At 60.2% G+C, this 57,671-nt stretch carries 46 protein-coding genes and 1 tRNA gene (2 of these 47 running past the window's edge); 36 read left to right on the top strand and 11 right to left on the bottom strand.

From position 1 onward, the window contains the following. A protein-coding gene (gene gltP / locus ACSBQS_RS16660; protein ID WP_033641576.1) for a glutamate/aspartate:proton symporter GltP crosses the window boundary here: on the top strand, positions 1-1,098 show its 3' portion. Its footprint begins 219 nt before the window's first position; only the last 1,098 of its 1,317 coding nucleotides appear in the window; the start codon falls outside the window, past its left edge; its stop codon occupies positions 1,096-1,098. Between the two features lie 275 nt (positions 1,099-1,373). Then, the gene (locus ACSBQS_RS16655) at positions 1,374-2,717 is read left to right on the top strand and encodes a condensation domain-containing protein (RefSeq protein ID WP_197666981.1); all 1,344 of its coding nucleotides are present in this window, start codon (positions 1,374-1,376) and stop codon (positions 2,715-2,717) included. A gap of 42 nt (positions 2,718-2,759) precedes the next feature. Here the strand turns inward: ACSBQS_RS16655 and ACSBQS_RS16650 are convergent, their stop codons facing one another. Both ACSBQS_RS16650 and ACSBQS_RS16645 read right to left on the bottom strand, forming a co-directional pair. After that, a complete protein-coding gene (locus ACSBQS_RS16650; RefSeq protein ID WP_434991228.1) occupies positions 2,760-5,855 on the bottom strand; it encodes an amino acid adenylation domain-containing protein in 3,096 nt (1,031 codons plus the stop codon). Between the two features lie 64 nt (positions 5,856-5,919). Beyond that, positions 5,920-7,530 carry a condensation domain-containing protein gene (locus ACSBQS_RS16645; protein WP_434991227.1) on the bottom strand — a complete coding sequence of 537 codons (1,611 nt, stop codon included), beginning with the start codon at positions 7,528-7,530 and terminating at the stop codon, positions 5,920-5,922. Between the two features lie 535 nt (positions 7,531-8,065). Here ACSBQS_RS16645 and ACSBQS_RS16640 point away from each other — a divergent pair. From ACSBQS_RS16640 to ACSBQS_RS16630, 3 genes are all read left to right on the top strand, one after another. Beyond that, complete coding sequence (locus ACSBQS_RS16640; RefSeq protein ID WP_033641581.1) at positions 8,066-10,159, top strand: TonB-dependent receptor; 2,094 nt, start codon at positions 8,066-8,068, stop codon at positions 10,157-10,159. Positions 10,160-10,237: 78 nt separating this feature from the next. Then, positions 10,238-13,147: a condensation domain-containing protein gene (locus tag ACSBQS_RS16635; protein WP_434991225.1), complete on the top strand. Its 2,910-nt coding sequence runs from the start codon at positions 10,238-10,240 to the stop codon at positions 13,145-13,147. A gap of 47 nt (positions 13,148-13,194) precedes the next feature. Further along, positions 13,195-14,427 (top strand): YncE family protein, encoded by a 1,233-nt coding sequence (locus ACSBQS_RS16630; RefSeq protein ID WP_033641583.1) that lies wholly within the window; start codon positions 13,195-13,197, stop codon positions 14,425-14,427. 220 nt (positions 14,428-14,647) lie between these two features. Here the strand turns inward: ACSBQS_RS16630 and ACSBQS_RS16625 are convergent, their stop codons facing one another. Then, complete coding sequence (locus ACSBQS_RS16625; protein ID WP_434991222.1) at positions 14,648-16,930, bottom strand: TonB-dependent siderophore receptor; 2,283 nt, start codon at positions 16,928-16,930, stop codon at positions 14,648-14,650. 282 nt (positions 16,931-17,212) lie between these two features. On the opposite strand from ACSBQS_RS16625, the gene fes reads away from it, so the two are divergent. The 11 genes from fes to ACSBQS_RS16570 all read left to right on the top strand — a co-directional run bounded on the left by fes (position 17,213) and on the right by ACSBQS_RS16570 (position 31,784). Continuing rightward, positions 17,213-18,592, top strand: a complete 1,380-nt coding sequence (fes, locus tag ACSBQS_RS16620; RefSeq protein WP_074446879.1) for an enterochelin esterase — start codon at positions 17,213-17,215, stop codon at positions 18,590-18,592. Continuing rightward, the gene (locus tag ACSBQS_RS16615; protein WP_033644173.1) at positions 18,567-18,773 is read left to right on the top strand and encodes an MbtH family protein; all 207 of its coding nucleotides are present in this window, start codon (positions 18,567-18,569) and stop codon (positions 18,771-18,773) included. The genes fes and ACSBQS_RS16615 overlap by 26 nt, the downstream gene beginning before the upstream one ends. 32 nt (positions 18,774-18,805) lie before the next feature. Continuing rightward, positions 18,806-22,750, top strand: coding sequence for an enterobactin synthase subunit F (locus ACSBQS_RS16610; protein WP_434991218.1), 3,945 nt, complete (start codon positions 18,806-18,808; stop codon positions 22,748-22,750). Positions 22,751-22,926: 176 nt separating this feature from the next. Continuing rightward, positions 22,927-24,183, top strand: coding sequence for an enterobactin transporter EntS (entS, locus tag ACSBQS_RS16605; protein ID WP_033641586.1), 1,257 nt, complete (start codon positions 22,927-22,929; stop codon positions 24,181-24,183). Positions 24,184-24,660: 477 nt separating this feature from the next. Next, complete coding sequence (locus ACSBQS_RS16600) at positions 24,661-25,866, top strand: isochorismate synthase (RefSeq protein ID WP_046688082.1); 1,206 nt, start codon at positions 24,661-24,663, stop codon at positions 25,864-25,866. A 7-nt stretch (positions 25,867-25,873) separates the two neighbouring features. Then, positions 25,874-27,502, top strand: coding sequence for a (2,3-dihydroxybenzoyl)adenylate synthase (locus ACSBQS_RS16595; RefSeq protein ID WP_197666988.1), 1,629 nt, complete (start codon positions 25,874-25,876; stop codon positions 27,500-27,502). 3 nt (positions 27,503-27,505) lie between these two features. Further along, entirely contained in the window at positions 27,506-28,366 is an 861-nt protein-coding gene (locus ACSBQS_RS16590) for an isochorismatase (RefSeq protein WP_046898181.1), read from the top strand. 106 nt (positions 28,367-28,472) lie between these two features. Next, positions 28,473-29,492: a YncE family protein gene (locus tag ACSBQS_RS16585; protein ID WP_405052941.1), complete on the top strand. Its 1,020-nt coding sequence runs from the start codon at positions 28,473-28,475 to the stop codon at positions 29,490-29,492. A gap of 120 nt (positions 29,493-29,612) precedes the next feature. Continuing rightward, positions 29,613-30,233, top strand: coding sequence for a DUF2238 domain-containing protein (locus ACSBQS_RS16580; RefSeq protein ID WP_197750101.1), 621 nt, complete (start codon positions 29,613-29,615; stop codon positions 30,231-30,233). A gap of 326 nt (positions 30,234-30,559) precedes the next feature. After that, positions 30,560-31,312, top strand: coding sequence for a winged helix-turn-helix domain-containing protein (locus tag ACSBQS_RS16575; protein WP_332107776.1), 753 nt, complete (start codon positions 30,560-30,562; stop codon positions 31,310-31,312). Next, positions 31,293-31,784, top strand: coding sequence for a hypothetical protein (locus tag ACSBQS_RS16570; protein WP_197666992.1), 492 nt, complete (start codon positions 31,293-31,295; stop codon positions 31,782-31,784). The genes ACSBQS_RS16575 and ACSBQS_RS16570 overlap by 20 nt, the downstream gene beginning before the upstream one ends. 78 nt (positions 31,785-31,862) lie before the next feature. On the opposite strand, the gene ACSBQS_RS16565 is transcribed toward ACSBQS_RS16570, so the two are convergent. Further along, positions 31,863-32,618 (bottom strand): winged helix-turn-helix domain-containing protein, encoded by a 756-nt coding sequence (locus ACSBQS_RS16565; RefSeq protein ID WP_434991212.1) that lies wholly within the window; start codon positions 32,616-32,618, stop codon positions 31,863-31,865. Between the two features lie 415 nt (positions 32,619-33,033). Here ACSBQS_RS16565 and ACSBQS_RS16560 point away from each other — a divergent pair, with 415 nt between their 5' ends. From ACSBQS_RS16560 to ACSBQS_RS16495, 14 genes are all read left to right on the top strand, one after another. Continuing rightward, entirely contained in the window at positions 33,034-33,561 is a 528-nt protein-coding gene (locus ACSBQS_RS16560) for a fimbrial protein (protein WP_197666994.1), read from the top strand. Between the two features lie 94 nt (positions 33,562-33,655). Then, positions 33,656-34,198, top strand: coding sequence for a fimbrial protein (locus ACSBQS_RS16555; RefSeq protein WP_415640337.1), 543 nt, complete (start codon positions 33,656-33,658; stop codon positions 34,196-34,198). 43 nt (positions 34,199-34,241) lie between these two features. Then, complete coding sequence (locus ACSBQS_RS16550; protein WP_197666995.1) at positions 34,242-36,776, top strand: outer membrane usher protein; 2,535 nt, start codon at positions 34,242-34,244, stop codon at positions 36,774-36,776. Positions 36,777-36,794: 18 nt separating this feature from the next. Continuing rightward, entirely contained in the window at positions 36,795-37,547 is a 753-nt protein-coding gene (locus ACSBQS_RS16545; protein WP_405052942.1) for a fimbria/pilus periplasmic chaperone, read from the top strand. A 28-nt stretch (positions 37,548-37,575) separates the two neighbouring features. Next, entirely contained in the window at positions 37,576-38,151 is a 576-nt protein-coding gene (locus tag ACSBQS_RS16540) for a fimbrial protein (protein ID WP_197750099.1), read from the top strand. Positions 38,152-38,187: 36 nt separating this feature from the next. Continuing rightward, a complete protein-coding gene (locus ACSBQS_RS16535) occupies positions 38,188-38,685 on the top strand; it encodes a fimbrial protein (RefSeq protein WP_197666997.1) in 498 nt (165 codons plus the stop codon). A 94-nt stretch (positions 38,686-38,779) separates the two neighbouring features. Next, positions 38,780-39,193, top strand: a complete 414-nt coding sequence (locus ACSBQS_RS16530) for a fimbrial protein (RefSeq protein ID WP_232093971.1) — start codon at positions 38,780-38,782, stop codon at positions 39,191-39,193. A gap of 10 nt (positions 39,194-39,203) precedes the next feature. Then, a complete protein-coding gene (locus tag ACSBQS_RS16525; protein ID WP_434991209.1) occupies positions 39,204-39,737 on the top strand; it encodes a fimbrial protein in 534 nt (177 codons plus the stop codon). A gap of 56 nt (positions 39,738-39,793) precedes the next feature. Beyond that, the gene (locus ACSBQS_RS16520) at positions 39,794-40,447 is read left to right on the top strand and encodes a fimbrial protein (protein ID WP_197750097.1); all 654 of its coding nucleotides are present in this window, start codon (positions 39,794-39,796) and stop codon (positions 40,445-40,447) included. A 240-nt stretch (positions 40,448-40,687) separates the two neighbouring features. Continuing rightward, on the top strand, positions 40,688-41,482 hold the full coding sequence (locus ACSBQS_RS16515; RefSeq protein WP_197666999.1) for an MrpH family fimbial adhesin: 795 nt from the start codon (positions 40,688-40,690) through the stop codon (positions 41,480-41,482). A 91-nt stretch (positions 41,483-41,573) separates the two neighbouring features. Next, positions 41,574-41,882: an MrpH family fimbial adhesin gene (locus ACSBQS_RS16510; RefSeq protein ID WP_197667000.1), complete on the top strand. Its 309-nt coding sequence runs from the start codon at positions 41,574-41,576 to the stop codon at positions 41,880-41,882. Between the two features lie 159 nt (positions 41,883-42,041). Then, positions 42,042-42,863, top strand: coding sequence for an MrpH family fimbial adhesin (locus ACSBQS_RS16505; RefSeq protein ID WP_197750096.1), 822 nt, complete (start codon positions 42,042-42,044; stop codon positions 42,861-42,863). 298 nt (positions 42,864-43,161) lie between these two features. Next, positions 43,162-43,701 carry a helix-turn-helix transcriptional regulator gene (locus tag ACSBQS_RS16500; RefSeq protein WP_197750095.1) on the top strand — a complete coding sequence of 180 codons (540 nt, stop codon included), beginning with the start codon at positions 43,162-43,164 and terminating at the stop codon, positions 43,699-43,701. Positions 43,702-43,838: 137 nt separating this feature from the next. Further along, on the top strand, positions 43,839-44,123 hold the full coding sequence (locus ACSBQS_RS16495) for a hypothetical protein (protein WP_197750094.1): 285 nt from the start codon (positions 43,839-43,841) through the stop codon (positions 44,121-44,123). A gap of 776 nt (positions 44,124-44,899) precedes the next feature. Here ACSBQS_RS16495 and ACSBQS_RS16490 read toward each other — a convergent pair. The 6 genes from ACSBQS_RS16490 to aspA form a co-directional block, all read right to left on the bottom strand. Further along, positions 44,900-44,975 (bottom strand) — tRNA-Phe (locus tag ACSBQS_RS16490). A gap of 160 nt (positions 44,976-45,135) precedes the next feature. After that, positions 45,136-45,711 carry a division control transcriptional repressor DicD gene (gene dicD, locus ACSBQS_RS16485; protein ID WP_015376374.1) on the bottom strand — a complete coding sequence of 192 codons (576 nt, stop codon included), beginning with the start codon at positions 45,709-45,711 and terminating at the stop codon, positions 45,136-45,138. Between the two features lie 42 nt (positions 45,712-45,753). Next, complete coding sequence (locus ACSBQS_RS16480) at positions 45,754-47,469, bottom strand: protein-disulfide reductase DsbD (RefSeq protein WP_197750093.1); 1,716 nt, start codon at positions 47,467-47,469, stop codon at positions 45,754-45,756. Next, positions 47,445-47,768, bottom strand: coding sequence for a divalent cation tolerance protein CutA (cutA, locus tag ACSBQS_RS16475; protein WP_004929657.1), 324 nt, complete (start codon positions 47,766-47,768; stop codon positions 47,445-47,447). Before cutA ends, ACSBQS_RS16480 begins: the two co-directional genes overlap by 25 nt. A 109-nt stretch (positions 47,769-47,877) precedes the next feature. Next, the gene (locus ACSBQS_RS16470) at positions 47,878-49,179 is read right to left on the bottom strand and encodes an anaerobic C4-dicarboxylate transporter (RefSeq protein WP_118892531.1); all 1,302 of its coding nucleotides are present in this window, start codon (positions 49,177-49,179) and stop codon (positions 47,878-47,880) included. A gap of 249 nt (positions 49,180-49,428) precedes the next feature. Then, entirely contained in the window at positions 49,429-50,865 is a 1,437-nt protein-coding gene (gene aspA, locus ACSBQS_RS16465) for an aspartate ammonia-lyase (RefSeq protein WP_004929659.1), read from the bottom strand. Positions 50,866-51,234: 369 nt separating this feature from the next. Here aspA and ACSBQS_RS16460 point away from each other — a divergent pair, with 369 nt between their 5' ends. The 5 genes from ACSBQS_RS16460 (at position 51,235) to ACSBQS_RS16440 (ending at position 56,396) form a co-directional block, all read left to right on the top strand. Beyond that, positions 51,235-51,723, top strand: coding sequence for an FxsA family protein (locus ACSBQS_RS16460; RefSeq protein WP_004929660.1), 489 nt, complete (start codon positions 51,235-51,237; stop codon positions 51,721-51,723). Positions 51,724-51,912: 189 nt separating this feature from the next. Then, positions 51,913-52,206: a co-chaperone GroES gene (locus tag ACSBQS_RS16455; protein WP_004929661.1), complete on the top strand. Its 294-nt coding sequence runs from the start codon at positions 51,913-51,915 to the stop codon at positions 52,204-52,206. Between the two features lie 44 nt (positions 52,207-52,250). Further along, positions 52,251-53,897: a chaperonin GroEL gene (gene groL, locus ACSBQS_RS16450; protein ID WP_004929662.1), complete on the top strand. Its 1,647-nt coding sequence runs from the start codon at positions 52,251-52,253 to the stop codon at positions 53,895-53,897. Between the two features lie 225 nt (positions 53,898-54,122). Next, positions 54,123-55,748 (top strand): methyl-accepting chemotaxis protein, encoded by a 1,626-nt coding sequence (locus ACSBQS_RS16445; protein ID WP_197666866.1) that lies wholly within the window; start codon positions 54,123-54,125, stop codon positions 55,746-55,748. 303 nt (positions 55,749-56,051) lie between these two features. After that, a complete protein-coding gene (locus ACSBQS_RS16440) occupies positions 56,052-56,396 on the top strand; it encodes a DUF4156 domain-containing protein (RefSeq protein ID WP_025305007.1) in 345 nt (114 codons plus the stop codon). Between the two features lie 87 nt (positions 56,397-56,483). Here ACSBQS_RS16440 and epmB read toward each other — a convergent pair whose 3' ends face one another. Then, positions 56,484-57,512: an EF-P beta-lysylation protein EpmB gene (gene epmB, locus ACSBQS_RS16435; protein WP_060660044.1), complete on the bottom strand. Its 1,029-nt coding sequence runs from the start codon at positions 57,510-57,512 to the stop codon at positions 56,484-56,486. 42 nt (positions 57,513-57,554) lie between these two features. Here epmB and efp point away from each other — a divergent pair, with 42 nt between their 5' ends. Then, positions 57,555-57,671 carry the 5' end (the start) of an elongation factor P gene (gene efp / locus ACSBQS_RS16430; RefSeq protein ID WP_004929666.1) on the top strand. It continues 450 nt past the right edge of the window, so 117 of the gene's 567 nt are visible here — the first part of the coding sequence; the start codon lies at positions 57,555-57,557; its stop codon lies beyond the right edge, outside the window.

Raw genomic sequence — 57,671 nt, 5'->3', positions numbered from 1 at the left:
GCGAAAAAGCTGGGCCGCATCGGATTGAAAACCATTATTTACTTCGAAGTGATCACCACGATCGCCATCGTGGTGGGGCTCACCTTGGCCAACGTCTTCCAACCGGGCCACGGCATCGATATGTCGACGCTGACCACGGTGGACATTTCGCAGTATGAGAAAACCACCGAACAGGTGCAAAGCGGTTCGCACAGCCTGGTGGCGACCATTCTGTCGCTGATCCCGTCGAACGTCTTCTCGTCGATGGCCAAGGGCGACATGCTGCCGATTATCTTCTTCTCGGTGCTGTTCGGTCTGGGGCTGTCGTCGTTGCCGAAAGAGACCAAAGAGCCGCTGCTGAAGGTCTTCAAAGCCGTGTCCGAGAGCATGTTCAAAGTCACCCACATGATCATGCGCTATGCGCCGATCGGGGTGTTTGGTCTGATTTCGGTCACGGTGGCGAACTTCGGTTTCGCTTCGCTGCTGCCGTTGGCCAAGCTGGTGGTGCTGGTGTACTTCGCCATCGCGTTCTTCGCCCTGGTGGTGCTGGGGGCGGTCGCTCGGCTGTGCAACCTGCGCATCTGGACGCTGATCCGCATCCTGAAAGACGAACTGATCCTGGCTTATTCCACCGCCAGTTCGGAAACGGTGCTGCCGCGCATCATCGAAAAGATGGAGGCTTACGGCGCGCCCAAGTCGATCACCAGTTTCGTGGTGCCGACCGGTTACTCCTTTAATTTGGATGGTTCGACGCTGTACCAGAGCATCGCCGCCATCTTTATCGCCCAGCTGTACGGCATCGAGCTGTCGTTGGGGCAGGAGATCGTGCTGGTGCTGACGCTGATGGTGACCTCGAAAGGGATCGCCGGCGTGCCGGGCGTCTCGTTCGTGGTGCTGCTGGCGACGTTGGGCAGCGTCGGCATTCCGCTGGAAGGTCTGGCGTTTATCGCCGGCGTGGACCGTATCCTGGATATGGCGCGCACCGCGCTGAACGTCGTGGGCAACGCGCTGGCGGTACTGGTTATCGCCAAGTGGGAGCACCAGTTCGATCGCAAGAAGGCGCTGGCCTACGAAACGGAGTTCCTGGCGCAGAAGGTGAAGCCGGCCAATCAAGGCTAATCACCGGCTAGCGGGATATGAAAAACGCCCCGGGCATCCGTGCCCGGGGCGATTTGTTTTTATGCCCTTTCAGCCTGCCACTTTCTTTTCTCTGCCCCCACTGCGTCGCTTGCATCCCCGCTTAACAGAATCTAAAGTGTTACCAAATTATTGGAAATGATAATAGATGTTATTATCATTTTCATTTGATGATGTATGGAGACACACAAAAGCCGTTGAATGGCGGGGTATCGCCCGTTCGGCGCTTTTATTCAGGCTTATCAAAGGTAGGTAACATGTCGGACACCGCTTTGGCCTCTGAATGGTTGCCGCTGGCGCCAGCGCAGCTTGATTTCTGGGAAGAATACACCTTGCACCCTGGGCAGACCTTATCCACCGTCGCCCATTGCACCGAACTGTGCGGCGCAATAGAGGAAGCGGCGCTCTGCCGGGCGATCGCCGCCACCCTCGCCGAGACGCAGGCGTTTGCCCTGCGCTTTGGCGAACGGCGTGGCGACCATCCTCCGCCGCTACGGCACGAGCCACAGCGCATACCGTCATTGCAACGTATCGATCTGCAAACGCATCGCGATCCCTGGCAGGCGGCGCAAAGCCTGATGCACGAGGATATCGCGCAGCACCGGGCGTTGCACCGCGAACCGTTAGCCGCCGCCTGGCTGCTGAAGCTGGGACCGGAGCGTTACCTCTGGTACGTGCGTGCGCACCATATTCTGGTCGACGGTTTCGGCATGGCGCTAATCGAACACCGCTGCGCCGCGCTCTATGCGCACTACCTCGGCCAGGGGAGCGCGGGCATCCCTTTGGGTGCTTTCGCCCCCTTTCAACAGGCCGAGTTGGCCTACGTCGATTCTGAACGCTGCGAGCGCGATCGGCGCTTTTGGCAGGCCTATCTGCCGCCGTCGCAGGCGCTGCCGACGGTGCGTAAGGGCGGCGGGGAGTATGGCGTGCGACGCCTGAGCGTCAACCGTCGGTTGCCGACAGAAGTCGCGCAACGTCTGGCGCAGCAGTCGGAACGCAGTGGCATCAATTGGCCCGACTTGCTGGTGGCGCTGTCGGCGGCCTGGCTGTTTCAGGTCATACCGCGCCACGCCCGGCAGGGCGATGCGTTGCCGATGTGGATGCCGGCAATGAATCGCCGCGGGCAAGCCGCCACCAACGTCCCTTCGCTGGCGGTTAATACCTTGCCGCTGCTGGTATCGCCGTCGCCAATGGAGACGCTGGGGAGCTTTCTGACCACCCTGACGCAGCAGCTGCGCGAGCTGCGCAGCCACGCCGGCTATCGTCTGCGCCAACTGGCCGCCGATCGCGGCGTGGATCCGAACTCGCGCTTCTTTATTTCTCCCTTCATCAACGTGCAACCCTTCGATGCGCCCCGTTTTGTCGGCTGTCGCGGCGCACGGCGCGTATTGGCCGGCGGCTCGGGCGACGGTTTCAACCTGACGTATCGCGGCCGCACCGACGCCCGCGATCTGCAGGTGGATATCGATATTTATCTGGAACAGTTCCCGACGGAGGATGCGCTGGACTATGGCGAGGCGCTGCAAGAATTTCTGCTGCGCGCGCTGCAGCGGGAAGCCTGGGAGCAACCGCTCGCGGCCCTGACGGCATTGCCCGCCTGATAACCTGCGGGCGGGGGATATCCCCGCCCGAGTGGTGTGGCTTCAGCTGGTCAGTAACGCCGCCACTTCGCGCGCATTCTTGCACGGCAAGAGCGCACTGCTCACCAGCCGGGTGCCGAAAGCGTCATTGAGGCGCTCCGCCACCTGTTTGATATGCGGCAGCTTCAGCCCCATGGCGATAAACGCCGTCTCTTCTCCCCATTCCGGGCGCGGCGTCACGCCGATCGCCTGCCAATAGATGGTCAGGATCTCTGCGCTGCGCGCCAAAGGCGCGTTCGGCGGCGGGGCTGCGCAGGCGTTCAGCGCCGGCGCGGTTTGCCGCTGGCTCAGGTCGGCGCGGATACGATGGCGGTCGGTTTTGCCGTTGGCAGACAGCGGCAGCGCCTCGGCGTGGATAAAGCGCGTGGGAATATGGGTACAGGGCAGATAGCCGGTGGCGAAGGCGCGGATCTCGGACAGCGGCAGCGGCTTGCCGTCGCGGGTCAGATACAGGGCGCCGAGCGCCGCCTCGTTGTTCTCTCCGCTGGGATAATCCACGACCACCATATCCCGGATCGCCGGATGGCGGCGCAGCACGTCTTCGATTTCCGGCAGCGAGACGCGCACGCCGCGGATCTTCACATAGCCGTTCACCCGGGTGGCGAACATGATGTTGCCGTCCGGACGGTAATAGCCCTGATCGCCGGTACGGAAAGCGCGCAGCGGCTGCCCGTCCGGCCCTGCGAGGGTGACGAAGTCGTGCTGCTTCAGCTCCCCCTGCTCCAGGTAGCCCAACGCCAGGTTGACCCCGGCGGTATGGATGCGGCCGACCACGCCGGCCGGGCAGTGGCTGCCGTCGTCATGGCAGATGAAATAGCGGTTGGCCGGCAGCGGGCGGCCGTAAGGCACGGTGCCGCTCTCCTGCGGGGCGATCGGGTGCCAGATGCTCCAGATGGTGGTTTCGGTCGGCCCGCCGAGTGAGAACAGCGCGAGATCCGGGCGCAGGGTGCGCAGGGTTTGCACCGTCGCCGGCTTGATGTAGTCGCCGCCCTGCGCCACCAAGCGCAGCGAGCGCAGGCTGTCGGCCGTTTTACAGGTGAGCAGCATCTCCAGAATGGCGGGCACCGAGCACCACAGGCTGACCCGATGTTTTTCCACCAGTTGGTTCCAACTGATGGCGTCTTTTTCCTGATGCGGCGCCGGCAGCACCAGCGTGGCGCCGGCGCACAGCGAACCGAACAGATCGAACATCGACATGTCATGGTGCGGCGGCGTCACGGAAATAAAGACGTCGTCGGCGGTGACTCTCCAGCGCTGTTGGGTTTGGTGCACGACGTTGGCGGTGGCGCGGTTGTTGAGCACCACGCACTTGGGTTTACCGGTGGTGCCGGAGGTATACAGGTAATAGCTCGCGGCCTGGCTGGCGCTGCGTTCCGCCAACGCCTGTTCATCCGGCAGCGCGGGCGCGCGATCCGTCGGCGTCAGCAGGGTAGCCGGCGTCACGCCGATCGGCGTCTCCAGATCGCCGCCGTGCACCACCAGCGTCGGCCGGCAGTTCTCCAGCAGGTAGGCGGTGCGCTCCGGCGGCGAGTTGATGTCGATAGGCACCCAGATCACCCCCTGCAGGGCGCAGGCGAGGCTGAAGATGATCTGTTCCGGGCTGCGCGGCAAATACAGCGCCACCACGTTGCCCGGCTGTACGCCGCGGCTCTGCAGGTTGGCGATCGCCGTGGCGATCCGCTGGCCCAGCTTGCGATAGGTCAGCGTCTGCTCGCCACAGATAAGCGCGTTGCCGCCGTTATGCGCGCCGAACAGCCGCTCGGCCAGCTGCGCCAGATAAGGATAAGGCGCGTAATTCGCTTCGCTGTCGTTGTGGCGGTAATGCGCCAGATCGATGAAATCTCGCGGGGCGATCGCCAGATCGGCGCGTTGGCAACTGTGCAGGATGCGCCGCTGCAAGGCCGCCAGCATGGCCGCTACCTGCTCGCCGTGCAGCGCCTGCTCGGCGTAATCCACGCACAGCTGCAGGTTTTTTTCGCTGTCCAGCGTCAGACGGATATCAATGGCGACCTGCGGCGTTTGGGTCAGGCCATCGTGGAAGCGCACCGGCGCCTCGGCCGGCAGCGTTTCCCAACCTAAACAGTTGGTCAGGATCACCGGCAGCGCCGGGCCGCCCTGGCTTTGGCCGAGCAACTGACGCGCCAGATCGACGCCGGAAAACGCCAGGTGATCGAGCGCGCCGAGCACATCGTCCTGCAAGGCTTGCGCGCGCTGGATAAAGTCTTCGCCATAGCGCGAATAGCGCACCGCCACGAAGCTGGAGGCGTTGCCCAGCGCGCCGTCGGCGGCGGGGAACGCCACCGGCACCCCGACGCACAGCTCGCCGTCGGTGGTCCAGTGGGCCAGCGTATCGAGGATCAGCGCCGAGAGCAGGCTGTTGCGCAGCAGCGCATGCGGCGATCCCAGGCGGCCGAGCTGTTTTATCGTATCGCGCGGCAGCGTCAGGGTGGCGCGGCGATAGCGTGATGAGGTGAGATTGGCGAGCGGGGCGCGCCACGGCAACGCCGACGGGGTGGTGACATCCTGCAGCTTTTCGCGCCAGTAGGCGGCATCGGCCTGGCGCTGCGCCGCCGATGCGGCGGGGGGCGGCAGCGCGGCGGTGGTCGGCGTCAGAGGGCGATCGTCGAACAGGCGCGCGATCACGGCGGAGATCCCCTGGCCGTCGAGGATCAAGGCATCAAAGCTGGTAAAGATCAGCGTATCGTACGGCGATCCCGTCGGATCCTGCTGTTCGGCAAGTTGGATCACGGCGATGCGCCACAGCGGTTGGCTCGGATCGTGGCGCTGGTGGGAGTAACGCTCGCGCAGTTGTTCCGTCTGGCGCTGCGCCGCTTCGTCATCCAGCGAGCGTAGGTCGTGGCGATCCAGATGCAGCGTGATTTCCGGGCGCACGTGCTGCGTGCCGCGCTGCACATCGATGCAGGTGCGCAACGCCGGGTAGTGCTGTACCAGCTCGGCCAGGCGCGCTTCAAGGCGCGGTACGTCCAGCTGCCGGGCGCGGTATTCGCGAAAGTCGTGCATCGCCACGCCGCCCAGCGGCCATCGATCGCTGCGGCCCAGAAGATAGGCCTGCTGCAGTGCGGTTAATGGTGTCTCCATGGTACTTCCCTATAGTCGCTAACCGATTAAAACGAGCCGGGCGCTGCGCGCCCGGAAACCGATCTCAGTGCTGCGGTGCCAACGCGGCGAGCAGCGTTTTCGCATTCCGTCCTGCCTCGGGCGAGCGTTGGCAGATCAATGCCGCCAGCGCCGCCGGAGAGGGATGCGCCGCCAGATCCTGCGCCGTCAGCGCCGCCGCCAGATACTTGTTGAGCACCGTCAGCAGCGCGTTCACCCCGGCATCCGGCAGGGCCAAGCGGTGGATATCGTCGTGGTCGTGCAAGCCTGCCTCGGGGGCCACCCGCGTCAGCAGCCGGTGCAGCACCTGGCGCACCGGCGCCTGCTGCGCCAGCGCGTCGGGCGTACATTGCGCCAACAGCTGCGACAGCGGGCGATCGAACGCCTCCGTTTGCCGTGCGGCCAGGTGCAGCAGCGCCCGGTAACAGGCCAGCAGGCGCGGCAGCACCTGCTCGGGGAACGCGTCCTGCCGTACGTCCCAGTTGATCAGAATGCCGTCGTCGACGTGGGCGACCTGCGCATCCAGCGCAACCTGCGGGCCTTGAGAGATGACCCAGCCGAGACGGCCGAAGGTGTCGGTGACCCGTTCGGAAAACAGCGTCTTGCCGCGGATGCCGAAACCGGCGGTAAACACCACCGGCGAAGGCTGCAGGCTGCCGTGCAGACGCGACAGATCGCGCATTACGCTCACGCCGGGGTAATCCGCATGCTCGATAAGCTCCGCCAGCTGCGCCATCAGGCGCCGGCAGAAGGCGCTTAGATTTTCCGTCGGGTTCAGCTCCACGCCGAGCAGCACCAGGTTAGAGAAATCGCCGATGAGGCGATGCGCGTCCTCCCGTTCGCTCTCGCGGTGGAACAGCGGCACGTTGAGCCGGAAGCGCGTCATATTCCAACCCTGGCCGACGGCCAGGGCGAACAGCGCCAGAAACAGCGTCGAGAGGGAGGTGTGGTGCCGTTTGGCGACGCTTTCCAACGCGCGGCTTTCTTCTGCATTCAACTGGATGGCCAGGCGATCGCTGCGGCAGCGGTCCGGCGTGCGCAGCAGGCGCGGCGCTGGCGGCACCTGCGCCAGGCGTTCACGCCACCAACGCTGGCCGCGTTCGCGCCGTTGGCGTAGCCCGTCGTCGGCGTCGCGTCGTTCGAGGTGTTCGAAGTAGGCCGGTGGCGCGTCATCGGAGGGGGGCGGCGGACACCGGTGATAAAACGCCGTCAGATCCTCCATCAACAGGCGAAAGCTCATGGCATCGCCGGCGATCATGTCGAGATCGACATGCAGGCGGCTGCGCCCTTCCGGCAACAGGCTCAGGCTGATATCGCAGGGAACGCCCTGTTCCAGCGGCAGCAGCTGGGTGCTTTTCGCCTGGCGTTTGGCGGCGAGCGCGGCCGCCAGCGTCGCTTCATCGGCGTGTCGCCAGTCGTCGAGATGCAAGGTATGCCGGGGACCGGGGGGCGCGATCGTCTGTCGGCCATCGTCGGTAATGCGCAGGCGCAGCAGCGGATGATGCAGGTACAACATCTCTACGGCCTGGCGCAGCCGAGCGGCATCCAGCTCGCCGCCGTCGAACTCCGCATACAGGTGGGCGGCCATGCCGCCCAGAGGGGGAGCGGACTGTCGGCCTACCCAATAGGCGGCCTGCATCGTGGTTAACGCTTTCATCGGGTATCCATTTTGATTCAGCCAACGAGACTGCAAGAATATATCCAAATGTTAATAGGAATGAAAATTATTATTATTTGATCCATTTGGCGCACGGGTGCTATCTATAAGGCGTTTTAGCAACACCGAGCAGAGAGGGCGTTGGGTGTGAATAATTTATCTATATTATTCTTAGCATTGAAATGATTGCTTGTTATTGCAGCGCTCGTTTTTCCTGCGAAAGTATAAGGGTTTCTGGCAGTTATCTTGTCAGCCCTCACACCTTTGTTGATAATGATTTGCATTAGAAAATGCAAAATATTATCATTCTTAACATTATTTTACGTTTTTATACAAGCTGCCGGCCGCTCCGCCGGCGGCTTGGCCGTGGACGGGGCCGCGCCCGTTCGGCCGCGAAAGACATGGGTTTGCCGCAGGGATAAGCAACAGCAAGGCCGGGAAGGCCGCAGCGTCATGATCTGTGTGAGTGTCGATGTAGGTTGTGTAAAAAAAAATCAAATTTTGTGCACCTCTGGGATGAAAGGAGAAGACATCTATGGGCAAGCATTTTGCGGCTCAACGGCATGAAAGCGTAGGAAACGGGGAAAAGGCGGGGTTGAAAGCCATTGGGGCATTTTCCTCCGTATTTTTAGGGGTTTGTTCACTGGCGATCGGTAACGTCAACGCGGCGGAAACCAAGAGCAACGAAACCTACCAGGACGCGGAAACGCTGCTGGTCACCGGTGAGAAGATCAAACGGTCCATTTTCGACACCGGCTCCAGCGTGCAGGTGTTCGACAGCAACCGCATCGCCTCGATGCCCGATGCGGTGCAGATCCCCGATCTGCTGCGCATGACCCCCAACGTGGTGGATTTGGGCATCGGCAACGAACTGCCGACCGTGCGCGGCATCGACGGTTCCGGCCCGAACGTCGGCGCCAACGCTTTCCTCAGCGGCACCCGCCCGCGCCTCAATCTGTCATTGGACGGCCGTTCGCTGACTTATAACGAACAGGCGTTCGGTCCGCAGTCGCTGTGGGATCTGGATCGCGTCGAAGTGTTCCTCGGCCCGCAAAGCTACATCCAGGGGCGCAACGCCATCGCCGGCGCCATCGTCATGGCCAGTAAGGATCCGACCTTCGAGTGGGAAAGCGCCTTCAAGGGCGGGGCCGGCAACCAGCACTCTTCACAGTTGGCGGCCATGGCGTCCGGCCCGCTGGTGGAAGATCAGCTGGCGTTCCGCGTCAGCGTCGATCGCCAGCGCCGCCGCAGCGAAGCCGATCTGCCGGCCTATGCGCCGGTGGGCGATCCGCGCGAAGTGGAAGCCACCACCGCCCGCGCCAAGCTGTTGTTCAACCCGGCCGGCCTGCGCGATCTGACCACCAAGCTGACCTTCAACCACTTCGGCAGCACCGCGCCGCAGAACGAAAGCCTCAACCCTCAGCCGCATCCGACCAACCCGCGCCACGATCCGCGCCGCGCCGTGTTCAAAAGCAACATGAACAGCACCATCTGGGATCTGGCCTGGGAGCAGTCCGACGCACTGACGTTGGAAAACCGCGTTATCTACACCGATTTCAACATCAACCGTCCGACCGCTTACAACATCCAATACGCCGAGATCGACGGCCAGGAAGTTCACGTGGAGCCGGTAGTGCGCTTCGGCGGCGCGGACAGCCGCCTGCACGGGCTGGCGGGGCTGCGTTACTTCCACGGCACGCAGGATGAGTTCGTCAACATCTTCGGCGGCTCGACCTTCAAGGATAAGACCGATACCCATTCGGCGTTCGCCGAGCTGACCTATGCGCTGACGCCGCAGGTGGATGTGACCGCCGCCAGCCGTCTGGAGCGCGAACATCGTCGCCGAGACGGTGGCAGCCAGGCGGTGCGCATCGATTTCGATGAAACCTACACCGTGTTCCTGCCGAAGCTGGACGTGGCCTGGAAACCGACGGATACCCAAACCTACGGCGCCAAGATCGCACGCGGCTATAACGCCGGCGGCGGCGGCATCACGATCGGTACGCCGGTGGTCAGCTACACCTACGGTTCCGAGTATGTCTGGAACTACGAGCTGTACACCCGCCATCACCTGAAAGACGCCAACGTGGTGCTGACGGGTAACATCTTTTACAACGATTACAAGGATATGCAGCTGCCGTACTCGCTGGGCGAGAACTCCAGCGTGATCCGCAACGCCGACAAGGTGGAAACCTACGGCGCGGAAATCGGCGCTACCTGGCAGCCGCGCTGGGATTTCGAACTGTTCGGCAACCTCGGCCTGTTGAAAACCGACATCAAGAAGTTCTCGGGCAGCGGCGTGGAAGGGCATGAGCTGGCGCGCGCGCCGGCTTACACCGCCAACATGGGCGCCAAATATCAGTTCCTGAAAGGGTGGGAGCTGAGCAGCAACGTGGCGTTTACCGACTCCTACTATTCGCAATACGACAACGACTCGCGCGGGCGCATCGGCTCCTATTGGACGGCCAACGCCCAGCTGGCTTACACCTTTGACTACGGTCGCGCCACGCTGTATGCGAAAAACCTGTTTGATTCCGACCGCCGCGAGATGGTCAGAAGCAATGACATTTACACGGCGACGCTCCAGCGAGGCCGCCTGGTCGGCGCAGCGGTTGAGCTGACTTTCTAACGCTATCGCGGTGACGGGGGACGAATGTCCCCCGTTTTATGCGCTATCCCGGCACGGCCGGGCAAAGGAGATAACGCAGTGATCGGTGATTTTGACAGCATTCTGAGCGATGAAGAGGCCCAGCGGCTGGAGAGCGCGTTTCAGGCGCTGGGCGCGGGGGCGGCGAACGGCGAGCGGCCGGTAAGCGAAGCCGAAGAACGGGCATGGTTTGCCCATCTGCAGCAGGGTGACGCACGCGGGCAGCGGGCGCTGGCCTGGCGCCTGACGGGAGAGGTGGATATCGCCCAACTGACGGCGGCGCTGCAGGCGCTGGTGCGGGAAACGCCGGGCGTGAACGTGCATTACGTTTTTGATGATGAAAACGGTCTGATTAAACGCGCCGCCGATTCGGCGCCGTTGCCGGTGAGCCTGCGTCAGGTGGCGGATGAACAACACGCCATGGATTGCCTGCTGCAGGCGCAGGCGGCGCCGTTTGAACTGGAAGGCGAAGCGCCGCTGCGCTTCTTGCTGTTGCTCACGCCGGGCGGTGACGTGATGTTGGGCGCGGTCTTGCATGACATCCTGGCGGAAACGCTGCCGTGGCGCCATCTGCCGGCGATGCTGGCCGCCCGCTATAACGGAGATGCGATGCCTCTGCCTTTCGCGGCGGAGCCGGTCGAGCCGCCGGAAATCCCGGAGCCACAGCTGCCCTGGGCGCGCCAGGCGGTCTCGCTGCAGGATTACCGCAGCCCGGCGCAGCGTGCTGAAGCGTTGCCGCCGGTGGGTGGGCGCGTGGTCACGCGCATTGCGCGCTCGCTGTTGCCCGCCAATGACGCGCCGCGGGTGTTGCTGGCGGCGGTGGCGGCGCGTTTTGCCGAGTTCATCGCCGCGCAGGCCGGCGGGCAAGCGGTGCAGCTGTGCGTGCCGGCGGCAGAAACGGCGGAGTGCGTCGGTCTGGAGCTGGGCCTGACGGCAGCGCCGCTGATGCGCCTGACCGTACGTCACGGCGACGGCGATGCCGGGCAACGGCTGCTGGCGCAGCCCGTGGCTGAACAGCCGGATCCGCAGCGGGCGCAGCTGCTGGTGGCCTGGCGCGACGATCTGGCTGCAGAGTGGCGGTTGGAAGGCGTTCACGCCGAACGCCTGTTGCTGCCGCCGCTGCATACGCCGTTTGAACTGGCGCTGCTGTTGAGCTCGCCCGAGGCGGAAACGCTGACGCTGGAGCTGGTCACCGATCCGCGTCTGTCTCCGCACGCGGCGCCTTTCCTGCTGGAGCAGTTCAGCGCGTTCCTGGCCGGGCAGCGGATTGCCGTCGCATTGCCGGCGGCTGAGGCCGTTTCCCCGGCGATGGCCGCGTCGGTGGCGAACGGCGACGCGGACGAAAGCATTGCATCACTGATTTTGCAGGCGTTCAGCGAGGCGCTGGCGGCGCCGGAAATGACCCTGGATGAAGATTTCTTCGATCGCGGCGGCCATTCGCTGGTCGCCACCCGGGTGATCGGCCGCTTGCTGAGCCTGCATCAGATCGAAATCAACATTAACGATCTGTTCAGCCATCCGACGGCGCGCGGGCTGGCGGGGTACGCCAAACGCCTGAACGTCGCGCAGCCGAATGCCGCACTGACGACCGCCGACGATCATGAGCGGGCGCAGGCGCCGCTGTCGTTGGCGCAGGAATCGTTGTGGAAGGTGTATGAAGCCTTTGGTCATGACGAGATCTTCAACCTGCCGTTCTCTCTGCGTTTCTTCGATGAGGTGGATGAAACGGCGCTGCGTCAGGCGTTTATCGACGTCATGACTCGCCATACCGTGCTGCGTTCACGCTTCGTCGAGCAGCAGGGCGAGGTGGTGCAGGTGGTGGTGCCGGCTGCCGAACTGTCAGATTACCAATGGTTCCGCTTCTCTCAGGAAACGCCGGCGGGCAACGCCGCCGCCCTGTTGGCCGACGCCGGCCAGCACCGTTTCGATCTGGCCGCCGAGCTGCCGCTGCGCGTCACGCTGCTGCGCGATGCGGACAACGGCCAGCAGCTGCTGTCGCTGCTGTTCCACCACGTGGTATTGGATGAATGGTCGCTCAACCTGATGATGGATGAGCTGGGCGTCGCCTACCGCCATCGCGTCGTCGGCCAGGCGCCGCAGTGGCATGGGCAGCCGCCACAGTTCCACACCTTCGCCCGGCAGCAGCGGGCCTCCGGGGTGCAGCAGCAACATCTGGATTACTGGCTCGACGCGCTGCGCGGCGCGCCGGTCGGCCAGCCGATCTTCCGGCAAGAACCGTCCACCCATCCGGCGGTGCCGGCGCCGGCGGACGTCAACGGCGGCTGGCTGGAGTTCGAGGTCGATCCCGCCGTGGCGGAAGGCCTGTATCAGCTCGCTCGCCGCAACAACGCTTCGTTGTTTAACGTAGTGTATGCCGGGATTACCTCGGCGCTGCGCCTGCTGGGCGGCCCGGCGGATCTGCTGGTGGGCACTTCGACCTCCGGCCGTAACGACGCCGAGTTCTTCGATACCGTCGGCTACTTCACCACCGTGGTGGTGCACCGCGTGCGCTTCGACGAAGGGCTGACGGTCGCCGGGTTGGTCAGTCAGGTGAAAAACACCATCAATGGCTCGCTGCCGTACACCGACATTCCGATCGACCTGGTGGAAGAAGGGCTGTTCGGCGTGGATGCCGACCGCAAAAACCACATGTTCGAAGTGTTCATCCAGATCCACAGCCGCATCAAGCTGAACGGCGAGTTCCGGCTGCAGGACGGCCGTGCGATCGCCTACCGTCAGGTGGAGCCGGAGAAAGCCGAATCGCTGCTCGGCCTGCAGTTTGAGGTGATGGAAGACGATCTGGCCGGGAAGAAATCCCTGCGGGTGATGATGACCTATCGCCAGGATCACTACAGCAGGGAGCAGGCCACTCTGATCGCCGACGGCGTTCAGCATGTCTTTACCCAGTTTGCGCAGCACATCGCTGGTGATATCGCTCTGGCGGCGCTGCCGCCCGGGCCGCAGGCATGACGTTGTTTCACTCTAACCGAAAGCATGATTTTCAAGGAGATAAAAGGATGTCTGGAACCCTAGCAACCCCGCGCGCGTTACTGTCGCTGCTGGTGGCGGCCTCTCTGGTGGTCGCCGGCGCCGCGCAGGCGGACGATGCCGGCATCAAACCGCAGGACATCAAGCGCCAGGCGCTGTCGTCGGCGGTGGTGGAGATGGCCTACAGCACCTCGCAGCAGGCGCTGTTCGTCAGCGCGCCGGACTGGAAGGAAGAAGCGCGCTCCCGCGTGCTGCGGCTGGATCCCAACACCCTGGCGATCAAGGCGGAGATCCCGCTGAAGGTGAAAGGCTTCGGCGTGGCGCTGAACGATGCGGGCAACCGTTTGTACCTGACGCAGGCCTTCAACGGCGAAGTCGGGGTGGTGGACACCACCACCAACCATGCGCTCGACAGCATCAAGCTGCTGGATAAAGCGGTGCTGGAGCAGGCCTACAAGCAGGCGGGCATCAGCGGCAAGCGCCTGGATTTCCTGCTGGCGGAGCTGAAGAAGTTCAAGATCACTGAGGACTACCTGTACCGCATCCGCGAGATTAAATATGACGCGCAAAGCGGCCGCCTGTTCCTGCCGGGGCTGGGCTTCGGCGTCGACAGCGTGCTGTACGTGGTCGATACCAAGGCCGGCAAGCTGGAAAAAGTGATCCCGGGCTTCGGTTACAACGCGGTGGGCATCACGCTGGATGAGAAGGGCCGCAGGGTGTTCGTCTCCAACATGCAGGGGCAGGTGATCACCCTGAACGCCGACACGCTGGCGATCGCCGCCACGCACGAGGTGCAGGCCGATCAGTTGCTGAACCTGGTGTATGACCCGGCGAGCAACCGCCTGTTGGGCGTCGATCAGGGCATCGACCGCGACGACTACCGCAACCATCATCTGGGGCGCGACTACGTGAAGCGCAGCAGCGGCCACCGGGTGTTTGCGCTGGATGCGGACAGCGGCAAGGTGCTGGCCAGCGAACTGACGGATGAAGTGCCGATCGGTCTGCTGCTCGACGAGCGCAGCCAGCGGCTGTATGTCGCCAACCGCAAGGGCGTGCGCGTGGATCACGGCGCCGGGACGCTGACGGTGTTCGACGCCAAGACCCTCAAGCGCCTGCAAACCGTAGACCTGCCGCCGCACCCTAACAGCCTGGCGTTGGATCCGAAAGGCGATGCGCTGTTCGTAACGGTGAAAAACGACGGCGCTGCCACCAAGGCCGGCAAAGCCGAAAGCGTGGTGCGCATTCAGCTACACACCAAATAACTGAATGGAAAGATAAAAAAAGGGCGCCGCGGCGCCCTTTCTCGTGGCTGACAAAGGAGGAAAAAGCGTGGTTTTTCCTCCTTTGTGGTTATCAGCCGAAAATCAATGAATTGATTTTCCTTGTTTTCTATCTGTCGCCTAATGAAAGCCCGGCAACGTCATCCGCTTTGTCATTTACCTCAAGGGGTGCTGAGCACCCCTTTGTCGTTGGTTCATGTCATCAGAAGTGGGTGTTGATGCTCATGTAGTAGGTGCGGCCCGGTTCGTTGTAGGTGGCCGCGCCCGCACCGGCGATGTTGATCGCGCCAGTGTTCGGGTCGCCGACGTTCTGCGCGTTGCCGGCGCGGAACTGGCGTTTATCGAACAGGTTGTCGATGCCGGCGGTGAGGCTGACGTTTTTGGTCAGATCATAGGTCGCACTGGCGCCGACGACGGCGTAAGGGCTAACCTCGCGGGTTTCGCCGCCGGTGGCCGGTTTACCCTGGTAGTTGTACTTCTTCGGCTTCTGCCGGCCGTACCAGGTCAGGGTGGACTGCATCGACAGATCCTGCGTGGCCTGCCAGCTGAGGGTCGAGTTGACGGTGAACTTCGGGATCACCGACAGGTAATCGCCGGTGGTCTTGTTCTTGTTCTCGATCATGTAGGTGGCGTTGTTGCTCCAGGTGACGGTCTCGCTGACCGGCACGTTCAGCGAGCCTTCCAGCCCTTGCACCACCGCCTTCGGCACGTTTTCCCACTGATAGACCGCCGTGCCGGTGCTGCTGGTGGCGATGCGGGAGTTACCCGCTTCAATCTTGTTGTGGTAATCGTTGCGGAAGTAGGTCACGCCGGCCAGCCAGCCGTTGTTATGGAACTCCAACCCGATCTCTTTGTTGACGCTGGTTTCCGCCTTCAGATCGTCGTTGCCGAGCAGGTAGCAGCCGTTTCTGGTATCGCTACCGGCGCATCCCTGGCCTTTGCTGTACAGCAGATAGTTGCCGTTGGTCTGGAACAGGGTCGGCGCCTTGTAGGAACGGGCGATGCCCATCTTCAGCGTGAAGTAGTCGCCCAGTTCCTGCGACAGGTTCAGCGCCGGGCTCCAGTTGTTGCCGGATTCCGAATGCAGATCGTAGCGCAAACCCGGTGTCAGCATGGTGGTGTCGGTCAGTTCAATGTTGTCTTCGGCGAACAGCGAGAAGATATGCGCGGAAGCGTAAGGGCTGCGCGTACCGGTCGTCATGCCGGGAATGGTGCCGCCCATCAGCGTTTGGCTGGTGGAGGTGCCGTCCTTCATGCGTTGTTGGCTCCACTCGGTACCCAGCGTAGCGGTTTGCGCGACGCCCAGCTCGAACGGCACGCTGACTTCGCTGTGCGCCAGGAAGTCATCCAGCTTGGTGGTGCCGAAACCGGTGTTCTTGGTATCGAAGATGCCTTCGGTGCCGCCGGCCAACCCTTCGTTTATACGGGTGTTGCGGGTGCGTTCGAACTGCACGTAGTTGTTGGTGCTCACGCCGTTGTCCCAGGCGCCGCGGTGGGTCAGGCCGAAGGTTTCACGGTAGATGCGGTTGGTCTCTTTGCCGTAGTTGTTCTGCACCAGGGCGTTGGTGTTGGTGTTCTGAGTATCGCCGGCGTACAGGTTGCCCTGGCGGCCATAGGCGTATTCGAACTCCAGCGACTGCAGATGGGCGAAATCCCAGTGCAGCAGGGCGTCGATGTTTTTATCGACCACCCCTTCGCGCCCGGCGGGCACGCTGTTGGCGTAGGCGCCGACGCGTTCGGATTTGTGCGATTCGTTAATGTCCCAGGCGTCGGCCTGCGTTTTGCTGTAGCCGCCGAACAGGCGGAAGCTCAGGGAATCGCTCAGCGGGCCGGACAGGCTGAAATCGGTGCGCTTGGTGGCGCCTTCCTGCTTGTGCTGCGGCACGTTGAAGTAGCCGTTCAGCGAGCCGTGCAGCGCATCGCCGGCCTTCTTGGTGATGATGTTGACCACGCCGCCCGCGGCGCCGTTGCCATAGCGCGCCGCAGCCGGGCCGCGCAGCACTTCGATGCGTTCGATCATTTCCGGCGGCACCCAGGCGGTATCGCCGCGTGAGTCACGTTCGCCGCGCCAGCCTTGACGCACCGAGTTGCGACTGGAGGCCGGTTTGCCGTCGATCAGAATCAGGGTGTTTTCCGGGCCCATGCCGCGGATATCGATCTGGCGGTTGTTGCCGCGCTGGCCGCTGGTGGAGTTGCCGGTCAGGTTAACCCCGGGCATGGTGCGGATCAGCTCGCTGATGTCGCGCGCCGGCGGGCGTTTCTTGATCTCGTCGGCGGTGATGGTGGATACCCCCGGCGCCTGCAGGTTCTGCCGGGCGGCGGTCACGACGATGGTGTCTTCGCCGCGCGGCTTTTTATCCGCTGTGCCGCTGTTTTCTTCCGTGGTGGGGGTGTCGGTCTGCTGCGCGGCGTTGGCGAACGCGGACGCGCCCAATCCCAAGCCGATAAGAGTGGCCAAAGAATAACGTGATAGCTTGCTTTTCATTTGAGTGCCCTACCTTGCTGCCCTCCCTCGCCGAATGGGGGAAAGGCGGTTGTAGTTTTTGTGTAGTCGGAATAGAAAATCGGCTGCGGCAAGGGATGCCATTGATGTATCCCCGATCCCTGTCCGTTGCGCGCAATACCAGCACGATCTCCAAGCCTTACACACTATTGCAAATGCAAATTATTATCAATAGTATTTGGCCTACAGTGTGTTCGGGCGGTGGCCGGCGATAGGGAAAAGTCGACGTTCCCGGTGCCGCCAACTACAAAATGGGTAGGCGTTGTGAATACAGAACTAGAATCAGAAAGCAGCAGATTATTGGCCAGCAGCAATGCGGGCAGTCCAGGGTGGTGGTTGACGGTGGCACGACGCGGTACGCCATGGGTAGAACCGGCGGGTAACGGCCGGTGGCGAACCACCTTTTTCTGGCGCGATCCGCAGGGATGTGAATTGACTTCTGCCTACCGCCGGGTGTGGATCAACATCAACTGCCTGACCGACCACCATCAGCCGAATCCGCCGCAAAGCCTGCTGCGTTTGGCCGGTACCGACGTATGGTACTGGCAGACCGAGCTGAACGGCGCCTGGCGCGGCAGCTACTGCTTTATTCCTTGTTTTGACGAGCGGCCGCCGGCGTTCAGCGACGACGACGCGCACGCCAACATGCACAACCTGCGTCACTGGTGGCACCAGGTGTTCGCCTGCGCCACTCCCGATCTGCTCAACCCCTATCGCTCCTGGCAAAGCGCCAGCGGCCACAGCGTTTCCGGTCTGCATATGCCGGATGCGCCGCCGCAGCCGGTGTGGCGCTCGTTCGATGAGTATGAGATCGCCAGCGGGCGCTGCACGCCGCCGCTGCCGGCGCGTTTGCAGCGCCATACCTGGCAGAGCGAGCGTCTGGGCAACAGCCGCGATGTCTGGATCTACACCACCGGCGACAGCAAGCCGGCCGAACGCCCGCTCGCGATCCTGCTCGACGGCCAGTTCTGGGCGAAGCAAATGCCGGTCTGGGCGCCGTTGATGCAACTGACCCGCGAGGGGGCGTTGCCGGAAGCGGTGTATGTGCTGATCGACATTATCGATCTGCCGCACCGGGCGCGTGAGCTGACCTGCAAGGACGATTTCTGGCTGGCGGTGCAGGAAGAACTGATGCCGCAACTGGCCGAATGGGCGCCGCACAGCGACAATCCGGCCGAGACGGTGGTGGCGGGGCAAAGCTTTGGCGGCCTGGCCTCTCTGTACGCCGGGCTGCGCTGGCCACAGCGCTTCGGCGCGGTGATCACCCAGTCCGGCTCCTATTGGTGGCCGCGGCGCGACATGCTGCAGCTGCCGAGCATTCCCGACGACGCCTGCTGGTTGATGCAACAGGTCGAACGCCACGGCCTGGGCAACCACGGCGCGCTGAAGGTATTTATGGAAGCCGGTACGCAGGAAAAGCTGGTGCATCAGGTCAGCGGGCAAATGGCGGTGCGCCTGAGCGAAGCCGGCCATCGGGTGCACTACCGGGTGGTGGAAGGCGGGCACGACGCGCTGTGCTGGCGCAGCGGCCTGACCGACGGGCTGCAGGCGGTGTGGGCTTCCGCTTTCGCCACCGCTTATCCGGCATCGGTAACGACGGCGGCACAAGGAACGCAGGATGGAAAGCCTGAATCCGTTCGATGATCAACAGCAGCGCAGCCTGGTGCTGCGCAACGTACAACAACAATACAGTTTGTGGCCGGATTTCCGCGCCATTCCACCCGATTGGACGATCGTATTTGGCCCGGCGGCGCGCACCGAGTGCGCCGAGTGGCTGGAACAGCATTGGCAAGATATTCTGCCGGTCGCAGCACGCAAGGCGTGACCGGCGCCTGGTAATCACGGGAGCAATAAGCAGTGTCACACACCCCTAACTCTCTCAGCGGCCCGGCGCTTGCGGGCGAATGGCCGCTGGTCGCGGCGCAACCCGGCATTTGGGTCGCCGATCAAATCTCTCCGCATCGCAATGCTTACGCGGTGGCGCATGCCATCGAACTCAACGGCCCCGTCGCCGTGGAGCCCCTGCTGCAGGCCATCACCCGGGGTCTCGGCGAGGTGGACATGCTGCGGCTGCGTTTTGCGGAACGCGACGGCGTGCCGGTGCAATGGCTGGATGACTCGCTGGCGGTGCATGCGCCGGAACTTGTCGATCTGACGACGTCGTCGGATCCCGAAGCCGCCGCTCGCGCGCTGATGGATATCGATCTGGCGAGCGATCTGCGCGCCGGCAACGGCGCACCGCTGTATCGCCATGTGGTGATGCGCCTGGCGGACGATCGCTGGTTCTGGTATCAGCGTTATCACCATCTGCTGGTGGACGGTTTCAGCTTCACCGCCATCGCTCGCCGCGTGGCGGCGATTTATACCCATCTTTGCCGCGGCGACGCGCTGGAGCCGACGCCTTTCACGGCGTTCAGCGACGTGGTGGCGGAATACCAGGCTTACCGGCAGGCGCCGGCCTGGCAACGCGACGCCGATTTCTGGCGCGAAAAAGCGCGGCAGCTGCCGCCGCCGGCCACGATCTGCCCGCAGCCGCTGGCCGGGCAAACGCCCACGCCGCGCATCCACCGGCTGGAACAGCGCTGCGATCCGCAGGCCTTCGCCGAACTGGTGCAGCGTGGCGCGCAGCAGAAGCTGAACGCCGCCGATATGGCGGTGGCGTTGGTGGCGCTGTGGGTGTCGCGTCTGAGCGGCCAACCGAGCTTCAGCGCCGGTTTTATCTTCATGCGCCGTACCGGCTCGGCCGCCCTGTGCGCCGCCGGCCCGGTGATCAATGTGCTGCCGATGGAGATGCATCTCGAGCCGCAGGCCACGCTGTATGAGGCCGCCGCACGCATCAGCCGTGAGCTGAAAACGGTGCGCCGCCATCAGCGCTACGACGCCGAACAGGTGCAGCGCGATCTGGGGCGCATCGGCGACGGCGAACCGCTGTACGGCACGGTCTTCAACTTCAAAATGTTCGATTACCAGCTGGATTTCGCCGGCATCGAGGGCATTACCCACGATCTGGCCTCCGGGCCGGTGCGCGATCTGGAGATTGCGCTGTTTATCGATGAACACCACCAATTGAAGGTGGAGCTGCTGGCCAATGCCGAACGTTACAGCCGCCAGGAGCTGCAGGCGCACCTGCAACGGTTGCCGCTGCTGCTGGCGCAGTTCGCCGCGCAGGCAACGTTGCCGATCGGCGAGGCCGATATGCTGACCGCCGACGATCGCGCGCTGCTGGCGCGGATCAACGACACGGCGCATCCGGTGCCGGCGACCACGCTGAGCCAATTGCTGGCGCAGCAGGCGCAAGCCACGCCGGACGCGCCGGCGTTGGCGGATGCGCATTTCAGCTTCACCTACCGCGAAACGCGCGAGCAGGTCACGGCGCTGGCGCGCCAACTGGTGGCGCAGGGCGTGCGGCCGGGCGACATCGTGGCGGTGGCGCTGCCGCGCTCGGTGTTCCTGTCGCTGGCGTTGATGGCGATCGTCGAAGCGGGCGCCGCCTACCTGCCGCTGGACACCGGTTATCCGGACGAGCGGCTGGCGATGATGCTGGAAGACGCCGCGCCCCGCTTGATCATCACTCACCCGGCGCAGCAGGCGCGTTTCGCCGACAAGGGCGACATGTTGCTGTATGACGCGCCGCTGGCGGCCGATCACGCCGCCGGGGTGGCGATCGCGGGCCCGACGCCGGACCATGCGGCCTATATCATCTTTACCTCCGGTTCCACCGGGCGCCCGAAAGGCGTGCTGGTCGGCCATCAGGCGATCGTCAACCGCCTGCTGTGGATGCAACACCAGTATCCGCTGGGGGCGAACGACGCGGTGCTGCAGAAAACGCCGTGCAGTTTCGATGTCTCGGTGTGGGAATTCTTCTGGCCATTGATGGTCGGCGCCCGGCTGGTGATGGCGCCGCCGGAGGCGCACCGCGATCCGCAGCAGCTGCAACAGCTGATCGCCCAACACCGCATTACCACGATGCACTTCGTACCGTCGATGCTGGCGGCTTTCGTTGCCGCCCTGGACGACGACGCGGCGGTGGCGAGCTGCGCCGCGCTGCGCCAGGTGTTCTGCAGCGGCGAAGCGCTGCCGGCGGAGCTGTGCCGCCTGTGGCAAAGCCGCACGGCGGTGCCGCTGCACAACCTCTACGGCCCGACCGAAGCGGCGGTGGACGTGACCTGGCATCCGGCCTACGGCGAGGCATTGGCGAAGGTGACCGGCGCCAACGTGCCGATTGGCCTGCCGGTGTGGAACACCGGGCTGCGCATTCTGGACGCGCGTCTGCGGCCGGTGCCGCCGGGCGTGGCGGGCGATCTGTATCTGACCGGCGTCCAGTTGGCGCACGGCTACCTTGGCCGGCCGGATCTGACCGCCAGCCGCTTTGTCGCCGATCCGTTCGGTGAGGGGGGGCGCATGTACCGCACCGGCGACGTGGCGCGCTGGCTGCCGGACGGCGCGGTGGAATATTTGGGCCGCAGCGACGATCAGCTGAAGATCCGCGGGCAGCGTATCGAGCTGAGTGAAATCGACCACGCCCTGCTGTCGCTGCCGGGCGTGCGCCAGGCGGTGACGCACGCGCGGGTGCTGCAGGGCACGCCGGTGGACGCCGGCGGCGATGCGCGCCAGCTGGTGGGCTATCTGGTGATGCAGCCTGGCGCGAGCTGGGATGCGGAAGCCCTGCGCGCGGCGCTGGCCGACCGTCTGCCGCCGCACATGGTGCCGGTGGCGTTGGTGGAAATGCGCGATTTGCCGCTGAGCGCCAACGGCAAGCTGGATCGCAAGGCTCTGCCGCAGCCGCAGGGCGGTGAGCGCAAGGCAGGGCGTCCGCCGCAGGCCGGGTTGGAAAGCGAGATCGCCGCGGTATTCGCCCGCCTGCTGCAGCGCGAGCAGGTGTTCGCCGACGACGATTTCTTCGCGCTGGGCGGCCATTCGCTGCTGGCGATGCGTCTGGCGGCCGAGCTGCGCCGCGATCTGGGCAAGGCGGTGTCCGTCGGCCAGGTGATGGTGGCGTCGCGCGTCGAGCAACTGGCCGCCTTGCTGGCGGAAGATCGCACGCAGGAAGAGGCCGATCGCAGTGGCTTCGACAGCGTATTGCCGCTGCGCGTCACCGAGGGGCCGACGCTGTTCTGTCTGCATCCGGCGTCCGGTTTCTCCTGGCAGTTCAGCGTATTGCCGCGCTATCTCGATCAGCACTGGTCGCTGGTCGGCATTCAGTCGCCGCGGCCGGACGGCCCGCTGGCGCTGAGCGAAGACATGGACCAGGTGGTGGAGGCGCACCTGCAGACGGTGCTGCAGGTGCAGCCGCACGGGCCGTACCACTTCATCGGCTACTCGCTGGGCGGCACGCTGGCCCAGGGCATCGCCGCCCGGCTGCAGGCGCGCGGCGAGCAGGTGGCGTTCCTCGGCCTGCTGGATACCTATCCGCCGGAGACCCAAAACTGGGACGTGATGCTGGACGACAACGTGTTGAAGGAAGTGCAGCGCGAGCGCGAACAGTTCCTGGCGGTGTCGCAGGATACGCTCGATCCGGCGCTGGGCGAGACGCGCACCCTGATGTTCGACAACATCGAAGCCAACTACGCCGATTCGGTGCGGTTGCTGTCGCACACGCGGACCGCCCGCTTCCACGGCCAGGCGACGCTGTTCGTCGCCAAACGCACGTTGCAGGCAGGGATGGACGTGCAGCAGACCTGGTCGCAGTACGTCGATGCGCTGCAGGCGCACGAACTCGACTGCGCGCATGTCGATATCGTTTCGCCGGTGTCGTTCAAAGTGCTGGGGCCGCTGCTGAACCGGATTTTGCGCACGCTGTAATGACGCCCGTCATCTCGCCGCCAGGCACGGGGATTGCCCCGCGTTTGGCGGCGTTTCTTGCGTCCGCTCACAATTGAATATCAATGATTTCTATTATCATTATTGATTTCGTTATCTGTGCTAGCATAGCGCTCCGCAACTGCAGAATCCCCGTTTAAAGATGTGGTGAACAACCGATGAGTAGCAAACCCTCCATCCTGCTTGATTTTAGCCTGCTGAAAACCCACCGGGCCTTTCGCGCGGTATTCTGCGCGCGTTTCATCTCCATTGTGGCGCTGGGGCTGATGGCGATCGCCATCCCGGTGCAGATCCAGGCGCTGACCGGTTCCACCCTGCAGGTCGGGTTGGCGGTGACGCTGGCCGGCGGCGGCATGTTCGCCGGGCTGCTGATGGGCGGCGTATTGGCCGATCGCTATGAGCGGCGCCGGTTGATCCTGTTCGCGCGCTCCACTTGCGGCATCGGGTTCGTCGGCCTGTGCCTCAACGCCCTGTTGCCGTCACCTTCGCTGGCGGCCATTTATCTGCTGGCGGTGTGGGACGGTTTCTTCGGCGCCGTGGGGGTGACGGCGCTGCTGGCGGCCACGCCGGCGCTGGTGGGTCGCGAAAACATCGTGCAGGCGGGCGCCATCAGCATGCTGACGGTGCGCTTCGGCTCGATTCTTTCCCCGGCCATCGGCGGCCTGGTGATCGCCCATATGGGCATCGCCTGGAACTACGGCCTGGCGGCGTTCGGCACCCTGTTGACGTTGCTGCCGCTGCTGAGCCTGCCGCAGCTGATGCCGCCGCCGCAGCCGCGTGAACATCCGCTGCGCGCGCTGGCGGGCGGTTTCGCCTTCCTGTTCCAGAACAAGGTGATAGGCATGGTGGCGCTGATCGGCGCGTTGCTGACCATGGCCAGCGCGGTGCGCGTGCTGTACCCGGCGATGGCGGAAAGCTGGCGCATCGACGCAGCCCACCTCGGTTATATGTACGCCGCCGTGCCGCTCGGCGCGACTATTGGTGCGTTCACCAGCGGGCGCGTGGCGCACGTGGCGCGCCCCGGTTGGGTGATGCTGCTGACGGCGATCGCGGCTTTCGCCTCTATTGGCCTGTTCGGCCTGATGCCGTGGTACAGCCTGGCGTTGCTGTGCCTGGTGGCGTTCGGCTACCTGAGCGCGCTGAACTCGCTGCTGCAATACGGCCTGATCCAGGGCCTGACGCCGGACAATTTCCTTGGCCGCATCAACGGCCTGTGGACGGCGCAGAACGTGGTGGGCGATGCGCTGGGCGCGTTGCTGCTGGGGGCGATGGGCGCCTTTATGCTGCCGGCGATGAGCGCCAGCGGTTTCGGCTTCGGCGCGGCGCTGCTCGGCATCCTGTTGCTGTTCGCCATGACCGGTTTGCGCCAAGTTACGCTGCACAAACCGGAGCCGCAGCCCGCCACAGAAAAGTAGTCGAACGCGTTAAGACAACGCTGTGGGATCAAATAAAAGGCTGCGTCCCACCCTTGCACGTGAGCGCCGCTGGCGGTCATTTGGGCGCGCAGCAAGGCGCGAGTCGTGAGGTTTGGTGGGCCAAATAAGCGACTCGCAACACCGATGCGCGTCCAAATGGCCCCAGCCCTTCGGGACGCGCCCCAAAAGCCCGTACTCCGCTTTGTCGGGCTGGAACATAGGCCCGCTATGCCCTGCACCCTCCGCCTTGATTACGGGCTTTTGGGTCTGCGACGGCGCCACGGTCAAGGGTGGGGCGCAGCCTGGCTTATCATCGGCATGCGTAAAACCCACAGCGTTTATGTCATGATTTCGAAATGAAAGAAGTGCTTACGTTTATTGACATAGCAAATATCGGCGAGTAATTTAGCGCGGAATCAACTCAAATGATAATCATTATTATATTGGTTATCACTTCAAATTCTTGAGGGCGAAGCGATGGTTACTGCCGTGAACGACATCAATCGAAAGGAAATGCAGGAGCGCGAAGAACACCGGTTCGCCGCTGATTTTTCTCCGGCGTCGGGCTTCTTCTTTACCTCCCCTTACCGCAGCTTGACCACCACCGGTTGTTTCAGCCGCATTCGCCTGCCGGCCGCGGACGGCGCCGATCTGAACGGCGAGTTCCAGCGCCGCGTGCGGCAGGCGTTTGCCGAGGCCCGTCAGGCCGGCATCAAAAAGCCGCTGCTGTGCGGCGCCATCCCGTTCGATACCCGGCAGCCTTCGGCGCTGTTTGTTCCCCAGCAGAGCCGCTGGTTCGACCGCGCCGCCTTTATGGCCGGCGTTCGGCCTTCGGCGAACGGCCCTGAACTGGCCGGGGTGACGGAGCTGCCGCCGCAGCAGACGTTCATGAACATGGTCAGCGACGCCGTTGCCGCGATGAAGGCCGGTGAGCTGGATAAAGTGGTCTTGTCGCGCCTGCTGGAGATCGAAACGCGCCAGCCGGTGGATCGCCATGCGCTGATGGCGCGCGTGATCGCCCAGAACCCGCACGGTTTTCACTTCCATGTGCCGCTGGAGCAGGGCGCGCTGTTGGGCGCCAGCCCAGAGCTGCTGCTGCGCCAGGACGGCGGCCGTTTCTATTCCAACCCGCTGGCCGGTTCCGCCCGGCGCGAGGCCGATCCGCAGCGCGATCGCGAAGTGGGGGAGCGGCTGATGGCCTCGGCGAAAGATCGCCACGAGCACCGCATCGTCACCGAAAGCATGCGCGACGTGCTGGCCGGCCGCTGCCGCTACCTGAACGTGCCGCACACCCCTGAACTGCTGACCACCACCACGCTGTGGCATCTCTCCACGCCGATCGACGGCGAGGCGGCGTCTCCGGACGAAAACGCCCTGTCGCTGGCCTGCCTGTTGCACCCGACGCCGGCGCTGTGCGGCATGCCGACGGCCGAGGCGCACGCCCTGATCGGCAAGCTGGAGCCGTTCGATCGCGGCCTGTTCGGCGGCATCGTCGGCTGGTGCGACGACGAAGGCAACGGCGAGTGGGTTGTGACTATCCGCTGCGGCACCGTTGACGGCAACCGGGTGCGACTGTTCGCCGGCGCCGGCATTGTGGAAGACTCTTCACCCGAATCTGAATGGCATGAAACAGGTACCAAACTCAGCACCATTCTGCGTGCCTTTGGTATGAATCAAGGATAACGACAAGATGAGCATTGCCTTTACCCCCTGGCCGGCGGAGTTCGCCAGCCGCTATCGCGAGCGCGGCTACTGGATTGACAAGCCGCTGACCGAGATCCTCGACCGCCAGGCCAACAACGACGCTCCGGCGATTATCGACGCCCAGGGCAGCCTGACCTACCGCGAGCTGCAGCAGCGCGCCGATCGCCTGGCGGCCGCTTTGCTGCGCCGCGGCGTGAAATCCGGCGACACCGCGCTGGTGCAGCTGGGCAACGTGGCGGAATTTTATATCGTGTTCTTCGCGCTGCTGAAAATTGGCGTGGCGCCGGTCAACGCGCTGTTCAGCCATCAGCGCAGCGAGCTGAACGCCTATGCCGAGCAGATCAAACCGGCGCTGCTGATCGCCGATCGCCGGCACGCGCTGTTTGCCGACGATCAATTCCTGAACGCCTTCCGCGATGCGCATCCTTCGCTGCGTGCCGTGGCGCTGCGCAGCCAGCCCGAGGGCGAGCTGGCGCTGGCCGCCTGGCTGGAAGAAGCGAGCGATGGCTTTGTCGCGCGGCCTTCCGCGGCCGATCAGGTGGCGTTCTTCCAGCTTTCCGGCGGCAGCACCGGCACGCCGAAGCTGATCCCGCGCACCCACAACGATTACTACTACAGCATTCGCCGCAGCGTGGAGATCTGCCGTTTCGACGCGCAGACCCGCTATCTGTGCGCGCTGCCGGTGGCGCACAACTACCCGATGAGTTCGCCGGGCGTGCTGGGCGTGTTTTATGGCGCCGGACTGGTGGTGTTCGCCGCCGATCCGGACGCCGCGCAGTGCTTCCGCCTGATCGAACAGCATCAAATCAACGTGACGGCGCTGGTGCCGCCGGCGGTCACGCTGTGGCTGCAGGCGATCGAAGAGTGGGGCGGCAATGCCCAGCTCGCCAGCCTGAAACTGCTGCAGGTGGGCGGCGCCAAGCTGGGCGAAACGCTGGCGGCGCGTATTCAGAACGAAATCGGCTGCCAACTGCAGCAGGTGTTCGGCATGGCGGAAGGGCTGGTGAACTACACCCGGCTGGACGACGACGAACGCCACATCCTGACGACGCAAGGGCGGCCGATGTCGCCGGACGACGAAGTGTGGGTGGCGGACGACGACGGCAATCCGTTGCCGGCGGGTGAGATCGGGCGGTTGATGACGCGCGGGCCTTACACCTTCCGCGGTTACTACCAGAGCCCGGCGCACAACGCGGACGCCTTCGACGCCGACGGTTTTTACTGCTCCGGCGATCTGATCAGCATTAGCGAAGACGGTTACATCACCGTACAAGGGCGGCAAAAAGACCAGATCAACCGAGGCGGAGAGAAGATCGCCGCCGAGGAGATCGAGAACCTGCTGCTGCGTCATTCGGACGTGATCAACGCCGCGCTGGTGTCGATGCCGGACGCGCTGATGGGGGAGAAGAGTTGCGCCTATATCATCGCCAACGCGCCGCTGAAGCCGGTGGTGCTGCGTCGCCACCTGCGCGAACAGGGCGTGGCGGACTTCAAACTGCCGGATCGCTTTATTCAGGTGGACAGCCTGCCGCTGACTCCGGTCGGCAAAGTGGACAAAAAACGGCTGCGCGAGCAGCTCGACGCGCAACTACAGACTCAGGCTCAGGGAGATTAATTGATGGCCATTCCAAAACTTAATGATTACGCGCTGCCGACGGCGGACGAACTGCCGCAAAATAAAGTCACCTGGCAGGTAGAACCGCAGCGCGCCGCGCTGCTGATCCACGACATGCAGCAGTATTTCCTCAATTTCTGGGGCGAAGACAGCGCGCTGATTAAACAGGTGGTGGAGAACATCGCCAACCTGCGTCGCTACTGCAAACAGCAGGGCATTCCGGTGTTCTATACCGCGCAGCCGAACCAGCAGAGCGATGAAGACCGCGCGCTGTTGAACGACATGTGGGGGCCGGGCCTGAACAAACACCCCGAGCAGCAGGCGGTGACCGCCGCGCTGGCGCCGGACGAAGACGACACGGTGCTGGTGAAATGGCGCTACAGCGCTTTCCACCGCTCGCCGCTGCAGGAGATCCTGCAGGAGTCCGGCCGCGATCAGCTGATCATCTGCGGCGTGTATGCGCACATCGGCTGCCTGACCACCGCCATCGACGCCTTCATGCGCAACATCCAGCCTTTCATGGTGGCCGACGGCCTGGCGGACTTCTCGCGTGACGAACACCTGATGGCGCTGCGCTACACCGCCGGCCGCTGCGGCCGGGTGGTGACCACCGCGTCTCTGCTGCCGGCGGCCGGCATCGCCAGCATCGACGCGTTGCGTCAGCAAATCCTGCCGCTGCTGGACGAAGACAGCGAAGAGATGGGCAACGATGAAAACCTGATCGATTACGGTCTGGATTCGGTGCGCATCATGGAGCTGGCGACCCGCTGGCGCAAGATCCGCGGCGATATCGACTTTATCGCGCTGGCGCGCAACCCGACCATCGACAGCTGGTGGGCGCTGCTTTCCGAAGAGAAAGCCTGATTTTAATAATGAAAAGAGGGCGGCCGCGCGGTCGCCCCGTTAGCTCTATAAGGAAATTTCGATGAATGCTTTGATCACCAAGGGAAGACGGGCGGCATTTCCGCTGATGCTGCTGTCTACGCTGCTGTTCTCCAACACCTTGCTGGCGCAGACCGCGCCGGACGTGCTGCGCAAGCCGGTCGGCAAGGGTGCCTATGAAATGGCCTACAGCCCGAGCGAGAACGCGCTCTACCTGGCGACGTCGCAGAGCCGCAAGCTGGACAAGGGCGGCATCGTCTACCGTTTGGATCCGGCCACGCTGGACGTGACCCAGATTATCCATAACGACATCAAGCCGTTTGGCGCAGCCGTCAACGCCAAGACCGGTACGCTGTTCTTCGGCAATACCGTCAATAATTCGGTGACTGCCATCGACGCCAAGACCGGCGACGTGAAAGGCCGCCTGGTGCTGGACGCGCGCCAGCGCTCCGAAACCGTCAAGCCGCTGGCGCCGCGCGAGCTGGTGGCGGATGCCGACAGCGATACCCTGTACATTACCGGGCTGGGTGAATCCAGCGTGGTGTGGGTGGTGGACGGCAAGGATCTGACCCTGCGCGCCACCGTGACCGACACCGGCAAATACGGCACCGGCCTGGCGCTGGACGCCGCCGCCAAGCGCCTGTACGTCACCAACGCCGACGGCGAGCTGGTGACCATCGATACCCAGAGCAACAAGGTGCTGTCGCGCAAGAAGCTGGATGAAGCTAAAGAGCACTTCTTCCTGAACCTCAGCCTCGATACCGCCACTCACCGCGCCTTCATCACCGATTCCAAGCAGCCGCAGGTACTGGTGGTGGATACCCGCAACGGCAACATCCTGAGCAAGATCGACGTGCCGGAATCGCTGGCGGTGCTGTTCAACCCGGTGCGCAATGAAGTCTACGTCACCCACCGCCAGGCGGGCGAAGTGAGCGTGATTGACGCCAAGAGCTACAAGGTGCTGAACACCATCAAGACGCCGACCCATCCGAACAGCCTGGCGCTGTCGCCGGATGGCCAGACGCTGTACGTCAGCGTCAAGCAGGCTTCCAGCCGCGAAAAAGAGGCGACCGCGCCGGACGACGTGATCCGCGTAGCGCTGAAGTAATCCCGCGTAGAATAACCCCCCTCGAACAGGCGAAGCGGCGACGCTCCGCCTGTTTTTTTTCGCCGTGCGATCTGCGGTATAAAGAGGGGATTGCCTTATTGATCCGAAGGAACGTTGGTTATGCCTGCCTCACGCACACCGCTGTTGTTGTCCGTTATCACCCTGCTGCTGCTGGCCGCGCTGATCCACAGCGGCATCAGCCCTTACGATCGCACCACCTGGTTGATGGAGGTGGCGCCGGTATTGATCGTTTTGCCGCTGCTGTGGCTGACCCATCGCCGTTATCCGCTGACGCCGCTGCTCTATACGCTGATTTTCTTCCACGCGCTGATCCTGATTTTCGGTGGCATGTACAGCTATGCCCGCGTGCCGCTGGGATTTGAGGTGCAGCAGTGGCTGGATCTTGGCCGCAACCCGTACGACAAACTGGGGCATTTCTTCCAGGGATTGGTGCCGGCGCTGGCGGCGCGCGAGATCCTGCTGCGCGGCGGTTATGTGCAGGGCCGCAAGATGTTGGGCTTCGTGGTGTGCTGTATCGCGCTGGCCATCAGCGCGGTGTACGAACTGATCGAGTGGTGGGCGGCGCTGGCGCTGGGCCAGGGCGCCGATGAGTTTCTCGGCACCCAGGGCGACCCGTGGGACACGCAGTCCGACATGTTCTGCGCCTTGCTCGGCGCGATAGCCGGTCAATGGCTGTTCGGTGGCTGGCAGGATCGGCAACTGCGGCGTTTAAAGACGTAAGCCCGGCGGCGGTTGAGCCTGGTGAAAATGGATATTTCTCGTGCCGCCCGGTATTTGCCGGGCGGCATTTTTAATATCGACATGATAAAAATCGACAATCATCAGTTAAATGTTTGGCGCCCTGTGAGACAGCGCAATGTTATTTCCTATATTTATGTTTATTTAGCTTTTTATGCGTTTTTCTAGGAATTTTCTTAACTCATGCCGTGTGCTACTATTCTCATGTTTAACAAGGGCTAATTATTATTAATTAGTTTTTTGAGCGGGGAACAATGAGATACGTAATTAATAATAAGATTAAATATCATGAGGATAGATCAGAGTTGGTGGATCTCAACGCTGAGCTGCCGCCTCAACCGCTCACCGCCACGCTGAACCGCCTGCTGTCCGCGTTGGTCAGAAACAATAATCTGGTGGTCTCCCGCGATACCCTGCTGACGCAAGTATGGGAAGCGCACGGCCAGGTGGCCTCCGGCAATAACCTCAATAACACCATTTCCATCCTGCGCAAGATGTTCGCCGCCATGGGCGAGGACGACATTATCGTCACGTTGCCGCGCCAGGGATTTATGTTCACTGCCGCTTCGTTGAAGACGACGGACAGTCTGGCTCCCGTAGCGCTCGAGACGATTCGGGAAGTTTCTGAGGTGCAGAACTTGGGCGAAAGAGGGGGCGAGTTTGCCCCCCGACGCAGTCAGGCGCGTGGTAAACGCATTGGCGTTGCCGCACTGATGATTGCGGCGCTGGGCAGTGCGATATGGGCCTGGAACGATACAGGATATGAGCCGGTGAGAACGCTGTCTGTCGGTAAAATTGGGGAGTGCGAGGTGAAATTCATCACGTCTTACCACAAGGTAACACCCGAAATGGTTGATTTAACTCAGCTGAAAGCGCTGCTGAAGAAAAACAATAATATTCAATGTGATGAGCCGGCCACCTTGCTCTATTACGACAGCCGGTCGATCGTTAAAGGTACCCACGAACGATTTAGGAACTCATATTTTTATTATTGCCCGCAGGTGAAAATGGCCGGTGCCAAAGCGCAATGCGAGAACATCCATGAAAATCAGGTTTTTTAAGTTTATGTGGCGCAGACGTTATGTTCTGCTGAGCGCCTTGGCCCTGGCGATCTGTGCGGTGTCCGCTTATTTTTTGTTTATGAAACCCGGCATTCCGGAATGTCGTGCGACGGTGAGGGTGACGAACCAATTGAAGGATGCCACATTGCAGCGAATATTGCTGGTGAGCGTTGTGCCCGAGGGGGCGGGGCAAGCGATAATACTGCTGAACGGCAGTCTCTACAGTAACGGCGTGCGATACAACATCGACAGAGCACTCGTGGTCAATTATCAACGCAGAGGCAGTTATTACAACATGCAGATCAGAGAAAACCGTCTTAATCCGCAAGACTCAGTCGCGAGCGAGACGCTGAGCAACCTACTACCCGTGGTGGGGCAGCAGTTGCATTTGCGTGTGGAGCAATTGGATAAGCATCATTACCTGTTTGTTAACAATTATTCGCCGAGCTTTGTCTGTACTAGCAGCCGGTAGTGCATCACAACCTGACGCTTACCCCGGCTTGATGCCGGGGAGCGATGTTTATTGACCCTGGGTGTCAATGCAGAAAAGTTAAGGCTGGTGGTTATCGATATAATTATTTATGCAGGGACTGTTGCTTGCACGTGGACAATAGGTTAACCACTGTTCGTCCTTCTCGGCGCCCTCATTGCGAATGTTGTCATAGTAATAGACATCCGCCCGGTATTGGCAGTCGAAGCCGGCTTGCCGTATCTCTTTCTTAATGTTTGCCAGCTCGCCGCTGCCTAACCGCATGGTGTAAATTTGGCAATTTTGCTCATTGCCCAGCGGATAAACGCTGATGCGCGTGCTGTTTTGGTAAAGCACAATTGCGGCAAACGGCACTAAACAAGCGGCCACAATCATAATTAAACGCTGTACAGCACGGCGAAAGCTCGGCGTTCGTGTAATAGGTGGCGGTGTTGACGCTACTTCGGTTTCGCTATAATCATTATTATTAATCTCATCGGTATTTATATCCATCTGTTGAATGCTTGCAGCATTAAATTTAAACCCCTGGCGGGGGTAAGTCACAATAATATCTTCCACGCCGAACTGCGCCAATGACTTACGCAGGCCCGAAACGTAATTATTCAGGTTGTTATTGGAGGCTTTGAGCCCATGCTCAACCCAGACGTCATTAAGCAACCTCTCTCGCAGCAGCAGTTTATCATTATTGCGGATAAACAACGAAAGCAATCTGCTGGTAGGTTTAAGTAACGCTATTTTATTACTGGCATTATCGACATGCGACAGCGTGCCCTCATCCTCATTAAAGAGGATGTCTTCATTTATGATAAAAATCATTTCATTTACCCATCAACTTTCCTGTCGAGGGATTATTCTGAGACCTGATGCGGCTTTTTTCAATCCTTCACCCTGCGTGTAAATAGGATTTTTCTCTCTATCCGTATAATTGACATGAAATGTTTATCTGCTTACAAGTTTTTTTAAATAAATATTGATAATTAAATTCTATTTTTTAGTTTTAAAATCTATTTAATTATTATTTTATCGATAATAATCCTGTGTTTTTGTATTTTATCGACATAACATTTCAAAATGAGATCGGAGGGTGTAAATTTGTTCCCACTGATACGGAGCGCAAAAACGCTATGTATTAGCCACGAATACAACGCTCAGGAATAAAGCTGCGGCATTGCATGCGTGAATTACGGATTTAATTTACTCCACTGCTTACTAAGGAATGTAAGGGATTTATATGAAACTGAATAAAATTATGCTGGCCGCCGCAATGGCACTGGGTGTTTCTTCTCTGGCGCACGCCGCTGACCAGGGCCACGGTAAAGTGACTTTCTCGGGTTCTATTATCGAAGCACCTTGCTCTATCGCGCCAGACTCTTTGGACCAGACTGTTGCGCTGGGCGCGATTTCCAACGTAGCGCTGAAAAACGGTGGCAAGTCCACCCCGCGTAACTTTGAAATCAAGCTGGAAAACTGTGAGTTGTCCGACGAGAAATCCGTCGCGCTGACCTTCAGCGGTGCGCAGTCCGAAGCCAACGACAAGCTGCTGGGCATCACCGGTTCCGCCAAAGGTGCAGGCATCGCCATCACCGACGGCGCCGGCACCAACATCGAACTGGGCAAAGCGTCTAAGCCGCAAACTCTGCAGAACGGCAGCAACACCCTGGCCTTCTCCGCTTACCTGCAGGGCGCCAGCGCTTCTAATGCTGTGATCACCCCGGGCGAATTCCAGTCCGTAGCCGACTTCACCCTGGCTTACCAGTAAGCCCTAGCCTGACGGCAGACGTGTGATTATCGGGCATGCGGGGTAACCCGCATGCCATTTAACGCAAGGCGTTTTATTTCGCAAAGGAATGAGTATGAAACGTTGGTTAATGGGCTTTCGGGCTTCTTGCCTATTGGTATTGCTGCTTGGCTGCGTCGGTTCGGTTATATCTGCACCGCAAGGGCAAGGGCGAGTCAATATGCAAGGCGCCATTATCGATACTGCCTGCGCCATCGCGACGGAGAGCCGGGAGCAGATTATTGAAATGGATATCACGCCATTTTCTGATATTGCGCGCGGTGGGGAAGGTAAACATGTGCCTTTCAGTATTGAATTAGTGAACTGCATTCTTGAACGACAAAATAAAACATTGCCGGACTGGAGGCAATTCCAGGTGACCTTTGACGGTCACGCCGATGGCGAGCTGTTTGGTATTGGTGGTGATATCTCCGGCGTGGCGCTGAGAATTACCGACTCGGCGGGAAATATCGCCAGGCCAGGCATTCCTTTGCCGTTGGTGGATATTTTGCCGGGGAGTTACCGTCTGAATTACGCCATGACGTTAATCAGCAATCAGCGGCCATTGAAGGCCGGCAGTTATTTTTCATCGGTGCGTTTCAAAATGGATTATTACTGAGCCCGATGTTTTAAGGAAAGCCAATAAATAAAAGGTTGTGAACATGATGTTGTCGCCTGCCGGGAAACCGTTTCGTTTGCATATTCTGAGCGCCTGCGTGGCGTTGGGCTGCCTGATGGGCAAAGTCGGCGCAGCCGAGGACATTCAGTTCAACACCGACGTGCTGGACGTGAACGATCGTAAAAACATCGATCTGAGCCAGTTCTCGCGCAGCGGCTACATCATGCCCGGTCAGTACAGCATGGTGGTGCATGTGAACAAGAACGATCTGCAGGAGCAGCCGATCGCGTTTTACGCACCTGACAATGATACCAATGGCAGCCGCGCCTGCCTGACGCCTGAACTGGTGGCGCAACTGGGGCTCAAGGAAGCAAAGCTGAAAACGCTGACGTGGTGGCGTGACGGCACCTGCCTGGATGAAGCCAGCCTACCGGGCATGGAAATGCGCAGCGAGCTGGCCACCTCGTCGCTCTATCTGAGCATCCCGCAGGCCTACCTGGACTATGTCTCGGAAGACTGGGATCCGCCGTCGCGCTGGGATGAAGGCATTCCGGGCGTGCTGCTGGATTACAACCTCAATGCGCAGGCCCAGCATCAACAGCAGAGCGGCACGCGGGGCTACAGCGTCAGCGGCAACGGCACGGCGGGCGCCAACCTGGGGGCCTGGCGGCTACGCGCCGACTGGCAGGCGAACGTAAACCACCAAAGCGGTTCAGATTTGCCGACGCAAAAGCGGCTGGACTGGAGCCGTTACTATGCCTACCGGGCCGTGCCGGCGCTGCGCTCGAACCTGACGTTGGGTGAGGACTATCTCGACTTTCGCATGTTTGGCAGCTTCCGTTTCGGCGGGGTGAGTTTGCGCTCTGACGACAACATGTTGCCGCCCAACCTGCGCGGTTACGCGCCGGAGGTGGTCGGGGTAGCGAAGAGCAACGCCAAGGTGACCGTCAGCCAGCAGGGGCGGGTGCTGTATGAGACCACGGTCGCTGCGGGGCCATTCCGCATTCAGGATCTGAACGATGCGGTATCGGGTGATCTGGATGTGCGGGTGGAGGAGCAGGACGGCAGCGTGCAGGAATTCAAAATGAGCACTGCCAGCATCCCGTACCTGACGCGGCCGGGCTCGCTGCGCTACAAGCTGGCGATGGGCAAGCCGTCGGATATGGATCACCGTTATCAGGGGCCGCTGTTCGGCACCGGCGAATTTTCCTGGGGGGTGAGCAACGGCTGGTCGCTGTACGGCGGCGCGCTGCTGGGCGGGGACTACAACGCAGCTTCCGTGGGGATTGGCCGCGATCTGATGCTGTTGGGGGCGCTGTCTTTCGACATTACCCAATCGCGCGCCCGCTTGCCGCAGGATGAGCAGACGCTGAGCGGCAAGTCTTACAGCCTCAGCTACTCGAAGACCTTCGACGAGCTGGACAGCCAGGTGACCTTCGCCGGCTACCGTTTCTCCGAAGAGAACTTTATGAGCATGAGCGAGTTCTTGTCGGCACGTCAGTATGGGGAGCGTTTCGGCGGCAACAAGGAGATGTACACCATCACCTACAACCAGCAACTGCGCGAGCTGGGGTTGAGCGCCTACCTCAACTATGAGCACCAGACCTACTGGGATCGGCCATCCAACGATCGTTACAACCTGACGGTGGCGCGCTATTTCGATCTGGGGCGGTTTAAAAACCTGAGCCTGTCGTTGACGGCGTACCGTAACCGCTACAACGAGCGCAATGACGACGGCATGTATCTGGGGCTGTCGGTGCCGTGGGGCAACGGTGCCACGCTGAGCTACAACACCACGGTGAACCGTGATGACAACACCCACCGGGTGGGGTACTACGATCGCATCGACGATCGCAGTAACTACCAGCTCAGCGCCGGCAGTTCGCGCAGCGGCGCCAACCTGAGCGGTTACTACAACCGCGATGGTGATATGGCGCGGCTGAGCGCCAACGCCAGCTACCTGCAGGACAGGTACAGCGCAGTCGGCGGCTCGCTGCAGGGCGGCATGACGCTAACCCCCGAAGGGGGGGCGCTGCACCGCAGCAGCATCGCAGGCGGCACCCGATTGCTGCTGGATACCGAAGGCGTGGCTGGGGTGCCGGTGCGCGGCTACGGCAGCGCGGTGGCGACCAACCGCTGGGGCAAAGCGGTGGTGTCGGACGTCAACAGTTACTACCGCAACCGGGCCAGCATCGATCTGGACAAGCTCGGCGACAACGCCGAGGCCACCAAATCGGTGGTGCAGGCGACGCTGACCGAGGGCGCCATCGGTTATCGCAAATTTGAAGTGATCGCCGGTGAGAAGGCGATGGCGGTGATCAAGCTGGCGGACGGCAGTGAACCGCCGTTCGGTGCCACAGTGCTGAATGCCCGTAAGCAGGAGACCGGCATCGTCAATGACGGTGGCAGCGTTTACCTGAGCGGCATCAACGCCGGGGAACGCATGACGGTGCGCTGGAACGGCGCTGAACAGTGCGAAGTGCACATGCCAACACCGCTGCCAGCCGAGATGCTGACAGCCAATTTACTGCTGCCGTGCCGGGCGTTAAGCGCCGGTGCGGGCGGCGAAGAACACTGAATTGAGGAGTTTTTTATGATGAGCAAACGTAACGCCATCGGCCTGCTGGCCACCACGTCGTTGCTGGCCGGCACCCTGGCGCCAACCGCGCAGGCGGCCATTGCGCTGGATCGCACCCGGGTGATTTTCGACGGCAGCGTGCAGTCGGTGAGCCTGAGCGTGAGCAACCAGAACAAGCAGCTGCCGTACCTGGCGCAGGGCTGGCTGGAAGACGCGCAGGGCAACAAGATCCAGAGCCCGTTGACGGTGCTGCCGCCGGTGCAGCGCATCGAGCCGGGTAAGCCGAGCCAGGTGAAGATCCAGGCGCTGCCGGCGGCGAAGATGCTGCCGCAGGACCGCGAGACGCTGTACTACTTCAACCTGCGCGAGATCCCGCCGAAGAGCAACAAACCGAACTCGCTGCAAATCGCGCTGCAAACGCGCATCAAGCTGTTCTACCGCCCGGCGGCGATCGCGCCGGAGCGCAACGCGGCGCCGTGGCAGGAGCAGCTGACGCTGAGCAAGCAGGGTGACAAGTATGTGGTGAACAACCCGACGCCGTTTTACGTCACGCTGATTGACGCCGCCAGCCGCAAAGGCATTGAAGGCGCCAAGGGGTTCGAACCGTTAATGATCGAGCCGAAGGGCAGCGCGCCGCTGGCGGTGAGTGCCGGGAGCTTGGGTAACAGCCCGGTGTTGACCTACATCAACGACTACGGCGGCCGCCCGCAGTTGAGCTTCAACTGTGCGGGTACGGTCTGCAAAGTGGTGCCGGAGAAGAAAGCGTCGTAATGCAGCCAGGATATGGCTGGAGGGGAGGATGGCAAGGATGAATGATGAGGCGCATGAAAGGGTCTATGTGCTGAAAGAGCTGCGTTACTACGCCGCGTTGGGCGGGTTGGCGCTGATGGCGCCGCTCAGCCTGACGACGTTACTGTGGCTGCTGCCGCCGGCGCATGCCGTGGATAACTGGCAGGTAGACGGTGCCAACGGCGTGCTTGAGGTGCGCGGCGCGTTGACGGAAAGCGCCTGCCGGTTAGAGATGGACAGCGCCCGTCAGGACATCTGGCTGGGAGACGTGGCGACGGGGCGTCTGGCGAGGGTGGGTGATCGCGGTGCGGCGGTGGTGCTGGAGCTGCGATTGCGCGACTGCCTGCGCGGCCCGGCGGACGTGGATAACCCGCAGCTGGTGAAAGCTCAGGGTGTGAGCGGGCTGGGGCTGCGGTTTCTGGACGCGGGTGGTGAAGACGTGCGGCTCGGCAGCCGCGGCAAGCCGCTGTGGCTGACGCCGGGCAGCGATACGTTGACCTACCAGGTGGCACCGGAACGCACCGCCGCGCCGCTGATGGCGGGGAGTTACCGTGCGGTGGTGGATTCTAGCCTGAGTTATGACTGACGTGATGGCGGCGAACGGCAAAAAAGGGTAGAGCGGATGAAGAGAAGGAACAGACGGCATCGGGTGCTGGGGGCAATCCTGCTGGTGGGGATTTTGTCTCCCGCCTGGGCAGGGACGCCGCTGACCGTGAAAGTTACCATACTGGCTCCGCTGCCTTGTGAGATCAACGGCGGCAAACCCATTGAGGTGGATTTCGGCGACGAGGTGTTGACCACGCGTATCAATGGCAGCAATTACAAGACGCTGGTGGACTATTCCATCAGCTGCAAGAACCCGGGAAAGAACGCCATGATGATGCAGATTGCAGGCACACCGACGACGTTTGACGGCTCTGCATTGAAAACCAATTTTGGTGGATTGGGGATTGTGTTTTTTCAAGATGGGGTAAAAGTCAAGCTGAACAGCTGGCAGAACTTCACGTATTCCTCCGGGAATCCACCGAAGCTGGAAGCGGCGCCGGTAAAATTAGGGGCAGCCACGTTGCCGGAAGGGGCGTTTACCGCCTCTGCCACACTGCGCGTCGATTACCAGTAAACGGGAGAGCAGGATGAGAAAAGAGGCGATCTTGATGTTGTGCTGCGCCATCGCGTTAACGGGCTCTCCGGCCAGGGGCGCGGTGGAGGCCGGCATGACATTGAAGGGAGGGCTGCGCGCACCGCCTCCCTGCACGATCAGCGACGGTGGCACGCTGGCGATCGAATTCGGCGATCGGGTCGGTATCAACAAGGTGAACGGTGAGAACTACCGGCAGAAGGTGGATTATACCATCCGCTGCGATTCGCCGGGCGCACTGCCGTGGGAGGTGGTGTTGATGGTCAAAGGGACGGCGACCGCCTTCGACAAGACGGCGGTGCAAACGAACAAAACCGATCTCGGCATCCGGCTTTATCAGAATGGCGCCTCGCTGCTCATCAACAGCGCGATTAAGGTCGATCCGGCGAATCCGCCGCGGCTGGAAGCGATGCCGGTGGCCAAGCCGGGAGCGACGCTGACGGAAGGGGCATTCTCCGCCACGGCGACGCTGCAGGCGAACTACCAATAAGGATAATGCAATGAAACGGTTAGGGATCGGTACGGCGGCGTTGGGGGGGTTGGCGATGTGGGCGCCGGCGCTGTGCGGCGCGGCGGACAATATGCAGTTCAGCGGGGCATTGGTCGCCGAGCCTTGCACGCTGCGGCCGGGTGATGAGGATATCCGCTTGGATTTCGGTACGGTGATCGATAAGTACCTGTATACCTATGGCCGTACTCCCGGTAAGGCGTTCAGTCTGGTGCTGCAGGACTGTGACATCAGCCTGGGCAACACGGTGAAGGTGACCTTCACCGGTGCCGAAAGCGGTGCGCTGCCAGGGTTGCTAAAACCGGATGGCGCCAGTATGGCGACCGGGATCGCTTTGGGGCTGGAGACGGCGACGGGTGAGCCGTTGGCGATGAATAAACCGAGCGAGAGCTATTCGATCGCCAAGGGGAACAATAGCCTGCAGCTGCAGGTTTATGTGCAAGGGGAACCGCAGGCGCTAGCGCAGAAGAGCATTGGCCTGGGAGCGTTTTCCGCCGTGGCGACTTTCGGCCTGGAATATGAGTAAGCATGTTTAGCGTGACGGCAAACGGCCCTAAGCCCCCATTTTATCAGGAGAGAACTATGACAGGGAAACAGACGGTGCGTGACTGGGCATACCTGCGCGGAGAACTGGGTTATTACGCCTCGTTGGGTGGCCTGGCGCTGATGGCGCCGCTCAGTTTGGCGGCCATGATGTGGCTGCTGCCGGCTGCGCAGGCCGTCGATAACTGGGAGGTGGATGGCGCTAACGGTGTGCTTTATGTCAGGGGGGCATTGACCGAAAGCGCCTGCCGGCTGGAGATGGACAGCCTGCGGCAGGAAGTCTGGCTGGGTGAGGTAGCGACCGGGTCATTGACGCAAACCGGCGATCGCGGCGCGGTGGTGCGCTTTGCGTTGCGGCTGCGTGATTGCCTGCGCAGCCCGGCGGCGAGCCGGGATGAACGCACCGGTGCGCTGAGCTGGGCGGCGGATCAGCCGGCGGTGCGGGTGAGCTTCCGTGCACCGGCCGATGCGGACAACCCGCAGTTGGTGAAAGCGCAGGGCGTGAGCGGTATGGGGCTGCGCCTGCTGGATGCCCAGGGCGAAGACATTCGTTTGGGCAGCCGCGGCAAGCCACTGTGGCTGACGCCGGGCAGCAATGTGTTGAACTACAGCGTGATGGCTGAACGTACCGGCGCGCCTTTGCGGGCGGGGAGTTTTGGGGCAACAGTGGATTTTAGCCTCAATTACGATTAAAAGTGGATAATTGGTGGGCCAAATTTAATTTTCAAGTAGCTTATTATGAGTCTATTTTTCTGACATATTCGCTATGAAGAATGGGTCTTCGCGGATGATCTACATCGATCTCTTTATTCATTTTATGTTTTATCAAGCCAGGTAATGTCTCTGGCTAAATATCAATAAATAGCCAGGGGTTCTGGGCTGAGTTTTTATGGGTCTCTTATAAAGAGGAATCATGTTTTTATGGAGTGAGATATGAAACCGTTTTTGCTTTTTTTTATGCTGATTTTTTCACTTCAGGCTAAAGGTAGCTGGGAGTTAGACGTAAAATACTCACCACCGGTTGGCCAGTATTTAGTTAAAGTTATAAGATGGGACGTGGACGACTCCAGCCCGAACCCTATACGTTTCTGTTATAGCCCTGTTACGGGCAATGATAGTAGGTGCCGTATTGTAATATACTATAACTCTCCCACCCATATGAGCTGGTTTAATGAATCATTTTACTTAGGTCAGGAGGCATCAGACTTAAAAACGATGGGGGAGTTAGCCGATCTTTTCGCCAGGAAAGGCTATTTAAATCAGGTGGTAAAATCTTACACTACGTCTGCCTTCGAACAGAACTGCTATGCATTGGGATATATGCAAAACACGGGGCAAGCTGCACCAATAGACGGAGGGGCTCTGAATTGCACGATGGCGGAAATTATCCCCACATACTGCAGCATTGAGGAGCCCTATATTGAGTTGAAGCACGGTTCGGTAACGAGTAAAGGGGTGAATGGCCATACCGTCAGCAGTTCCTTTAGAGCGGTCTGTAATAAAGATTTCAAATTATTGATTGTCGCACAGGATGGAAAAGGCGATCTTCAGCTGGGTGGTGGGATCACCAGTCACTTGAAAGTAAACGGCGACGATCTCGGTATTGGGCATAAGGCGGTGGTCGGTCCGGCAGGAAAGACGTTTACATTAAGTTCAACGCTGAGCGGTTCCCCCAGCGGCGTCGGTGAATTTCAAGGTTCGAAAGTGATAATGCTAAGTATCCCCTGATGTGTCAGGAGCAATAAGGGAAATATGATCGGTCCGATGCTTATTCACTTATCTTGAGAAAGCTAAAGTCATTCAGTTATGAATAGGGCAAATGAAATCACTCAATATCGTCATCAGTGCCAACGGCGTCAATGGGCATACGGCGAGCGCGCAGATTCATGCCTCATGTAATCAAGACTACTCGGTGGTCATTTGGATGTTTGATAAAAAAGGCACAGTCCCCTTAGGGAATGGGTTAAACAGCACGTTAAAGATTAACGGTGTCGATCTGGGTAACGGATATAGTGAAATGCTTGGAGCGATGGAGAAAACACTGACCTTAACCTCAACGCTAAGTGGTTATAAAGCTGGTGTGGGTACCTTTCAGGGTTCAACCGTGGTTATTGTGGATTTTCCATAGGTAAAATAAAACCTGATGTTAAGTGTTTTTGAATAGAAGAGATTCTTCAGGGATACCTGAATGGTAGCGTTTTGTAGATTGTGATAAATAAATTTCTTGTGGTGCCAACGGATTAAGAGAAATGAGATGAAAAGGAAGGGTTGTAAATTAGGTGTACTAATGAAACTATTTAAATGGTTGATGCTTGTTCCTCTGCTTTATTCTGGTTCGGCGGCGGCTGCATGGACGCTGAATGTGCAGTACGATCCGAGGGATGATAATAAGAGGGTATTTTATGTCAGCGTGGTCAGTTTTGAGCAGAATGATCCCTCTCCCAACCCTCTGTATAGAGAATGTGGAGTTTTTTCGGCTCAGCGTCTTATGTGTGAAATGGCCATAGTATATACGAGTTCTTTATCAGCGGGCACTGCTTTCACGGAAACGATGCCGGTTCCTGGGGCAGAGCATGCCCAAACGATGGGGGAGTTGGCGAAGATATTTGCTGATGCCGGTTATTTAAACCGAGTATTTAAATCACAGAATGTGTTGTTTCAACCTGAATCATATTGCTTTCTCCTTGCTTATCGGAAAGTGCATACCTCAGGTTCAGGCTTTGTCAGACTGCCCGGCGGGAGCAGCGTGTGTCAGCCGTCTGAGTTGATTCCGACCTTTTGTGACTTTACCGAAACGTCTCTTGAATTAAACCATGGCCGGTTGACGCCCGATCAGGTCAATGGCCATACGGCAAGCGCGCAAATAAGCGCGAGCTGCACGACACCCTACTGGGTCCGGATTAGGTCTGCCGACAAAAAGAGCGTGCTGGAAATGGGGGAGGGGTTGAAAAGTGATTTGAAAGTCAATGGGGTCGATCTGGCCGAGGGGATGAGCGTCAGGCTCACGCCAACGGCGCAAACGTTCACCATCACCTCCACGCTAAACGGTTATAGCCAGGGCGAAGGGGAGTTTCAGGGATCGACGGTCATTATTCTTGGTTTGCTCTGATGGAGAAGAGGAAAAGAGAGAGCGAAATGCTTAACCTGCGGCGAAGCCTCAACCCTAAATGCTGATAGCAATAACGGACTGAGCGCATCCGTTGACATTTTTCACCTTACGCTATAAGCCGATGGGTTGGGAAAGTGATGCCGTAATTTAATTGGGCAGAAATTAATAATAACGAACGCATTGTGTGATATGTCTCCCGGTTTATTCCTGGCTGGGGCGGCATGAACACTTTATTTTAAAACCCAGGCCGTTGATGAACCGTATTTTTCAATAAAAACATGCGTGGAGAGGAAGCATAATGAAATCAATGAAAATTATCATCGACGATGAAAACCATTACTTTGCAGCAGGGTTAAAACATTGTCTCGTAAAATATGCGCAAGGCCACAATAAAGCGCTGAACTTCTTAACGCCGGGCTGTGGCGAGCGGCCAGACCTGTTGCTGGTTTCGGCAGCGCGCCGCACCCGGCATTGGCCCGCCTGCGCGGGAACCCGTACGGTGACGATTAAAGCGCGGCGCAGCGTCCCGGTGAGCGACGCGACTCTGGTCTTGTACCGAATGGACGATAAAAGCAGGGTATTTGAGGTGTTAGCCGAGGCGCTGAAGGACGAAGTACGCCCATTCTGCCTTTTTCCCAGCCAATCGCTGACCCCCCGTGAGCGGCAGGTAGTCGGGTATTTGCGGCGCGGGTTGGATCAATCGCAAACCGCCAGAGTAATGGGCGTGAGCGTTAAAACGGTGCACAGCCATAAACGTTCGGTGATGGGTAAACTGATGTTGAACCGCAATCATGAGTTTATTTACTGGCTGCTATCGCAAAAGGAAGACTATTCCTAACCGTGATGGGGGATAATTTAAAGTATTCATATCTGTTATCTTTATAACGCTAAATGATAGTGGATTATGCCTTAAATTCCTCAGGGAAATATTAATTCTTGTTTTATTCATTTATTAAATAAAAGAAAGGGAAAGTTATGAAAAAGACGGCGGCTTTGCTTCTCGGCGCTTGTATCATGATGGCGTCTTATGCCCATGCCGGTTTTAACGGCAATCAGAACGTGCAGGGCAATAATGGCAACGCCAGCGGCGCCGGCAATAGCGATTTTGGCCAATGCATCAATGGCCAGGGGAAAAATGGCGGGCAATGTGCAGGCAACACCAACTCAGGCGCTAAGCCTAAAGAGAAAGATAAAGGCGAAGTCATGAATGCGATCTGCGAATCGCCGTTTATGAAAAAATACTCGCCACTATGTCAATAATATTGATTTTTAAATAACAAGCAGGGCCATCCTCCCTGCTTTTTTTGTGACTATTGATTAAATAGCCTGTTGTTTCGATCCAAAGCATAATTTCGGTGAATTGTTATCGTTGGCAGCGAAGGTAGCTGTGCGTAATTTACGTTGGGTATTATCTACACCAAGGGAAAGGTGAAGTGGATTTGTTTTATTTTGCGATATTCTTGTTCTGTTTAAGCATCTATTCATTCTACAAACATGCGCAGCGGATGAAGAAAAGGCAGTTGTCTATTCGAGGCTACGGCCATGCTTCCAGGTGGTTGGCATTACGACGTCATCATTGACGCTGCTTCGGCATTGTATGGCGTAGCATTTTTATCAGGGAGTGAGTTCCGCCTCAACGAAATGGAGCACGACTCGCCTGGCGCCGCCACTTTCACGCTTAATGCCGAGAATACGGTAACCCGGTTATCCTTGAAGCCAACGTTTCTGGGGGGATGCCAAGCAGATAAGGGTGCATTCGTCTTATGTCGCTGGCCCGCAGGGTGAGGCCTTTAGGCCGAATAATCGAACGCAGTTCGATGGAGAGTCCGTATCCCAGAAAGCGAAAAACCCGCCATAGGCGGGTTCTTCTGAAGATGGTGCCCGGACTCGGACAACCGGCGCTGGCGCCGCGTTGAACAGCGCTTCAGCGCTGGCCCGTAGGGTGAGGCCTTTAGGCCGAATAATCGAACGCAGTTCGATGGAGAGTCCGTATCTCAGAAAGCGAAAAACCCGCCATAGGCGGGTTCTTCTGAAGATGGTGCCCGGACTCGGAATCGAACCAAGGACACGGGGATTTTCAATCCCCTGCTCTACCGACTGAGCTATCCGGGCAACGGGCAGCATTAAACCGTATTGGCCGAAAGCCGTCAACGGCTTTATGCGTGAAAGACGTTAAAACGCCTCCGGTTGCTGGCTTTTCAGGCAAAGGGCGCAAAAAATGCGCCTGTTCTGGCTATCACCTTGGGTTGGCTGCGCCGCCAACCCTGCCGATTCAGCTCAACGCGCCGTTGCGGCGGCACTGCGCCACCTGCAAGATGTCTTCCGCCAGCCGTTTGGCGACCGATACGTCCTGGAGCTGACGTTTTACCAGCAGTTTGCTCAGGCAGCCTTCCTGAATCAGCTCCATTTGCTGCGCCACCATGTCGGCGTCGTCGGCGTCCATGTCGCGCAGCAGTTCACGGGTCAGCTCCAGCGAGGTCAACTTCTGTTGCTCCGCCAGTTGGTGGATCGGATGATCCGTTTCTGGGAAGAAGCTGCAGGCGGCGATAAACAGGCAGCCGGGATAACGGTCTTGCTGCACGTATTCCGCCAGTACGTCATAGCGCGCCAGCAGCTTTTGCTGCGGGCTCAGGTTTTCATCCAGCAGCAGCTGGCGGCGCCAGGTGTCGATCTGCTGGCCGTGGTAGCGCAGGCAGTCGTACAGCAGCGCTTCGCGATCCGGCCAGAACCGTTTGAGATCGCCGGGCTGAACGTCGAGTTTTTCCGCCAGCATCTCTAATGTGGCGGTCGCCAGGCCCTGTTGTTCCAACAGGCCCAGCGCGGTATCAAGGACGTGTTCACGTTGCACTTGTGCTTCCTCCTCTTCGGTTCAGAACCTCAGTGTTATTTATCACATCACTTTCTGCAAATGCGCGTTGAAGGCCTCCGCCTTCATAAAACCGGTGACCCGCTGCGCCGTCAGCTCCTGGCCCGCCGGATCGAAGAACAGGATCGTCGGTAGCCCCAGCACCTGCAGGTGCTTCAGCAGCGCCGCCTGTTCCGCACCGTTGGCGGTCACATCCGCCTGCAGCAGCACCGCGTTGGCCAGGCTCGCCTGCACCGCCGCATCGCTGAAGGTGTATTTTTCGAACTCTTTACAGGCCACGCACCAGTCGGCGTACAGATCCAGCATCACCGGCTTGCCCCGCGCCTGTTGCAGCGCGAGATTGAGCTGTTCGACGTTGTTGATGCGGGTAAAGGCCATATGCGGTTGAGCCGCCTGCTGCGCCTGGTCGGTGCCGAAAGCCCAGTCCTGCAGCGGCCGCGCGGCGATCACCGCCGCCGCCAGCAGCAGCAGTTGCAGAGCGCGCGCCCAGCCGCGTGCGCTTCTCAGGCTCAGGGCGAAGGCCCAGCCGAAGAACGCCAGGCCGAGCAGGCTCCACAGGCGCAGGCCCCACAGATCGCCGATCACCCGCTCCAGCAGGAACACCGGCAGCGCCAGAATGACGAAACCGAAGGCCTCTTTCACGTACTGCATCCACGGGCCGCTGCGCGGCAGCAGGCGATTGCCGAACAGGGTGACGATCACCAACGGAATGCCCATCCCCAGCGCGTACAGGTACAACGTGCCGCCGCCGGCCCACAGATTGCCGCTCTGGGCGATATACAACAGGATGGCGCTGAGCGGCGCGGTGGTGCAGGGGGAACAAATTAGCCCGGCCAGCGCGCCCATCAGGAATACGCCGGTCAGTGAGCCGCCGCGCTGGGTGTTGCTCCAGCTCGCCAGCCGGGTTTGCAGCGCCGAGGGCAGCTGCAGGGAATAGAGGCCGAACATCGACAGCGCCAGCGCGATGAACAGCGCCGACAGGCCAATCAGGACGTAAGGATGCTGCAGCGCCGCCTGGAACTGCAGGCCGGCGGCGGCCACCACCAGCCCCAGCAGGGTGTAGGTGAGCGCCATGCCCTGTACGTAAACCACTGCCAGCGCCAGAATGCGGCCGCTGCTTTGCGGCCGGTCGCGGCCGAGGATGATGCCGGAGATCAGCGGATACATCGGCAGTACGCACGGGGTGAAGGCGATGCCGATGCCGATCAGCAATGCCCACAGCGGCGAGAACGGCAGGCTGGCCGGTGCGGCGGGCGTTTCAGCCGGTACAGAGGCCGAGAGCGGCGCGGCTGCAGTGGCGCTGACCGCGTCCAGCGGGATGGTTCGGGTTTCCGGCGGATAGCAGAAGCCGGCCTCGGCACAGCCCTGATAGGTGACGCTGAGGCTGGCGTTGGCCGCCGCCTGTTGCAGCGGTATTTGCAGATTCAGCTGTTGCTTGAAAATTGCCACTTCGCCGAAGAACTCGTCCTTGTGGCTCAGCCCTTCGGGCAGGGTAAAGGCGCCGAGCGTCGCCTGCTGCGGCACCAGTTTGATCTGCTGGCGATACAGGTAGTAGCCGGGGCGGATCTGCCAGTTCAGCGTTACCTGGCTGCCTTGCTGTTTGAAATCGAAGGCGAAGGCCTGATCGACGGGCACGAACTGGCTGCCGCCTTTCGGCGCGAACAGCGAAGCCTGCGCCGCCTGCGGCAGGAAGAACAGGCTGCACAGCAGCAAAATCAGTTTAAGGAAGCGTTGATCCATAACAGGTAGTCTTTATCTCCGGCCATCACCGGTAGCACCAGCAACTCGGGCGTCTGGTAGGGGTGATGTTGTTTCAGGGTGTCGAGCAGGGCCTGCTGACGGCGGCGATCGCTTTTGAACAGCATCTGCACTTCGTATTCCTGTTCCAGTTTCCCTTCCCAGTAATACAGCGAAGTGGCGCCAGGCAGCAGCGTGGCGCAGGCCGCCAGCTTATCGCCCAAGACCCGCGCCGCCAGTTCCTGGGCGCTGGCTTCATCGGGTGCGGTACAGAGTATGACGACAGCTTCGCAATCAGACATCTTCAGCCCTCTCATCGATTCGAATGGGCACTATACCCTGAAGGCGGATTGGCTAGAAGGCGAGTTTATCGCCAGAAGGAAAACCGGGGCCGCAGCCCCGGTCGAAGCGTTACAGCATGACGCTGCCGAGCAGGAAGCCGAATACCACCGCGAAGATCACGCCCATGGTGCCGGGAATGAAGAACGGATGGTTGAACACGAAGCGGCCGATGCGCGTGGTGCCGGTATCGTCCATCTGCACCGCGGCGACCAGCGTCGGGTAGGTCGGCAGGATGAACAGGCCGGAAACGGCGGCGAAGGAGGCGACGGCGGTCAGCGGCGACACGTTCAGCGCCAGCGCCATCGGCATCAGCGCCTTGGCGGTGGCGGCCTGCGAATACAGCAGCGCCGAGCAGAAGAAGAAGATCACCGCCAGCAGCCACGGGTGCGCCTGAATGACGCTGCCGGCCGTCTCTTTGATCCAGTCGATGTTGGCCTGCACGAAGGTATCGCCCAGCCAGGCGACGCCGAGGATACAAATACAGGCGCTCATGCCGGCCTTGAAGGTGCTGGAGTTCAGCACCATGTCGGTGTCGACGCGGCACAGCAGGGTAGTCAGCGTGGCGACGCTCAGCATGATGATCAGGATGGCGTTGGTGGTGTTCATCAGCGGCTTGGCCACCAGGCCCAGGCCCGGGCTGTTGATGATGGCATAGGCGACAACGCACAGCACGCCCAGCAGGAACAGCAGCACCGAGGCTTTGGCGCGCGGTTTGATCGCCAGCGCGTTGTTGCCGCGCAGGGTGATCAGGCCTTCTTCCAGGCGTTTCAGGTACACCGGATCGTTAGACAGCTTGGAGTCGAACAGCCAGGTCACCAGCAGCGACATCACCAGCACGGCGCAGAAGGTGGACGGGATCACCACCATTAGCAGGTGCAGGTAGCTGACGCCGTGGCCTTCCATCACCGAAGACATGTACACCACCGCGGCGGAGATCGGCGAGGCGGTGATGGCGATCTGGGCGGACACCACGGCGGTGGACAGCGGCCGGCAAGGCTTGATGCCCTGTTCTTTCGCCACTTCGGCGATCACCGGCAGCGCCGAGAGCGAGATGTTGCCGGTGCCGGCGAAGATGGTCAGGAAGTAGGTGACGATAGGGGCGAGAATGGTGATGTGCTTGGGGTTCTTGCGCAGCAGCTTTTCGGTCTGCTGCACCAGATAGTCCATCCCCCCGGCGACCTGCATCGCGGAGATCGCCGCGATCACCGCCATGATGATGGAAATCACGTCGAAGGGAATGCTGCCCGGCTTGACGCCGATCAGCGCCAGGACCAGAACGCCCAATCCCCCCGCGAACCCGATACCGATACCGCCCAACCTGGCCCCTAAAAAGATGGCCAGCAGAACGATAACCAATTCTACGGCTAGCATAGTGTTTACTCCTTAAAATGAGATATCCCGTCATCCTTGAAACAGCATCGGTGTTGGCTGCGAGCACTCACCCCAGTCACTTACTTAAGTAAGCTCCTGGGGACTTGCGCTCTTGCCGCCTTGATGCAGTCCCAATGATTTAGGGTGTAAATTGAAAATAAAACGTTAAAATTTTGTGGGCGCCTAAAAGTAAAAAGGCACGCTATCCAGAGGATTTAGCGTGCCTTTCAGGGCTACCGGGTAGGTCTGTTATTGTTCATTTTCATCCGTATAGCGTTTGGCTTTATAGGCCGGGTGCATCAGGTTCTCCACGGAGAAGATGTCATCCAGCTCGGCTTCGGTCAGCAGGCCGCGTTCCAGCACCACTTCGCGCACGCTCTTGCCGGTTTCGGCGCAGATCTTCCCGACGATGTCACCGTTATGGTGGCCGATGAACGGGTTCAGATAGGTGACGATACCGATCGAGTTGAAGACGTAGTGTTCGCAGACTTCTTTATTCGCGGTGATGCCGTTAATGCATTTTTCCAGCAGGTTGTAGCAGGCGTTGGTCAGGATGTGGATCGACTCGAACATCGCCTGGCCGATCACCGGCTCCATCACGTTCAGCTGCAGCTGGCCCGCTTCGGCCGCCATGGTAACGCAAGTGTCGTTGCCAATCACCTTGAAACACACCTGATTGACCACTTCCGGCACCACCGGGTTCACTTTGGCCGGCATGATGGACGACCCCGCCTGCAGCTCCGGCAGGTTGATTTCGTTCAGGCCGGCGCGCGGGCCGGAGGAGAGCAGGCGCAGGTCGTTACAGATTTTGGACAGTTTTACCGCCAGGCGTTTGAGCGCGCTGTGCACCATCACGTAGGCGCCGCAGTCGGAGGTGGCTTCGATCAGGTCTTCCGCCGGCACCACCGGCAGGCCGCTGACTTCCGCCAGTTTTTGCACCGCCAGCGGCTGGTAGCCTTCCGGGGTGTTGAGCGCGGTGCCGATGGCGGTGGCGCCGAGGTTCACTTCCAGCAGCAGCTCCGCGGTGCGGTGCAGGTTGCGGGTCTCTTCGTTCAGCAGCACGCTGAAGGCGTGGAATTCCTGGCCGAGGGTCATCGGCACCGCGTCCTGCAGCTGGGTGCGGCCCATTTTCAGGATGGTTTCGAACTCTTTCGCCTTGCGATCGAAGCCTTCGCGCAGCTGGTTGATGGCGTCGATCAGTTTCTGGTTGGAGGCGTACACCGCGATGCGGAACCCGGTTGGGTAGGCGTCGTTGGTGGACTGGCATTTATTGAGGTGATCGTTCGGGTTCAGGTACTGGTATTCGCCTTTTTGATGGCCCATCAGCTCCAGGCCGATGTTCGCCAGCACTTCGTTGGTGTTCATGTTCAGCGAGGTGCCCGCGCCGCCCTGGAATACGTCCACCGGGAACTGATCCATGCACTTGCCTTTATCCAGCACCTCGTCGCAGGCCTGGATGATCACGTCGGCGATTTTGCGCGGGATGGTTTTGAGTTCTTTGTTGGCCATCGCCGCGGCCTTTTTCACCATCACCATGCCGCGAACGAACTCGGGGACATCGCTGATTTTGCTGTTGCTGATGTAGAAGTTTTCAATCGCACGCAGAGTGTGAACTCCGTAGTAAGCGTCTGCGGGGACTTCACGTGTTCCTAACAGGTCTTCTTCGATACGAATGTTGTTTGACATGAGAACCTTCTCTATGTGTTGCTGCCGAATTAATAATTTGTCAGGTCAAGGCTAGTAAGGGCACAGCCTAAATTAATATTGCCGAAGGCTTGGTGCGTGAAACGATTAACCAAATCGCCCGTAGCTGCCCAGATCATATGCTGGTTGGTAAGAAATGACTGAATCCAGATCACCTTATGGTGTTTAAGGATATGCCCTTTTTCGGTTCTGTGACTTCTTTCACGTTTGTGAACTTTAGCAATAAAAACCGGCTCTCGGTTGAAATGGTGGGGGGATGCCCTCATTGTAATAGTGTCGGCCGTTTACGGCCTCTTTTTTCGCGCCGTCGCCCCGTGGCGGCCGTGCCTTACCTACCGATAGGAGAACCAGGTGCGCTGGTTACCGCTACTGCTGATATTTCTGCTGGCTTACATAGAAATATCCATCTTTATCAAAGTCGCCGCCGTGCTCGGCGTGGCTGTCACCCTGCTGCTGGTGGTGTTCAGCTCCTGCGTCGGCATTTCGCTGGTGCGCAATCAGGGCATGAAAACCTTCGTGCAGATGCAGCAAAAACTGGCGGCCGGCGAAAGCCCGGCGGCGGAAATGGTGAAAAGCGTTTCGCTGGTGCTGGCGGGCTTCCTGCTGCTGATACCGGGCTTCTTCACCGATTTCCTCGGCCTGTTGCTGCTGCTGCCGCCGGTGCAGAAATCGCTGACGCTGAAACTGATGCCGCACCTGTCGGTGTATCGCCCCGGCGGTTGGACGGGCGGCGACGCCGCCAACGGCAATACCTTCGACGGCGAATTCCAGCGCAAGGACGACGAACGCCCGGTGCTGGAACACCGCCCGGACGAGGATCGCAAACCTCACGATCGTTAAGCAAACGCGGCTCTGGCCGCGTTTTTCATCTCTGCGGCACTCGTCGGACCAAAAATGCGAAATTTTTTTTGTTCGCCCCCTTGAAGGGGGCTGGAACGCCCCCATCTCAAATGCCACGAGGCCGGTAATAACAACCATCCGGTGTACAACCCTAAATCTGATAGAGACCTTCTTACAGGAGAGCGTTCAATGAGTATTCGTCCATTGCATGACCGCGTTATCGTCAAGCGCAAAGAAGTTGAATCAAAATCTGCTGGCGGCATCGTCCTGACTGGCTCTGCTGCGGGTAAATCCACTCGCGGTGAAGTGGTTGCAGTGGGTAAAGGGCGTGTGCTGGAAAACGGCAACATCCAACCGCTGGATGTGAAAGTTGGCGATATCGTGATTTTCAACGACGGCTACGGCGTGAAAGCAGAGAAGATCGACAATGAAGAAGTGTTGATCATGTCCGAAAGCGACATTCTGGCAATTGTTGAAGCGTAATTGCGCTTTATCTTCTGAACTGAACGAGTTGAAGGGAAATACCAATGGCAGCTAAAGACGTAAAATTCGGCAATGACGCTCGCGTGAAAATGCTCCGCGGCGTGAATGTTCTCGCTGATGCAGTAAAAGTGACCCTGGGCCCGAAAGGCCGTAACGTAGTGCTGGATAAATCTTTCGGCGCACCGACCATCACCAAAGACGGCGTTTCCGTTGCGCGTGAAATCGAACTGGAAGACAAGTTCGAGAACATGGGCGCACAGATGGTGAAAGAAGTGGCCTCCAAAGCGAACGACGCGGCGGGCGACGGCACCACCACTGCAACCGTACTGGCTCAATCCATCATCACCGAAGGCCTGAAAGCGGTTGCTGCAGGCATGAACCCGATGGATCTGAAGCGCGGCATCGACAAAGCGGTTGTCGCTGCGGTTGAAGAACTGAAAAAACTGTCCGTACCTTGCTCCGATTCCAAAGCTATCGCTCAGGTCGGCACCATCTCCGCCAACTCCGACGAAACCGTGGGTAAACTGATCGCGGAAGCGATGGAGAAAGTGGGCAAAGAAGGCGTTATCACCGTTGAAGAAGGCACCGGCCTGCAAGACGAGCTGGACGTGGTTGAAGGTATGCAGTTCGACCGCGGTTACCTGTCCCCATACTTCATCAACAAGCCGGAAACCGGTTCTGTTGAGCTGGAAAGCCCGTTCATCCTGCTGGCTGACAAGAAGATCTCCAACATCCGCGAAATGCTGCCGGTGCTGGAAGCCGTTGCCAAAGCAGGCAAACCGCTGCTGATCATCGCTGAAGACGTAGAAGGTGAAGCGCTGGCGACCCTGGTGGTCAACACCATGCGCGGCATCGTGAAAGTGGCTGCCGTTAAGGCGCCTGGCTTCGGCGACCGTCGTAAAGCCATGCTGCAGGACATCGCTACCCTGACTGCCGGTACCGTTATCTCTGAAGAGATCGGTCTGGAGCTGGAAAAAGCCACCCTGGAAGACCTGGGTCAGGCGAAACGCGTTGTCATCAACAAAGACACCACCATCATCATCGATGGCGTGGGCGACGAAGCGACCATCCAGGGCCGCGTTGCTCAAATTCGTCAGCAGATCGAAGAAGCGACCTCTGACTACGATCGTGAAAAACTGCAGGAGCGCGTAGCGAAACTGGCCGGCGGCGTTGCCGTTATCAAGGTTGGCGCAGCCACTGAAGTTGAAATGAAAGAGAAGAAAGCCCGCGTTGAAGACGCCCTGCACGCGACCCGCGCCGCAGTGGAAGAAGGCGTGGTTGCCGGCGGCGGCGTAGCGCTGATCCGCGTTGCAGGCAAAATCGCCGCGCTGAAAGGCGACAACGAAGACCAGAACGTGGGTATCAAAGTTGCGCTGCGCGCAATGGAAGCCCCTCTGCGTCAGATAGTGGTCAACGCCGGTGAAGAAGCTTCCGTTATCGCCAACCAGGTGAAAGCGGGCGAAGGCAGCTACGGCTACAACGCTTACTCTGAAGAATACGGCGACATGATCGCGATGGGTATCCTGGATCCAACCAAAGTGACCCGTTCTGCTCTGCAGTACGCGGCTTCCGTGGCTGGCCTGATGATCACCACCGAATGCATGGTTACCGACCTGCCGAAGGCTGACGCACCGGATCTGGGCGCAGCAGGCGGCATGGGTGGCATGGGCGGTATGGGCGGCATGATGTAATCATCCCCCACACGCTTGTGTGCTGAGAACCCCGGTCAAATGACCGGGGTTTTTTTTAGCTTAAAAATCAATAAAAAGAATGTTTATTTAGCTTGTTATTAATTCAATGAATGAATTATTGCATTATTTTGCTTTTACCCTAAACCGTTGTCGTTTCGTACCGATATAGCCCTTACCGAGCGGGGAATTTCCCCTCGCCGGTGTGACTGTCAACGGAGACGACTTATGCTGAAAAATATGAAAATAGCCACCTGGCTGATGTTAATGCTGTTGCTGCTGGGCTTGATGCCCATGGGAACCGGCGCCATCGCCTTCTATTTCATGCAGCAAAACGGCCACAGCATCGACAGGATGAGCACCTTCTCCGACGAGGAAGCGGCGCTGAACCGCAGTTGGCGTGCTTTGCTGCAAACGCAGACGCTGATCGACAACATGGCGTTCGAGCGCTGGGCGCAGACCAGCAGAGCCGATATTCAACAGGGTATCGATGAGGCGCGCGGTGAGCTGCGCAGCGCCGACGTCGCGTTCAACCTGTTTTGGGAGACGCCGGGCCTGACGGTATCGCGCCCGGATCTGGGCGAGGCGATGAAAAAGGTCTACCTGGCGCAGCAGGCGGTGCTGAAGCAAGAACTGACGCTGTTGGCCGACACGCCGCAGGCGGCGCTGATCGAGCGGCTGCACGCCATGGCGGCAGAGAAGCGCCAGGTGCGCCAGCGGCTGGATAACCAGTTTGCCGACTACATGCGGGCCACGGTGGCCGCCCACCGTCTGGCAGTGGAAGAGGCGGAGCAGACCCAAAAAGTCTTCGCCCGTCTGCTGAGCGGCACCCTGGCGGCGATCCTGCTGCTGCTGGTCGCCGTGCAGCGTGATTTCCGCCGACGCTTGATTCTGCCGCTGCGCCAGATCGCCGAACACTTGCAAAAGGTTGGGCGCGGCGATCTACGCAGCGAGATCGCGGTACGCAACAACAATGAGATCGGCATGCTGTTCGCCAGCCTACGCGCGATGCAGCAGGAGCTGAGTGCCACCGTGCAGCAGGTGCGTGATGGCGTGGAGTCGATCAACCACGGTACGCATGAGATCGCCGTCGGCAACGCCGATCTCTCCAGCCGCACCGAAGAACAAGCCAGCGCACTGACGGAAACCGCCGCCAGCATGGAGCAGATCACCGCCACGGTGCGGCAAAACGCCGATAACGCCACTCAGGCCGCCGGCATGGTCAATCAGACCGCCGCCATTGCCCGCAACGGCGAAACGCTGATGGCCAGCGCGGTCGACAAGATGCGGGCGATCAACGACAGCGCGCGTCAGGTGGGGGATATCACCAGCGTGATCGACGGCATCGCCTTCCAGACCAACATTCTGGCGCTGAACGCCGCCGTCGAGGCCGCGCGTGCCGGGGAGCAGGGGCGGGGTTTTGCGGTGGTAGCCGGCGAAGTGCGCAATCTGGCGCAGCGCTGCGCGACTTCGGCCAAGGAGATCAGCGGTCTGGTCGACGGCGTAACCGGCGATATCGCCGCCGGCGTGCGGCTGGTGGAACAGGCGGGCGAGACGATGAATGCCATCGTCGGCTCGGTGAACCAGGTGACGTCGCTGATGGATAACATCTCCTATGCGTCGGAAGAGCAAAGCAAAGGCGTCGAGCAGGTCGGGGTGGCGGTGACCCAGATGGATCAGGTGACCCAGCAGAATGCCGCGCTGGTGGAGGAGGTGGCGACCACCGCCGTCGGCGTGGAGGAACAGGTGGCCCTGCTGGCGCAGGCGGTGGCGGTATTCAAACTGGCGGAGGGGGAACCGCGTCAGGGCGAGGAGCTGGCGCAGGCATCGGCGGCCGTTGCCGGTTGGGTATAACGCCGCCGCACTGTATTTGATGATATTTTTGCCGCCCGGGGCGATTTAGCTGGTAAACTGGTAAGTCATCAGCTGTCGCTCAAGACGTTGGCCCGCTCGCGTGGCAACGGATGCTTAAGAGATGGCATCGCTTTCTGATATACCCTATGAATTTCAAGTTGTAGCTAGGCGGCCAGCTCGTGAGTCCCCAGGCGCTTACTTGAGTAAGTAACTGGGGTGAGCGAGTGCAGTCAACAACGCTACAGCTTGAAAGGCGACGGGTAGAAGATTTTGCGTAATTCTCAACATCGAATGGGGAACAAGATGCGGATTAAAGCCTTACTGGGTCTTTCGGCAGCGATGCTGCTGGCGGGTTGCAGCACCACTCATGAACTGACCGCTGCGGGTCAGCAGATCAAGTTCACCGACAGCAAGCCGGCGGCGGAATGCCAGCTGCTGGGGGAAGTGACCGGCACCCAGAGCAACTGGCTGTCCGGCAACGGCGGTGAAGGCAGCTCCATGCGCGGTGCGGCCAACGATCTGCGCAACAAGGCAGCGGCGATGGGCGGCAACGTCATTTACGGCGCCAACAGCCCAAGCCAGAACCTGCTCTCCAGCTTCGCGCCGCTGGACAGCAAAATGGTCGGCCAGGTTTACAAGTGCCCGTAAGGCGCTGAGGCCTAACGCCGCGAAGAGATAAAAAAGAGGAATGCCACGGCATTCCTCTTTTCGTTTCGTCGAGCCCTGTGGCGCGCGTCACTCCTGCATCAGGCGCAGGTCGATCGGCGTTTTGCTCGGTTCGCCGCCCACTTCACGCGTCAGGCGCGGCACCAGATAACCGGACACTTTGCTCAGCAGCGCCTGCATGATGACGCGCGCTTCATCGTCGCTGACCATGAAATGCGCCGCGCCCTGCACCTTGTCCAGCACGTGGATGTAATAGGGCAGGATGCCGGCGTCGAACAGCGCGTTGCTGAGCGCCGCCAGCGTATCGGCATCGTCGTTGACGTCGCGCAGTAGCACGCTCTGGTTGAGCAGCGTGACGCCGGCGAGGCGCAGCTGGGCCATGGCGCTCTGCAGCTCGCGGTCGATTTCGTTGGCGTGGTTGATGTGGGTGACCATCAGCACCTGCAGGCGCGAGGCCGACAGCAGGCGGCACAGCGCCGGCGTAATGCGCGCCGGGATCACCACCGGCAGACGGGTGTGAATGCGCAGGCGTTTCAGGTGCGGGATGGCCTCCAGCTCGCCGACCAGCCACTCCAGCTCGCTGTCTTTGGCCATCAGCGGATCGCCGCCGGAAAAAATGATCTCGTCCAGTTCCGGGTGTTGGCGGATATAATCCAGCGCCTGCCGCCAGTTGTTCTTGTTGCCCTGATTATCCTGATAGGGGAAGTGACGGCGGAAACAGTAACGGCAGTTGACCGCACAGCCGCCTTTGACCAGCAGCAGCGCGCGATTGCGGTATTTGTGCAGCAGGCCCGGCACCACGCTGCGCTGTTCATCCAGCGGATCGGTGGTGAACCCTGGGGCGTTGATGAACTCCTCTCTGGCGGTCAGCACCTGGCGCAGCAGCGGGTCGTTGTCATCGCCGGGGCGCATGCGCGCAGCGAAGGCGCGCGGCACGCGCAGGGCAAACAGCCGACGGGCATCGCGCCCCTGCGGCAGTTCCGGGTGCGTATTCAGTGACAAAAGCTGCAGTAATTCATCGGGATCGGTAATAACATCGGCGAGTTGATGCAACCAATCTTCTCTATGTGCCGTACTTTGGGTTATAATGTGTGCCATTTTTTTGGCTAAGCTACCAGTTCAAATATTCAGAGGGCCATCATGGCGACTTATTCTAGCAACGATTTCCGTCCGGGTCTTAAAATCATGTTCGAGGGCGAACCTTACGCCGTCGAAGCCAGTGAGTTCGTTAAGCCGGGCAAAGGCCAGGCGTTCGCG

Source organism: Serratia sp. H402Y (genome assembly GCF_051172415.1).
Lineage (GTDB): Bacteria > Pseudomonadota > Gammaproteobacteria > Enterobacterales > Enterobacteriaceae > Serratia > Serratia ureilytica.
The sequence above is the reverse complement of the archived record's forward strand: the minus strand, read 5'-3'. Positions and strand labels throughout refer to the sequence as shown.

Bases quoted from the DNA above. Each gene is read 5' to 3' on its own strand.
- ACSBQS_RS16445 (WP_197666866.1), top strand. From the start codon at position 54,123: ATGCTGAAAAATATGAAAATAGCCACCTGGCTGATGTTAATGCTGTTG.
- ACSBQS_RS16455 (WP_004929661.1), top strand. From the start codon at position 51,913: ATGAGTATTCGTCCATTGCATGACCGCGTTATCGTCAAGCGCAAAGAA.
- ACSBQS_RS16480 (WP_197750093.1), bottom strand. From the start codon at position 47,469: ATGGATCAACGCTTCCTTAAACTGATTTTGCTGCTGTGCAGCCTGTTC.
- ACSBQS_RS16585 (WP_405052941.1), top strand. From the start codon at position 28,473: ATGCTGCTGTCTACGCTGCTGTTCTCCAACACCTTGCTGGCGCAGACC.
- ACSBQS_RS16655 (WP_197666981.1), top strand. From the start codon at position 1,374: ATGTCGGACACCGCTTTGGCCTCTGAATGGTTGCCGCTGGCGCCAGCG.
- ACSBQS_RS16645 (WP_434991227.1), bottom strand. From the start codon at position 7,530: ATGAAAGCGTTAACCACGATGCAGGCCGCCTATTGGGTAGGCCGACAG.
- groL (WP_004929662.1), top strand. From the start codon at position 52,251: ATGGCAGCTAAAGACGTAAAATTCGGCAATGACGCTCGCGTGAAAATG.
- ACSBQS_RS16515 (WP_197666999.1), top strand. From the start codon at position 40,688: ATGAAACCGTTTTTGCTTTTTTTTATGCTGATTTTTTCACTTCAGGCT.
- ACSBQS_RS16440 (WP_025305007.1), top strand. From the start codon at position 56,052: ATGCGGATTAAAGCCTTACTGGGTCTTTCGGCAGCGATGCTGCTGGCG.
- ACSBQS_RS16580 (WP_197750101.1), top strand. From the start codon at position 29,613: ATGCCTGCCTCACGCACACCGCTGTTGTTGTCCGTTATCACCCTGCTG.
- ACSBQS_RS16640 (WP_033641581.1), top strand. From the start codon at position 8,066: ATGGGCAAGCATTTTGCGGCTCAACGGCATGAAAGCGTAGGAAACGGG.
- ACSBQS_RS16615 (WP_033644173.1), top strand. From the start codon at position 18,567: ATGGAAAGCCTGAATCCGTTCGATGATCAACAGCAGCGCAGCCTGGTG.
- ACSBQS_RS16500 (WP_197750095.1), top strand. From the start codon at position 43,162: ATGAAATCAATGAAAATTATCATCGACGATGAAAACCATTACTTTGCA.
- ACSBQS_RS16650 (WP_434991228.1), bottom strand. From the start codon at position 5,855: ATGGAGACACCATTAACCGCACTGCAGCAGGCCTATCTTCTGGGCCGC.
- ACSBQS_RS16525 (WP_434991209.1), top strand. From the start codon at position 39,204: ATGAAACGGTTAGGGATCGGTACGGCGGCGTTGGGGGGGTTGGCGATG.
- ACSBQS_RS16520 (WP_197750097.1), top strand. From the start codon at position 39,794: ATGACAGGGAAACAGACGGTGCGTGACTGGGCATACCTGCGCGGAGAA.
- ACSBQS_RS16600 (WP_046688082.1), top strand. From the start codon at position 24,661: ATGGTTACTGCCGTGAACGACATCAATCGAAAGGAAATGCAGGAGCGC.
- ACSBQS_RS16470 (WP_118892531.1), bottom strand. From the start codon at position 49,179: ATGCTAGCCGTAGAATTGGTTATCGTTCTGCTGGCCATCTTTTTAGGG.
- ACSBQS_RS16555 (WP_415640337.1), top strand. From the start codon at position 33,656: ATGAAACGTTGGTTAATGGGCTTTCGGGCTTCTTGCCTATTGGTATTG.
- ACSBQS_RS16530 (WP_232093971.1), top strand. From the start codon at position 38,780: ATGACATTGAAGGGAGGGCTGCGCGCACCGCCTCCCTGCACGATCAGC.
- ACSBQS_RS16540 (WP_197750099.1), top strand. From the start codon at position 37,576: ATGGCAAGGATGAATGATGAGGCGCATGAAAGGGTCTATGTGCTGAAA.
- aspA (WP_004929659.1), bottom strand. From the start codon at position 50,865: ATGTCAAACAACATTCGTATCGAAGAAGACCTGTTAGGAACACGTGAA.
- ACSBQS_RS16535 (WP_197666997.1), top strand. From the start codon at position 38,188: ATGAAGAGAAGGAACAGACGGCATCGGGTGCTGGGGGCAATCCTGCTG.
- ACSBQS_RS16565 (WP_434991212.1), bottom strand. From the start codon at position 32,618: ATGATTTTTATCATAAATGAAGACATCCTCTTTAATGAGGATGAGGGC.
- epmB (WP_060660044.1), bottom strand. From the start codon at position 57,512: ATGGCACACATTATAACCCAAAGTACGGCACATAGAGAAGATTGGTTG.
- ACSBQS_RS16570 (WP_197666992.1), top strand. From the start codon at position 31,293: ATGAAAATCAGGTTTTTTAAGTTTATGTGGCGCAGACGTTATGTTCTG.
- ACSBQS_RS16545 (WP_405052942.1), top strand. From the start codon at position 36,795: ATGAGCAAACGTAACGCCATCGGCCTGCTGGCCACCACGTCGTTGCTG.
- ACSBQS_RS16550 (WP_197666995.1), top strand. From the start codon at position 34,242: ATGATGTTGTCGCCTGCCGGGAAACCGTTTCGTTTGCATATTCTGAGC.
- ACSBQS_RS16625 (WP_434991222.1), bottom strand. From the start codon at position 16,930: ATGAAAAGCAAGCTATCACGTTATTCTTTGGCCACTCTTATCGGCTTG.
- cutA (WP_004929657.1), bottom strand. From the start codon at position 47,768: ATGTCTGATTGCGAAGCTGTCGTCATACTCTGTACCGCACCCGATGAA.
- ACSBQS_RS16510 (WP_197667000.1), top strand. From the start codon at position 41,574: ATGAAATCACTCAATATCGTCATCAGTGCCAACGGCGTCAATGGGCAT.
- ACSBQS_RS16590 (WP_046898181.1), top strand. From the start codon at position 27,506: ATGGCCATTCCAAAACTTAATGATTACGCGCTGCCGACGGCGGACGAA.
- ACSBQS_RS16505 (WP_197750096.1), top strand. From the start codon at position 42,042: ATGAAACTATTTAAATGGTTGATGCTTGTTCCTCTGCTTTATTCTGGT.
- ACSBQS_RS16495 (WP_197750094.1), top strand. From the start codon at position 43,839: ATGAAAAAGACGGCGGCTTTGCTTCTCGGCGCTTGTATCATGATGGCG.
- ACSBQS_RS16595 (WP_197666988.1), top strand. From the start codon at position 25,874: ATGAGCATTGCCTTTACCCCCTGGCCGGCGGAGTTCGCCAGCCGCTAT.
- ACSBQS_RS16630 (WP_033641583.1), top strand. From the start codon at position 13,195: ATGTCTGGAACCCTAGCAACCCCGCGCGCGTTACTGTCGCTGCTGGTG.
- ACSBQS_RS16560 (WP_197666994.1), top strand. From the start codon at position 33,034: ATGAAACTGAATAAAATTATGCTGGCCGCCGCAATGGCACTGGGTGTT.
- entS (WP_033641586.1), top strand. From the start codon at position 22,927: ATGAGTAGCAAACCCTCCATCCTGCTTGATTTTAGCCTGCTGAAAACC.